This is a genomic window from Baekduia sp. (genome assembly GCF_035996765.1).
Taxonomy (GTDB): domain Bacteria; phylum Actinomycetota; class Thermoleophilia; order Solirubrobacterales; family Solirubrobacteraceae; genus Baekduia.
On the sequence record NZ_DASYJG010000034.1, the window covers coordinates 1 to 47,710 of the forward strand.

General features: G+C 71.0%; 45 protein-coding genes. 20 read left to right on the top strand and 25 right to left on the bottom strand.

Translation table 11 applies throughout. The features are described 5' to 3' along the window. Positions 1-262 (bottom strand): MBL fold metallo-hydrolase (locus VGO10_RS07275; protein WP_327466700.1); only part of this gene is annotated, 262 nt, incomplete at its 3' end. A gap of 26 nt (positions 263-288) precedes the next feature. Between VGO10_RS07275 and VGO10_RS07280 the strand changes: the two genes are divergently transcribed. Continuing rightward, the gene (locus tag VGO10_RS07280) at positions 289-666 is read left to right on the top strand and encodes a VOC family protein (protein ID WP_327466702.1); all 378 of its coding nucleotides are present in this window, start codon (positions 289-291) and stop codon (positions 664-666) included. A 189-nt stretch (positions 667-855) separates the two neighbouring features. Here the strand turns inward: VGO10_RS07280 and VGO10_RS07285 are convergent, their stop codons facing one another. Further along, positions 856-1,662 (bottom strand): DUF5343 domain-containing protein, encoded by an 807-nt coding sequence (locus tag VGO10_RS07285; RefSeq protein WP_327466704.1) that lies wholly within the window; start codon positions 1,660-1,662, stop codon positions 856-858. Between the two features lie 331 nt (positions 1,663-1,993). Between VGO10_RS07285 and VGO10_RS07290 the strand changes: the two genes are divergently transcribed. Further along, positions 1,994-2,257 carry a hypothetical protein gene (locus VGO10_RS07290; protein WP_327466706.1) on the top strand — a complete coding sequence of 88 codons (264 nt, stop codon included), beginning with the start codon at positions 1,994-1,996 and terminating at the stop codon, positions 2,255-2,257. Positions 2,258-2,268: 11 nt separating this feature from the next. Next, positions 2,269-2,502: a hypothetical protein gene (locus tag VGO10_RS07295; RefSeq protein ID WP_327466709.1), complete on the top strand. Its 234-nt coding sequence runs from the start codon at positions 2,269-2,271 to the stop codon at positions 2,500-2,502. Positions 2,503-2,517: 15 nt separating this feature from the next. Here VGO10_RS07295 and VGO10_RS07300 read toward each other — a convergent pair whose 3' ends face one another. Beyond that, on the bottom strand, positions 2,518-2,937 hold the full coding sequence (locus tag VGO10_RS07300) for an HAD-IA family hydrolase (protein ID WP_327466711.1): 420 nt from the start codon (positions 2,935-2,937) through the stop codon (positions 2,518-2,520). Between the two features lie 372 nt (positions 2,938-3,309). Here VGO10_RS07300 and VGO10_RS21795 point away from each other — a divergent pair, with 372 nt between their 5' ends. After that, positions 3,310-4,305 (top strand): carboxylate-amine ligase, encoded by a 996-nt coding sequence (locus VGO10_RS21795; RefSeq protein ID WP_327466713.1) that lies wholly within the window; start codon positions 3,310-3,312, stop codon positions 4,303-4,305. 79 nt (positions 4,306-4,384) lie between these two features. Here VGO10_RS21795 and VGO10_RS07310 read toward each other — a convergent pair whose 3' ends face one another. Next, the gene (locus tag VGO10_RS07310) at positions 4,385-4,795 is read right to left on the bottom strand and encodes a MarR family winged helix-turn-helix transcriptional regulator (RefSeq protein ID WP_327466715.1); all 411 of its coding nucleotides are present in this window, start codon (positions 4,793-4,795) and stop codon (positions 4,385-4,387) included. A gap of 86 nt (positions 4,796-4,881) precedes the next feature. On the opposite strand from VGO10_RS07310, the gene VGO10_RS07315 reads away from it, so the two are divergent. Both VGO10_RS07315 and VGO10_RS07320 read left to right on the top strand, forming a co-directional pair. Beyond that, positions 4,882-6,345: an MFS transporter gene (locus VGO10_RS07315; protein WP_327466717.1), complete on the top strand. Its 1,464-nt coding sequence runs from the start codon at positions 4,882-4,884 to the stop codon at positions 6,343-6,345. A 122-nt stretch (positions 6,346-6,467) separates the two neighbouring features. Then, entirely contained in the window at positions 6,468-7,973 is a 1,506-nt protein-coding gene (locus tag VGO10_RS07320; RefSeq protein WP_327466719.1) for a Ppx/GppA phosphatase family protein, read from the top strand. Between the two features lie 7 nt (positions 7,974-7,980). Here VGO10_RS07320 and VGO10_RS07325 read toward each other — a convergent pair whose 3' ends face one another. The 7 genes from VGO10_RS07325 to VGO10_RS07355 form a co-directional block, all read right to left on the bottom strand. Beyond that, positions 7,981-9,684, bottom strand: coding sequence for a putative bifunctional diguanylate cyclase/phosphodiesterase (locus VGO10_RS07325; protein WP_327466721.1), 1,704 nt, complete (start codon positions 9,682-9,684; stop codon positions 7,981-7,983). A 76-nt stretch (positions 9,685-9,760) separates the two neighbouring features. Further along, positions 9,761-10,096, bottom strand: a complete 336-nt coding sequence (locus VGO10_RS07330) for a hypothetical protein (protein WP_327466723.1) — start codon at positions 10,094-10,096, stop codon at positions 9,761-9,763. Positions 10,097-10,110: 14 nt separating this feature from the next. Further along, complete coding sequence (locus VGO10_RS07335; RefSeq protein ID WP_327466725.1) at positions 10,111-10,980, bottom strand: 2-dehydropantoate 2-reductase; 870 nt, start codon at positions 10,978-10,980, stop codon at positions 10,111-10,113. 721 nt (positions 10,981-11,701) lie between these two features. After that, positions 11,702-12,298 carry a TIGR00730 family Rossman fold protein gene (locus tag VGO10_RS07340; protein WP_327466727.1) on the bottom strand — a complete coding sequence of 199 codons (597 nt, stop codon included), beginning with the start codon at positions 12,296-12,298 and terminating at the stop codon, positions 11,702-11,704. Then, positions 12,295-13,860, bottom strand: a complete 1,566-nt coding sequence (locus tag VGO10_RS07345) for an FAD-binding oxidoreductase (RefSeq protein ID WP_327466729.1) — start codon at positions 13,858-13,860, stop codon at positions 12,295-12,297. Before VGO10_RS07345 ends, VGO10_RS07340 begins: the two co-directional genes overlap by 4 nt. Before the next feature lie 43 nt (positions 13,861-13,903). Beyond that, entirely contained in the window at positions 13,904-15,118 is a 1,215-nt protein-coding gene (locus tag VGO10_RS07350; protein WP_327466731.1) for an acetyl-CoA acetyltransferase, read from the bottom strand. Continuing rightward, positions 15,115-15,465 (bottom strand): OB-fold domain-containing protein, encoded by a 351-nt coding sequence (locus tag VGO10_RS07355; RefSeq protein WP_327466733.1) that lies wholly within the window; start codon positions 15,463-15,465, stop codon positions 15,115-15,117. The genes VGO10_RS07350 and VGO10_RS07355 overlap by 4 nt, the downstream gene beginning before the upstream one ends. Positions 15,466-15,493: 28 nt before the next feature. On the opposite strand from VGO10_RS07355, the gene VGO10_RS07360 reads away from it, so the two are divergent. From VGO10_RS07360 to VGO10_RS07380, 5 genes are read left to right on the top strand one after another with little or no spacing between them, the layout of a single operon-like run. After that, the gene (locus VGO10_RS07360) at positions 15,494-16,147 is read left to right on the top strand and encodes an NUDIX hydrolase (protein ID WP_327466735.1); all 654 of its coding nucleotides are present in this window, start codon (positions 15,494-15,496) and stop codon (positions 16,145-16,147) included. After that, on the top strand, positions 16,144-16,470 hold the full coding sequence (locus VGO10_RS07365; protein ID WP_327466737.1) for a hypothetical protein: 327 nt from the start codon (positions 16,144-16,146) through the stop codon (positions 16,468-16,470). The genes VGO10_RS07360 and VGO10_RS07365 overlap by 4 nt, the downstream gene beginning before the upstream one ends. A gap of 16 nt (positions 16,471-16,486) precedes the next feature. Continuing rightward, on the top strand, positions 16,487-20,788 hold the full coding sequence (locus VGO10_RS07370) for a multifunctional oxoglutarate decarboxylase/oxoglutarate dehydrogenase thiamine pyrophosphate-binding subunit/dihydrolipoyllysine-residue succinyltransferase subunit (protein WP_327466739.1): 4,302 nt from the start codon (positions 16,487-16,489) through the stop codon (positions 20,786-20,788). Between the two features lie 50 nt (positions 20,789-20,838). Continuing rightward, the gene (locus VGO10_RS07375; protein ID WP_327466741.1) at positions 20,839-21,990 is read left to right on the top strand and encodes a winged helix DNA-binding domain-containing protein; all 1,152 of its coding nucleotides are present in this window, start codon (positions 20,839-20,841) and stop codon (positions 21,988-21,990) included. Positions 21,991-22,002: 12 nt separating this feature from the next. Further along, positions 22,003-22,341, top strand: coding sequence for a DUF952 domain-containing protein (locus VGO10_RS07380; protein ID WP_327466743.1), 339 nt, complete (start codon positions 22,003-22,005; stop codon positions 22,339-22,341). Positions 22,342-22,616: 275 nt separating this feature from the next. Here VGO10_RS07380 and VGO10_RS07385 read toward each other — a convergent pair whose 3' ends face one another. Continuing rightward, entirely contained in the window at positions 22,617-23,570 is a 954-nt protein-coding gene (locus VGO10_RS07385; RefSeq protein WP_327466744.1) for a DUF1028 domain-containing protein, read from the bottom strand. Between VGO10_RS07385 and VGO10_RS07390 the strand changes: the two genes are divergently transcribed. From VGO10_RS07390 to VGO10_RS07405, 4 genes are read left to right on the top strand one after another with little or no spacing between them, the layout of a single operon-like run. Next, complete coding sequence (locus tag VGO10_RS07390; protein WP_327466745.1) at positions 23,569-23,850, top strand: MGMT family protein; 282 nt, start codon at positions 23,569-23,571, stop codon at positions 23,848-23,850. The two genes, VGO10_RS07385 and VGO10_RS07390, sit on opposite strands and share 2 nt — an antisense overlap. A 14-nt stretch (positions 23,851-23,864) precedes the next feature. Further along, positions 23,865-24,365, top strand: a complete 501-nt coding sequence (locus VGO10_RS07395) for a cupin domain-containing protein (protein ID WP_327466747.1) — start codon at positions 23,865-23,867, stop codon at positions 24,363-24,365. Next, positions 24,349-24,765, top strand: coding sequence for a secondary thiamine-phosphate synthase enzyme YjbQ (locus VGO10_RS07400; protein WP_327466748.1), 417 nt, complete (start codon positions 24,349-24,351; stop codon positions 24,763-24,765). Before VGO10_RS07395 ends, VGO10_RS07400 begins: the two co-directional genes overlap by 17 nt. Further along, complete coding sequence (locus VGO10_RS07405) at positions 24,762-25,463, top strand: class I SAM-dependent methyltransferase (protein ID WP_327466749.1); 702 nt, start codon at positions 24,762-24,764, stop codon at positions 25,461-25,463. The genes VGO10_RS07400 and VGO10_RS07405 overlap by 4 nt, the downstream gene beginning before the upstream one ends. Here VGO10_RS07405 and VGO10_RS07410 read toward each other — a convergent pair. The 9 genes from VGO10_RS07410 to VGO10_RS07450 form a co-directional block, all read right to left on the bottom strand. Further along, positions 25,448-26,248: a peptidase E gene (locus tag VGO10_RS07410; protein ID WP_327466750.1), complete on the bottom strand. Its 801-nt coding sequence runs from the start codon at positions 26,246-26,248 to the stop codon at positions 25,448-25,450. The genes VGO10_RS07405 and VGO10_RS07410 overlap by 16 nt on opposite strands. Next, entirely contained in the window at positions 26,245-26,976 is a 732-nt protein-coding gene (locus VGO10_RS07415; protein ID WP_327466752.1) for a peptidase E, read from the bottom strand. The genes VGO10_RS07410 and VGO10_RS07415 overlap by 4 nt, the downstream gene beginning before the upstream one ends. An 85-nt stretch (positions 26,977-27,061) precedes the next feature. Continuing rightward, positions 27,062-27,835, bottom strand: a complete 774-nt coding sequence (locus tag VGO10_RS07420; RefSeq protein ID WP_327466754.1) for a crotonase/enoyl-CoA hydratase family protein — start codon at positions 27,833-27,835, stop codon at positions 27,062-27,064. A 153-nt stretch (positions 27,836-27,988) separates the two neighbouring features. Then, on the bottom strand, positions 27,989-30,208 hold the full coding sequence (locus VGO10_RS07425) for a CocE/NonD family hydrolase (RefSeq protein ID WP_327466756.1): 2,220 nt from the start codon (positions 30,206-30,208) through the stop codon (positions 27,989-27,991). 34 nt (positions 30,209-30,242) lie between these two features. After that, the gene (locus VGO10_RS07430) at positions 30,243-31,736 is read right to left on the bottom strand and encodes an NAD(P)/FAD-dependent oxidoreductase (protein WP_327466758.1); all 1,494 of its coding nucleotides are present in this window, start codon (positions 31,734-31,736) and stop codon (positions 30,243-30,245) included. Positions 31,737-31,765: 29 nt separating this feature from the next. Beyond that, positions 31,766-32,461 carry an endonuclease NucS gene (gene nucS, locus VGO10_RS07435; protein ID WP_327466760.1) on the bottom strand — a complete coding sequence of 232 codons (696 nt, stop codon included), beginning with the start codon at positions 32,459-32,461 and terminating at the stop codon, positions 31,766-31,768. Between the two features lie 137 nt (positions 32,462-32,598). Then, on the bottom strand, positions 32,599-34,152 hold the full coding sequence (locus VGO10_RS07440) for a hypothetical protein (RefSeq protein WP_327466762.1): 1,554 nt from the start codon (positions 34,150-34,152) through the stop codon (positions 32,599-32,601). 40 nt (positions 34,153-34,192) lie between these two features. Beyond that, positions 34,193-34,636 (bottom strand): PIN domain-containing protein, encoded by a 444-nt coding sequence (locus VGO10_RS07445; RefSeq protein WP_327466783.1) that lies wholly within the window; start codon positions 34,634-34,636, stop codon positions 34,193-34,195. Continuing rightward, on the bottom strand, positions 34,582-34,830 hold the full coding sequence (locus tag VGO10_RS07450; RefSeq protein ID WP_327466763.1) for an AbrB/MazE/SpoVT family DNA-binding domain-containing protein: 249 nt from the start codon (positions 34,828-34,830) through the stop codon (positions 34,582-34,584). The genes VGO10_RS07445 and VGO10_RS07450 overlap by 55 nt, the downstream gene beginning before the upstream one ends. Before the next feature lie 75 nt (positions 34,831-34,905). Between VGO10_RS07450 and VGO10_RS07455 the strand changes: the two genes are divergently transcribed. After that, positions 34,906-35,436, top strand: coding sequence for a class I SAM-dependent methyltransferase (locus tag VGO10_RS07455; protein WP_327466765.1), 531 nt, complete (start codon positions 34,906-34,908; stop codon positions 35,434-35,436). Positions 35,437-35,759: 323 nt separating this feature from the next. Here the strand turns inward: VGO10_RS07455 and VGO10_RS07460 are convergent, their stop codons facing one another. Continuing rightward, positions 35,760-36,869 (bottom strand): FAD-dependent oxidoreductase, encoded by a 1,110-nt coding sequence (locus VGO10_RS07460; RefSeq protein WP_327466767.1) that lies wholly within the window; start codon positions 36,867-36,869, stop codon positions 35,760-35,762. A 37-nt stretch (positions 36,870-36,906) separates the two neighbouring features. Next, complete coding sequence (locus tag VGO10_RS07465) at positions 36,907-38,655, bottom strand: cellulase family glycosylhydrolase (RefSeq protein WP_327466769.1); 1,749 nt, start codon at positions 38,653-38,655, stop codon at positions 36,907-36,909. Positions 38,656-38,787: 132 nt separating this feature from the next. Here VGO10_RS07465 and VGO10_RS07470 point away from each other — a divergent pair, with 132 nt between their 5' ends. Both VGO10_RS07470 and VGO10_RS07475 read left to right on the top strand, forming a co-directional pair. Beyond that, on the top strand, positions 38,788-40,302 hold the full coding sequence (locus VGO10_RS07470; RefSeq protein ID WP_327466771.1) for an aldehyde dehydrogenase family protein: 1,515 nt from the start codon (positions 38,788-38,790) through the stop codon (positions 40,300-40,302). A 6-nt stretch (positions 40,303-40,308) separates the two neighbouring features. After that, positions 40,309-42,498, top strand: coding sequence for a diguanylate cyclase domain-containing protein (locus VGO10_RS07475; protein WP_327466773.1), 2,190 nt, complete (start codon positions 40,309-40,311; stop codon positions 42,496-42,498). Positions 42,499-42,969: 471 nt separating this feature from the next. Here the strand turns inward: VGO10_RS07475 and VGO10_RS07480 are convergent, their stop codons facing one another. Together VGO10_RS07480 and VGO10_RS07485 are read right to left on the bottom strand one after the other, a co-directional pair. Then, positions 42,970-44,601 carry a thiamine pyrophosphate-binding protein gene (locus tag VGO10_RS07480; RefSeq protein ID WP_327466775.1) on the bottom strand — a complete coding sequence of 544 codons (1,632 nt, stop codon included), beginning with the start codon at positions 44,599-44,601 and terminating at the stop codon, positions 42,970-42,972. Between the two features lie 76 nt (positions 44,602-44,677). Further along, positions 44,678-45,925, bottom strand: coding sequence for a hypothetical protein (locus VGO10_RS07485; protein WP_327466777.1), 1,248 nt, complete (start codon positions 45,923-45,925; stop codon positions 44,678-44,680). Positions 45,926-45,965: 40 nt separating this feature from the next. Here VGO10_RS07485 and VGO10_RS07490 point away from each other — a divergent pair, with 40 nt between their 5' ends. Both VGO10_RS07490 and VGO10_RS07495 read left to right on the top strand, forming a co-directional pair. Continuing rightward, positions 45,966-46,991 (top strand): UDP-N-acetylmuramate dehydrogenase, encoded by a 1,026-nt coding sequence (locus tag VGO10_RS07490; RefSeq protein ID WP_327466779.1) that lies wholly within the window; start codon positions 45,966-45,968, stop codon positions 46,989-46,991. Positions 46,992-47,012: 21 nt separating this feature from the next. Further along, positions 47,013-47,710, top strand: a 698-nt coding sequence (locus VGO10_RS07495; protein ID WP_327466781.1) for an ATP-binding cassette domain-containing protein, incomplete at its 3' end; no start/stop codon positions are given.

The window sequence follows — 47,710 nt, forward strand, 5'->3', positions numbered from 1 at the left end:
TGCCGGGCACGCGCTCGTCGGGGTGTGCGAGCACCTGCGCGTCCGGCCAGCGCTCGAGCACGTCGCCCAGCTCGGCCACGTGGTCGTGGTGGTGATGGGTGAGCAGGACGTGGGTCAGCGTGAGCCCGTCGGCGTCGATGCGCTCCAGCAGCGGCGCCACCGGACCACCGGCGTCGACGAGAAACGCGTCACCGCCGGGCGCGGCGGCGACGAGGTAGGTGTTGGAGAGCCAGGGGTCCGACATCGAGCGCTCGAGGATCATGCGCCGGAGGGTACGCTCCAGGACCCATGGAGCTCATCCATACCTGTTACCGGATCGGCGACATCGACCGGTCCGTCGCGTTCTACGAGGCGCTCGGCTTCGAGGAGCGCCGCCGCATGGACCTGCCCGACGGGGCCATCAACGTCTTCATGGGAATCCCCGGCGACGGCGATCGGCTGGAGCTGACCTGGAACCCCGGCGTCGAGTCCTACGACCTCGGCACCGGCTACAACCACATCGCGCTGACGGTGCCGTCGCTCTCGGACACGCTTGCCGAGCTGTCGAAGTCCGACATCGGCCCGGAGAAGCCGCCGTACCACGTGGGCGAGCACGGCCCGCTGATCTGCTTCGTGCGCGACCCGGATGGCTATCGCGTCGAGATAATTGAGCAAAAGACGCTCTAACGGTCCGTCGACGCCGGGCGAGAAGAGGTGGAGACGCACGGGCGCCGAAGCTACGATGGAGATTCCGGCGGTTGCCGGAAGCGAGTGGCCCGGCCGCGAGCCTCTTCACGACCGGGACCACGTTGGAGACGTCTACTGCGGGCGGCGGGCCAAGGCTTCAGTCACGGACCCGCCGCCGGTGGTACCTCCTCACGTCGCGCTCACCTCCTCGTGCGTCTCCGAGGGAAGCTCGTAGAGGACGCCAAACACGGCCGCGGCAGCTCCAACCCACGCGTCACGCTTCGCCTGAGGCCAGACGCTCCCCGTGGGCGGTAGCGTCTGAAACAGGCCCGCGATCATCGGATGTGGAGCCTCTCCGGTTTCGTGCTTGAGCTGCGCAATGAACGCGTTCTTGTCGGGTGCGGTAGCCGGGTCCCGGATCGGCACTTGCTCGGTGCTGCCGCCTCCTTCTCCGCCCTCGCTCGCCTTCACAACAGCCGGGTTTGGCTTTGGCTTCGCCATGCGTGGCTGACGCTTTCGCGGCGCGCCGGCGATTCGCGTGGCGTTTAGCAGGGCGCTGCCCTCGGGCAGGAGCCCGGCGTACTCGCTCAGCCCGATGAACAGCGTGACCATACGCTTGCGCTGCCCAGCGGGGTTGAAGCGCCGGAACGCGTCCTCAACCTGCTTGTACTCCGCCGTGGCCGGGTCGCCGATGACCTGAAAGACCTCGGCATAGAGAGTCCGGAGCCACGTCTCGATGAGCTTCGGATACTCGTCGGAGGTCGCGTGCCCCACGTCGGTCAGCGTCTTGGTCGGGTTCCCTGCCTCGTCGATGAGGTCGAGCAGCTTCAAGCTCGCGATCGTCCGCAGCGCGAGGCTTTCCTGCACGCCCATCATCGTTAGCGTCGCGGTGTCGATTGGCGGCTTCGGGAGCGTCCCCTTCCGCATGCGATCGAGCACGCCGACGACAGCCGAAGGCGTGGTGTAAGGGGCGGGTCCATCGCGGTGAAGGGTCATCAACGGTCCTGAACGTGAGCGAGTAGCAGAACGAACGATTCTAGCGTAGCAGTAACCGACGATAGACTCTTGTCGTTCCGGTTACGTCCGGACTCCACGTGTGCTCCTGCGCCGCGGAAGGCGGGAACCGTTGGCTGCCTGGGAAGCGGAGTCCGACAAAGCGCTCGAAGCGCGGTGGGCCGGCGAAGCGCGATAGCCGGTGTGGGCAGTAAGACGGGTTTTGTCTGCGTCGGTCGAGCTCATTGAGAGCAAGACGCTCTAGTAATCAACCGGCCACGCTTGGCGTCGGCGATCAGTGGGCACGGCACAGGCCGTGTGGCTCTTTCCGCGCGTGTTATGGGCCGTCCTGGCGGTCGGTGAGGTGCTAGTCAACGTATGGCTGGCGCTGCTGTTCCCCGGCTTCGCCTACCAGGGCATGCATGGGCTGGGCGTGCACGGACGGGGCCTGGACTGGGCGGTTCGGGCCGTGGTCCTCGTCGTGGCCCTCGTGACAGCAGTGCACATGGTGCGGCTCGTGCTCGACCGCGACGAGCGAAGCTGGGCGTGGCGGCAGGCACCATGGCCACATCCCGGCCGCCGTCCGGACGCCATCTAGGCTTTGAGTCCGTGTTGACCTCGTCTCATGCCCTAGCCCTGCGCACCGTCGCCCTCGGGAAGGTGCCGGAGGATGCGCAGGCGCTGCGCAACCTCGCGATCGCCGGACTGATCGCACCCGTCGATGGAGTGTGGGCGCTGACCCAGACCGGGCATGCGGTGCTGGAGATCGAGGGTGGTGCGCAGACGGCAGCTGGCGAGGCGAGTGATCTCAAGGCCAAGGTCCGCGACTGGTTCATGAGCTAGGGGTCGGTCGTGCTCTCACGTCAGCGCGAGCACGGCGGCGAGACCATGGTCTTCTCCTGCCGGTGACATCGGGAGCAGCAGGGTGCGGATCCCGGCATCGGCAGCGCCGCCGTCGGCCGCGGCATGGTCGCCGATCATCAGCGCGTCGGCAGGCGCAACGTCGACCGCTTCGCAAGCCGCCGTGAAGATCGCCGGCTCGGGCTTGACGGCGCCGACCTCGTAGGAGAGCACGACGACGTCGAGGTGCTCGAGCAGGCCGAGCCCGTCGAGCACCGGCCGCAGGTCGAAGCCGACGTTGCTGACCGCGGCGGTCGCGACGCCACGGGCGCGCAGCGCGGCCAGGGTCGAGATGGCGTCCGGGTAGACGGTCCAGCCCGTCGGGGACGAGGATGCGTTCGTAGAGCGCGGTCGCCAACCGTGGGTCCGGCAGCGCAACGGTCGACAGCAGGCCGACGTAGCAGGCGCGATGGGCGTCCGGGTCGCGGTCGCGCGCGGCATAGGCCGCGGTGACGTCCTCCGGAACATGCGTCGGATACGGCCCACCCGGACGACCCGCGACCTCCAACTCCTCAGCAAGCGCCCGCGCGGCGCCGTCGCCACCGAGGTCTACGCCGACACTCGCCGCCGCGCCGCCCAGCCACGCATCGCGCGCCTTTGGCATCGCCAGCGTTCCCGCCACGTCGAACAACACCGCCTTCACCATCGGTGTCACAGCCTGGCGCATCTGGCCCATCGGGCGAGCTGCGCGCTCGGAGATTCGGACCAACGGCCGAGGTCGTGGGGCGCGCTCCGCGGCACCATCGGACGATGCTGGCCTTCCGCCCCCGAACGCGTATCCCGCCCGCGTTGGTCGAGCATGGCTGGGCCACGCCGAAGCATGCGTGGGCGGTCTCGCTCACCGAGCAGGTGATGGTGCTTGATCCGCTGCGGTGGGGCCTGGTTGACGACGTCACGTCGCTCGCCCAGGAGTTGCCGCCGAGCCTGCGGTGTGCCGTGGGCGCGTCCGCAGATGGCGCCGCCTTGGAGGTCCGCACCGGCGGGCATACGACCGTGTCGGGCGCCGTCGGTGAGCTGCGCTCGCTGCGCGGCCGCCTCACTGCGGCGGTCGGTCGCGCGGGGCTGCGACTCGCCGTCGCCGGCTCGCATCCAGGCCACGCGCCGACCTTCGCGCTGCACGTTGGCGTGACGATCCCGAGCGCCGGTCAGGCCGCGCTCGCCCACGACCGTGTGCGCGGCCACCTGCCGCTGCTGCTTGCGCTATCGGCCAACTCGCCGTTCCTTGAGGGTCGTGAGACCGGGCTCGCGTCGGCCCGCGGCGGTGCGCTCGAAGACCCGACGGCCGACATCGCTCTCCGCGCCGGCCAGGGCCTCCTCGAGCTCCATGTCATGGATGCGCAAACGCGACTGTGCGACGCCGCCGCGCTCGCCGCGCTGGTCCAGAGCCTCGTCCGCCTGGAGGCAACACGGCCGATCCGCCGCACCGACCGCCGCGCCCGGCTGGAGGCCGTCGTCAGCGGCCGGTCACGCGCCGCAACCCAGGGCATGCGCGCGCAGTTGCACGATCCACAGCACGCCACCGACCGGCCCGCACGCGAGCTGGCGACCGAGCTCGTCGACGCCTGCATCGAACACGCCGCCGCGCTCGGCTGCCTGCCGGAGCTGGAGCGCGTCCGACTTCTGGCCGCCCGCCCCGGCGACGTCCAACAGCGTGCCCGCGCTCGTCTGCGCCCCGGCGAGCCGGCCGGCGGCCGCCGACTCCGCGCCCTGACCGGCGAGCTGAGCGCGGCCTACATGGACGTCTAATAGCCCGGCGGATGAACGCTCGTCGTTTTGTAACGCCCTGTACCGCACAAGACGTCGAGCGTTGACGAGGAGCCGTCGACTAAATCGCAGGCGGCGCAGGCGCCGCCGCCGGCAGCTCCGCGGCCAGCACCGCCCGGTGCGTCGGCTGCGCCGCTTCCCAGCGGGCGCGGCCTTCGTCGGTGATGTGCGCGTAGATGCCGCGGCGATCGATCGAGCACATGGCGCGACAGACGAAGCCTTCGGTCTCCAGCCGGCCGATGAGGCGCGAGAGCGCGCTCTGGCTCAGGCAGACCGCGTCGGCGAGGTCCTGCATGCGCCGGCCTTCGGCGTCCTCGGTCGTCGCCAACCGCTCGAGCACCTCGAACTCGCTGAGGCCGATGCCGTGCTCGCGCTCCAGCGCCTTGTCCAGCGCACCCGAGACCTTGGCGTGGCATTGGGCGACCCCGCGCCATGTCTCGACGAGACCAGCGGGATCAGGGACAGCAGACACGGCGAGCATTATACCTGACCCGAACAATATTTGCGTTCACATCTCATGCACACACATTCGTTGCACATGCATGTATTGTATCTCGCATGGCACGACCCCTCTCCCCCTCCGCTTCCCCACAACATCACGTCACCGGCGAGCAATGGAGCCGGCGCACCTGGGCCGCACTCTTCCTGCTGTGCGGCGTCCTCTTCCTCGACGGGCTCGACGTCTCGATGGTCGGCGTGGCGCTGCCGTCCATCCGCGAGGACCTCGGCCTCACCACCGCGCAGCTGCAGTGGATCGTCAGCGGCTACGTCCTCGGCTACGGCGGCCTGCTGCTGCTCGGCGGCCGTGCCGCCGACCTCGTCGGCCGGCGCAAGATCCTGCTGATCGGGCTTTCGGTCTTCACCGTCGCGTCGTTGCTCGGCGGCCTCGTCTCTGACCCCAACCTCCTCATCGCCACGCGCTTCCTCAAGGGCGCCAGCGCCGCGTTCACCGCGCCCGCCGGGTTGTCCTACATCACGACCACGTTCGCTGAGGGCCCGGTCCGCAACCGCGCGCTCAGCGTCTACACCGCGTTCGGGGCCAGCGGCTTCTCCTCCGGGTTGATCCTCGGCGGCCTGCTGACCGAGGCCGGCTGGCGCTTCACGTTCCTGCTGCCGGTCCCGTTCGCCCTGCTGATCCTGGCCCTGGCGCCGCGGCTGCTGGCCAAGGACGCACCGTCAGAGCGTCAGCGCGGCGCCTTCGACCTCCCCGGCGCGGTGACGATCACCGCGGGCATGCTGCTGTTCGTCCGCACGATCGTCCGGGCTCCGGAGGTCGGCTGGGCCTCGGCCACGACCATCGTGTCCTTCAGCCTCACCGCGATCCTGCTCGCCTCGTTCGTGACGATCGAGCAACGCACGCGCCAGCCACTGGTCCGGCTGGGCATCCTCAAGGCAGGTCACATCAAGCGCGCGAACCTCGGCGCGGTGGCGATCGCCGGCAGCTACTTCGGCTTCCAGTTCATCGCCACGCTGTACCTCCAGTCGGTCCTCGGCTGGTCGGCGCTGGAGACCGCGCTGGCGTTCCTGCCGGCCGGCCTGCTCGTCGCGTTCGGCTCGACCCGCGTGGGTCCGCTGGTCAACCGCGTCGGGACGGGCCCGCTGCTGATCGCGTCGTTCACGGCCTTCGCCAGCGGCTACGCGCTCTTCCTGCGAGCCGGCGAGAACCCGACCTACATCACGATGATCCTCCCGACGATGCTGCTCATCGGCGTCGGCTTCGCGCTCGGCTTCCCCTCGGTGAACATGCAGGGGACGACGGGCGTGGAAGACCACGAGCAGGGTCTGGCGTCGGGGCTGATCAACACCTCGTTCCAGGTCGGCGGCGCGACCGCGCTGGCAATCGTGAGCGCGGTGATCGGCAACACCACCGCCAGTGCCGGCGACGCCCAGGCGTTCCTGCACGACGCACACACGGCAGTGGGAGTGGTGACCGGCATCGCAGCCCTCGGACTGGTCAGCGCCCTGAGCGGCCTGACCCTGCGCCGGCGCCCCGCGCTGGCGGCCGAGACGCTCGGCGCCTGATGTCCCTCTGACCCCTCCCTCCCCCACCGAACAACGGCCCGGTCGCGCTTTCTCCTCCTGTGCGCGGCCGGGGTGGGCGGGGACGGTCTCTCCCCCGGACCGGTCTCTAGTCTCCGAGACGCATGGCCACCGAACGCCGCATCGCCGTCTGCGACCTCGGGTCCAACTCGTTTCGCCTCGTCGTCTTCACCGCAACCAAGGACTGGTGGCGACGCACCGATGAGATCCACGAGCCCGTGCGCATCGGCGCCGGGCTGGCCGAGACGGGGCGCCTGAGCGGGCAGGGCATCGCGCGCGCCCTAGCGACCACCGAGGTCTTCGCCCACTTCTGCGCGGCGACCGGCATCACCGAGATCGATGCCGTCGCGACCTCCGCGATCCGCGACGCGACCAACGCGGAGGACTTCCTCGACTGCGCCGCGCTGCCGGTGCGGGTGCTGAGCAAGGAGGAGGAGGCCCGCATGGGCTACCTCGCCGCGGTCAACTCCACCACCTTGGCCGACGGCGCCGTGCTCGACCTCGGCGGCGGCTCGATGCAACTTGTCCGTGTTGCCTCCCGCCACGCCGCCGAGCTGGAGTCCTGGCCGCTCGGTGCGGTGCGGATGACCGAGCGCTTCGGCCTCGGCGAGGGCGAGGCGGGCAAGAAGCAGCTCAAGGCGCTGCGCGAGCACGTCGCCGCCGAGCTCGAGAGCGCGCCGTGGCTGCCGCGCTGCGGCGAGCGGATCGTCGGCATCGGCGGCACGGTCCGCAACCTCGCCACCGCGGTCCAGCGGGCAGCGGGCGTGCCGGAGCTCGGCGTGCAGGGCTTCGTCGTCGAGCGCGAGGCGCTCAGCGAACTGGTCGCACGTTTGGCCGCGCTGACGCCCGCCGACCGCGCCAAGGTCCCGGGGATCAAGTACGCGCGCGCCGACCTGATCCTGGCCGGCGCGGTGGTCGTCGAGTCGGTGCTGGAGCTCGGCGGCTTCCCCGCGCTGGAGGTCACCGAGGCCGGCCTGCGCGAGGGCGTCTTCTTCGCGCGCCACCTCAACGGCGACCCGCCGCTCTTCGACGACGTCCGGCGCAGCTCGGTGGTCAACCTCGCCGGCCAGTACCACGTCGACCACGCCCACACCGAGCACGTCTCCAAGCTCGCGCTCGGGCTCTTCGACGACCTCGCGGCCGCGGGACTCCATCCCGGCGACGCGCGCGAGCGCGAGCTGCTGTGGGCGGCGTGCGTCCTGCACGACATCGGGATGAGCGTCGACTACGACGACCATCACAAGCACTCGCGCTACTTGGTGTTGAACTCCGGGCTGCCCGGCTTTGACCAGCGCGAGGTCGCGATCATCGCCCAGGCCGTGCGCTTCCACCGCAAGGGGATGCCAACCAGCGGCGGCTTCGAGGGGCTGCTGCACGACGGAGATGTTGAGGTCCTTGATCGCTGCGCGTTGTTATTGCGGTTGGCCGAGGACCTCGAACGCAGCCGCGACCAGCTCGTGCACGCGGTCAAGGTCCGCTGTGAGAACGGCGACGTGCGGCTCAAGCTGCAGGCCGACGGCGACGTGCGCGTGGCGCGGTGGGCGGCGAGCCGCGAGACCGAGCTCTTCCGGCGAGCGTTTGCGCGCGAGCTGACGGTCGTCGCGGCGTAGCGTCGCGCTATGCGGCCGAGGAGGCCGGCTGCGCGTCGCGCTCGTCGGTCGCTGCCGCCGCCGGCAGGACCGCGGCAGGCAGCAGCACGTCGACCGGCGGCACCGGCCGGCCGTAGAGGTAGCCCTGCACGACGGGGCAGCCCATCTCGCGCAGGAGCTCGTCCTGATCGGTGGTCTCGACACCCTCGGCGATGACCGTCAGGCCCATCCGGCGCGCGAGCGTCAGCACGGCCTCGACCACGGCACGATCCTCGGTGCTGGCCACGAGGTCGGCGACGAACGAGCGGTCGATCTTGACGACGTCGACCGGCAGCGCCTTGAGGTGCGTGAGCGATGAGTAGCCGAGGCCGAAGTCGTCGAGCGCGACGCGCACGCCGAGGGTGCGCAGCGCGTCGAGCGCCTGGCGCGCGACGTCGGGGCGGCGCAGCACGGCGGTCTCGGTGACCTCCAGGCAGATCGCGCTGGCGGGGACGCCGCTCTCGCGCAGCGCGCGCTCCACGACGGCGACGAAGTCGATCTGCGCGAGCTGGCGCGCGGAGACGTTGACCGAGACCCAGAGGTCGCGGCCCTGCGCGCGCCAGGCGGCGAGCTGGCGGCAGGACTCCTCGAGAACCCAAGCGCCGATCGGCACGATCAGCCCGTCGTCTTCGGCGATGCGCAAGAACGCTCCGGGGAGCAGCTCGCCGCGGTCGGGGTGGTCCCAGCGCAGCAGCGCCTCGCAGGCGATCGGCATGCCGTCGACCATCGCGACCAGCGGCTGGAAGACGACACGCAGCTCACGGCGCTGCAGCGCGCCGCGCAGTTGGGCGGCGAGCTCGAGCCGGCGGCGGACCTCCTCGGCCAGCGCGGCGTCGAAGACCTCGGCATGGCCGCGGCGGCCCTGGCCCTTGGCGCGGCGCAGCGCGACATCGGCGTCGCGGATCAGGTCCTCGGCGTCGACTCCCGGCGCGCGGGCGACGGCAACGCCGACGCTGCCGGTCACCGTGACCAGGCCGTTGCGGGTCGGGATCGGCCGGGAGAACGCGCCGTGGACGCGCTCGATCACGGCCTCGATGCCGTGGGCGCCACCGTCGGCCAGGCCCTCGGCCACGACCAGGAAGCGGTCGCCGCCGAAGCGCCCGACGGTGTCGGCCGCCCGCAGCCGCTCGGTCAGGCGGTCGGCGATCGCGCGCAGGACGAGGTCGCCGCCGACGTGGCCGTGGGTGTCGTTGATGGTGGTGAGGTCGTCGATGTCGACCAGCAGCGCCACGGCGGCACCGGCGCTGCGGCCCAGGCGGGCGATCGCGGCGCTGAGGCGGTCGGTGGCCAGCGCGCGGTTGGCGACGCCGGTCAGCGCGTCGTGCAGGCTGTGGCGCTCGAGCTCCTTGCGCGTGGTGATGTCCTTGGCGACCGTGCTCCACTCGCTGCCGTCCCAGCGGGCGCTCCACAGCAGCCAGCGCCAAACGCCGTCGCGGGTGCGCAGCCGGTTCTCATAGTGCGTGGTGCAGGGCGTGGCGTCCGTGGCGCGCGCGATCTCCTGGCAGGTGCGCTCCAGATCCTCCGGGTGCACGAAGTTCAGGTACGGCTCGGCCATCAGCTCGTCGCGCGACCAGCCGAGGACGGCCTCCCATTCTGGGTTCAGGCAGGTGAAGTAGCCGCGGCGATCGGCGATGGCGAGCAGGTCGGGAGAGCGGTCGAAGAACCGCTCCACGTCCCCCTTGGACGAACCCATGGGCCAAATGGTCGGCCCGAAACACAGAGAACTTGAGCGTTCATACGTCGTTTCAGCGCATGAACGCGCGCTCACCTCAGGAGGTGAAGCGCTCGTCCCCGCCGCCGGGCGAGATCGTGATCTGCCGCTCGGCGGCGACCGCCTCGACCATGTCGGCCTCCTCGGCTTCGCGCTCGAGGTTCTCCTCGTGATCGCCGTCGCAGAGCACGCGGAAGTTGCCGGTCACGCCGCTGTCGGCGTGGATCGTGATGCCCGGCAGGATCTCTTCGCCCTCGTCGAAGCCGAGGCGATCGAGGTCGAAGTGCGCCAGCCCGATGCCGTACGCGTTGTGCGTGGGGTTCTCGCGATCGTGGGCGTTGATCGCGATTTGGAAGGCCTGGAGGTTCTTGGCGATCTTCGACGTGTCGGACATGCGGTGGTCAGAGGCTACCCGGCGGCCGCGCGCCGCTGCACGCGAGCGACGAGCTCGGCGGTGTGCGGGGCCAGCAGGTCGTGGCAGCGCGCAGCGCGCAGGACGGCGCCGCCGACGGCGTCGAGCTCGTGGTCGGGGGCGCCTTGCGTGATGTCGGCCCTTAGCGAGGACGAGGCGGCGTCGGGGAGGCCGCGCAGCTCGGCGACAACGATGTCGGCGTCGATCGTCGCGCCTTCCGCGTTGGCCACAGCCACGACCTCGCGGGCGACGGCTTCAGCGGTGTCGCGGACGTCGCCCAGCGGCGCGTCGGCGGCGGTCGTCGACAGGGCGAGCGCCGCGAGGCGGGAGAGCTTGGCCCAGAGGACGTCGACCTCGGATGCGCCGGTGGTGATGTCGACGTCGGCTTGTGTCAGTGCCTGTTCGAGCGCGGGCGCGCCGGGCTGAGCAAGGGTGATGGTGAGAAACGGAGCGCGGTGTACCACTTGGGTTCGGCCGTCTCGGTGAGCCTGGACTCGGACCGTGCCGGCGACGACGTTGTCAAAGCGCGTGCGGAGGGCCGCGAGGTGGTCGACGCCGTTGAGCAGCGGGACGACGGTGGCGGGTTCTGCAGTGACGCGCTTGAGCGCGTCGGCGAGCTGGGGCGCCTTGACCGCGACGAGGAGGATGTCGACGGGCTCGTCGAGCGTCGTGCGGGCGTCGACCTTTGTGGCGTGGTCGCCGAACCGCGGGCTGGTGACGGTGATGCCGCTTGCGTTGATGGCCTCCGCGCTCGCGTCGCGGGTGACGAGCGTCGTCGCGACGCCGGCGCGCGTCAGCTCGGCGCCGAGCAACGCTCCGACGGCGCCGGAGCCGAGGATCGCGATGGTGGGCTGGGGGCCGGGCATGCGGGGCGGGATAGTGGCAGGCGGTTGGTTTGTGGGGTGCGCGGGGACTGGCTGGCGCTCAGCGCGAGCGCTCGTCCTGCCGTGGTGCGGGCGCGGGTTGGCGCTCAGCGCGGACGCCGGCGATGGCGCGCAACGTGGTCTGTCGTCACCGAGGGAGAGCGAGCGGGATCGGCACCTCGCCGCGTAGCCGGTCGTCCGCTGACGCCCGGGAGAGGGTGGGCCCGTTGACGCGACGCGTTCGCGCTCGACAGTCGCTCCCGGGCGCGGGGCCATCGGGCCTGCGTGGGCCTGTTTGGCGCGAGGCGCTCGCGCCAAACAGGCCCACCCCTCGCGCTAGGGCCTCCCAGCGAACGGTGAGCAACGTGGAGCGCACGTTACCCGCGATATGCGCGGGCAATGTGCGATCGAGTGATGCGCGGCACGCGGATGGCGTCTAGCCCGCGTATATCGCGGGTTCGACGCCATCGAAGGTCGTGCAAGCCACATCGCGACCCGAAGGCAGGCGCTCACAGGTCGTTCGTATGCAAATGCTCTCTGCGAGCACCTTCATACGAACGACATCCAGTTCGGCCTCGAATCGCCCACCCAAGCGCCGGCGGACGACCGCTGGCACGTCGACGCACCGACCCGCTCGCTCTCCTCGGTGCCGACAGACCACCTCGCGCACCGCCAGCCCACGCCCGCGCTGAGCGCCAGCCGCGGCCGGGCGTCCCCAAAACCCCTACGTCTGCTCCTCGTCCGTCAACCAGCGCCGCGCCAGCTTCGGCGCTTCCCACGCCTCCATCGCATCCAGCAACCCGACCGGATCCGAGGACGACAACAACAGCCGGCGGTGGTCCGAGCCCACGAACTGCTCGGTCGTCATGTGATCGAGCAGCGACACCAAAGGCGCCCAAAAGCCGTCGACATCAAACAGCCCGATCGGCTTGCGGTGCAGCCCGAGCTGCGACCACGACAACATCTCGATGACTTCCTCAAGCGTCCCGATGCCGCCGGGCAGCACGAGGAACGCGTCGGCCAGTTCGGCCATCAGCATCTTGCGCTCGTGCATCGTCTCGACGACGCGGAGATCGGTGACGCCGTTGTGGCCGATCTCACGATCGTCGAGGAAGCGTGGGATCACGCCGGTGACCTCGCCGCCGCCCTCCAGCGCCGCATCGGCCAGCACGCCCATGAGCCCGAGCGAGCCGCCGCCGTAGACGACGTTGGAGCCGCGGCGCGCGAGCTCGGTGACGATCGTGCGCGACGCCTCGGCGTACTCCGCGTTGGCCCCCGGCGCCGAACCGGCGTAGACGCAGACGCGCCCGAACCGCGTCACGCGTCGACCAGCACGCCGGGGTTCAACACGCCTGCGGGGTCGACGGCGGCCTTGGCCGCGCGTAGGGCGGCGGCGAAGAGATCGGGGCGCTGGGCGTCGTACCACTCGCGGTGGTCGCGGCCGACCGCGTGGTGGTGGGTGATCGTCCCGCCCGCGGCGAGGATGGCGTCGGAGGCTGCGCGCTTCATCTCCTCCCACTGTGCCAGTTCGTCGCCGCGGCGTGCCGGCGCGAGCACGGTGAAGTAGGGCGCAGGTCCGTCGGGATAGACGTGTGTGAGTCGGCAGGTCACGCGGCACGGCTCGCCGAGCGCTTCGCGCACCGCACCGGTCACCGCTGCGTGGAAGGCCGGCCAGCGCTCCCAGGTGATCGCGGTCTCGAAGGTGTCGCTGAGGACGCCGAGCTGCAGCAGCGCGTCGCGGAGGTAGGGCATGGCGATGAAGGCCTCGCGCCAGGCGCCGACGGCGCCGGGGCCATCGCCGCTCGGCTCGTCCCACTCGCCGCCGTGTGCCTTGGCGATCTGCAGCCCGCGCGCGAGAAGACCATCAACATCGCTGTCGGTCGACTCGAAGCCGAGCACGAGCAGCGCAAACGATCCATCGCCCGCGCCGGTCTGCTGCGCCTCGAGCACATCCACCAGCCGGCAGTTCGCCGGGTTCAGCCCCGACTGTGCCAGCTCCCGCACCGCCTCGCCGGCGATCATGAAGTCCTTGAACCGCACCGCGCGCGAGGCGCGGAACGTCGGCTTCGGCTGCACCCGCACCCGCACCCACGCCTCGGTGATCACACCGAGGATGCCCTCGGAGCCCAGCAGCATCCGGTCGGGCGACGGCCCGGCGCCGGAGCCCGGCAGCCGCCGCGACTCCCACGCGCCCGACGGCGTGATCGCGCGGACTGACTCCACCAGGTCGTCGATGTGCGTCCAGACCGTCGCGAAGTGGCCGCCGGCGCGCGTCGCGATCCAGCCGCCGACGGTCGAGAGCTCGAACGACTGCGGGAAGAAGCGCATCGTCAGCCCGTGCTGCGCCAACTGGGCCTCCAGCGCCGGCCCGGCAACGCCGCCCTGCACGCGCGCCGCGCGCGAGACCGCATCGACTTCTACAACTTGGTCCAAGTGCGACAGGTCGAGCGAGACGACGCCGAGCCGGTCGCTCGGCACGCGCGGCTCGACGCCGCCGACCACGCTCGTCCCGCCGCCGAACGGAATGACCGCGACGTCCTCGCCGGCCGCCCACTCCAGTACCGCCTCGATGTCATCCTCACTGCGCGCGAAGGCGACCGCGTCCGGCGGATGGTCGATCCGCCCGCGGAACGCCCGCACGGTGTCGGGGAACGAGCGCCCGTAGGCGTGCTCGATGCGATCGCGCGGATCGACCGACCACGGCGCGCCAGGAGGCGCCGCGATGCGCGGCGCGGGCAGCACGATCGACCCCAACTCGACCGGCTCCTCGATCGTCTCCGGCAGCGGGAAGCCGAGCACGTCGCGTACCAGCGGCGCGAGCGCGGCCGCATCGAGCTTGCGGTCCTCGAAGCCCCAGCCCCACCACGAGCGACGCGAACTCATCGAACCCCCGCCTGAACCAGCGAACGTCGAGCTCTCTGCCGACTCATCGCGCACCCGCCTTCTTGGTCGCTCTCCGCCGTCGCCCCATCGTCGCCCCCGCCGGCTCGCGCAGCCGCACGGCCTTGCTCCTCGGGCGCCAACCCGCCGCCGCCTCGCTCCCGAGCAGGACCGTCGCCTGCGCGCTCAGCACACCTCCGTTGCCATGTGCCATCACAACATCCTTGCCTTCCTCGCGCACCTCGCGCACCGCTTCGACCAGGAGCGGCAGCCCGTTCATGCCGGGATGCCCGTAGCTGAGCCCGCCACCGCTGGTGTTGACCCGCAGCTTCCCGCCGGGCGCGATCGCGCCGTCGGCGACGAACGCCCCGCCCTCGCCCTTCGCGCAGAATCCCAAGTCCTCCAAGAACAGGATTGGCGTGATCGTGAACGCGTCATAGAGCTGCGCGGACTCGACGTCGGCCGGCCGCAGCCCGGCCTCCGCGAAGGCCCGCGCGCCGGAGTCGACCGCGGCGGTCACCGTGAGATCGGGCATCGACGAGATGTGGCCATGGCTCATCGCCTCAGCCGCGCCGAGCACGAAGACGAGCGGCCGACGCAGCGTGCGCGCCCGGGCGACCGACGTCACGACGATCGCCGCGCCGCCATCGGTGACCAGGCAGCAGTCGCGCACGCCGAACGGATCGCAGACGCGCGGCGCGGCCGCAACGTCCTCCAGCGTCAGCTCATCGCGCGACCACGCGCCGTCGCGCTGCTGCGCCCACCGCCGCGCGCTCACCGCGACCCACGCCAGCTGCTCGGCCGTCGTGCCGAACTCGTGCATGTGCCGCGAGGCCGCCAGCGCGTAGGCGGCGACCGGCAGCGGCGGCCGGTACGGCGCCTCCCACGGATCGACCTCCTGGACCGAGGCGCTTCCCCGCCCGACCGACCGCTGCGTCGACCCGTAGGCGATCAGCGCCACCTCGCAGAGCCCGGCGGCGATCGCGGCGCGCGCGTGGTTGACGTGGGCCATCGGCGACGCGCCGCCGATCATGGTGGAGTCGGTGTAGCGCGGCTGGATGCCGAGAGCCTCGGCCAGCGTCACGCTCGCCCACGGCAGCTGCGTCGCCGCCGCGAAGACGCCATCGACGTCCTCGACCGTCAGCCCCGCGTCGGCCAGCGCGGAGCGCGCCGCCTCGGCCATCACGTCGGCCGCCGACAAGCCGGGCAGCGCCTTGCCCATCTGCGCCTCGGCGGCGCCGGCGATCGCCACGCCGGTCACGCGGGATCCACTTCGAAGACCGGGACGGGCGCGTCGCCGTCTTCCTCGCCATCACGCCACGCCAGCCGCACGCGCGCACCGACGACCACGTCCTCCGGCGCGACGCCCACGACCGTGCTCATCATCCGAAACCCCTCATCCAGATCGACCAGCGCGATGTTGTAGGCCTCGGCATCGCGCAACCGCGCCACCGTCGTCGCGTAGACCGTTCCGACCCCCGCGCTGACCCGCCACACGCTCGGCCCCACACGCGGCCGGAAGACCGGCAGGCCGTCCTCACCGACCTGATAGGCGAGCTCCCGCCGGTGGCAGTGCTCCATATACACGTCCGCGGGCGAGCGCTCCAAGACGCCGCCAGCGTACCCTCCAACGTCGATGACGCAAGCGCACGCACCCGCGCTCCTGGCCCGCGGCCCCTGGGACGCCGACCAGGTGCACGCGGTCTGGCGAGACGAGGCCTTCGTCGCCGACGAGGCGAAGGTCGGCGCCGCCGACGCCGCGATCGTCGCCCTGCGCGACCGTGGCTCGCCCAGCCACGACGGCACCGGCGCACGGCTCGTCGGGTTCGAGACCGAGGGCGACACCCTGCACGTCGAGTTGCAGCCGCTGCGTTGGGCGCTGCGCCTGGTCGACGGCGACGCGTCGGCGACGATCTCCGCGCTCTGCGTCGTCCGCGACAGCGAGGGGCGCTGGCTCGCCGGCCGCCGCGCCGAGTGGCTCGCCTCCTGGGCCGGCCGCTGGGCGCTCGGCGCCGGCGGCGCCGTCGACGAGGGCGAGAGCCCCTTCACCACGCTCACGCGCGAGCTCGACGAGGAGTGGTCGGTCACCGCGCAGCGCGTCCGTGGCGAGGCGCTGGTCCGGCTCCCGCACAACCTCATCATGTTCATCGGCCAGGCCTGGCTTGCCGCCGGCGCCACCGTCACGCCCGACCACGAGCACGACGCGCACGCGTGGTGGCCGGCGGAGATCGACGACTGGCCAAAAGAGGCCGATGAGCCGCTGCGTCGAATGGCGCGGCTGTTGCAGTGACCACCGCCACGCGCCTTACCCCGTCGTTCACGACGCTCAAGCACCTGTCGTTCGCCCACTCGACCGTCTACGCGATCCTGCTCGCGGTCTGGCTGATCCCTGGCCTGCACACGCTCGAGTTCGTCTTCGGGCTGGCGCACGGCCTGGGCTGGATTGCGATGTGTCTGTTATCGATCGAGGCGCTCCGGGCACGCGTGATCTCACTGCAACTTGCGGTCGCCGTGGCCGTAATAGGTGCTGTAGGTCCCTTCGTGGGCTCCTACGAGTTCATCCGCGAGACGCGCCGACGCAACCTAACGGGCGCTAACACGCAACAGCGCTAGAGTCAAGAAAAGAGACATGGCCGTCGAAGCCGCAGCGATTCAGGTCACCTTGCCCGCCATGGGCGAATCGGTGACGGAAGGCACCATCCTGGAGTGGCACAAGCAGGTTGGTGACACCATCGAGGCCGACGAGATCATCGTCGAGGTCTCGACCGACAAGGTGGACGCGGAGGTGCCCGCTCCCGCGAGCGGAACCATCGTGGCGATCCACTTCGCCGAGGGCGACACGGTGCAGGTGGGCTCTGTGCTCGCCGAGATCGCGGCTGGCGCAGGAATCGGACCCGCCCACCCCGGATCAGCTAGCGGGGACAGTCTCAACGACGGCAACGGGAGTGGTCCCACGGCCGCGGTGGTCGACGCGCCCGGCGAGATCGTCGACATCACGACGCCCGCCGGCGGCGAGTCGGTCACCGAGGGCACCATCTTGGAGTGGGCGGTCAAGGTCGGCGACCACGTCGACGACGGCGACACGGTCGTCGAGATCTCCACCGACAAGGTCGACATGGAGCTGCCGGCCCCCGCGGCCGGCACCATCACCGAGCTGCTCGCCGAGGAGGGCGCGACGGTTGTCGTCGGGCAGGTCATCGCGCGGATGCAGCTCGGCGCCGGCGCCCCCGCCGGCGCCTCGGCGAAGTCGACCCCGAGTGACGGCCAGGTCGCTGCCTCTCCCAACGGCGCGGCCGCCGCGCCGGCCGTGGACACCGACGCCAAGGCCACCCCCGTCGCCGCCCGCGTCGCCGCCGCCGAAGGCGTCGACCTCGGCGCCGTCACCGGCACCGGCCCCAACGGCCGCATCACCAAGGACGACGTCCTCGGCTTCGACCCGTCAACGCAGACGGGCACGCGCACCGTCCTCAAGGGCGCCGCCGCGATGCTCGCGCGGTACATGGACGACTCGCGCGAGATCCCGACCGCGACCTCGTTCCGCACCATCACGGTCACGACGATGGACGCGCGGCGCAAGCAGCTCAAGGAGGCCGGCCAGAAGGTCTCCTTCACCCACTTGATCGCCTACGCGATCGCGCTCGGCGCCCAGCAGGACATGCCGGTCATGTCCCATCACTTCGACACGATCGACGGCAAGCCGACGCGCATCGACGACGGCGCCGTGAACCTCGGCATCGCGGTCGACGTCGAGAAGAAGGACGGCTCGCGCACCCTGATGGTGCCGGTCATCCGCGACGCCGGCCGCCTCAGCTTCGCCGACTTCAAGGGCGCGTTCGACGCGCTGATCGCCAAGGCCCGGGAGAACAAGCTCGGCGCCGACGACCTCGTCGGCGCCAACGTGCAGCTCACGAACCCCGGCGGCATCGGGACGATCGCCAGCGTCCCGCGCCTGATGAAGGGCAACGGCACGATCGTCGCGACCGGCTCGATCGCCTACCCCGTCGGCCTGGGCAATATCGGCGACATGATCGGCGCCGAGAAGGTCATGACCATGACCTCGACCTACGACCACCGCGTCATCCAGGGCGCGGAGTCCGGCCGCTTCCTCCAGGTCGTCGAGTCCTACCTCCAGGGCGAGCACAGCTTCTACGACGGCGTCTTCGCCTCGCTGGGCGCAACGCTCGGCCCTGCGCCCACGCCGCCCGCACCTGCCGCCGCGGCCGCCGCCGCCCGCGCCGGTGCCGAGAGCGCCGCACGCTCCGGCGACCGCCGCGCGAACGTCATCGACGAAGAGCTGCTGCAGGCCGTGCAGGCGGCGACGTCAGTCCTCAAGGCCCACCGCACCCACGGCCACCTCGCCGCTCGCCTTGACCCGCTCGGCACCGAGCCCGAGGGCGATCCCGCGCTCGACCCCGACACCGTCGGCCTCACGCCCGAGTTGATGGCCAAGATCCCGGCCAAGATCCTGCGGATGCACGTCCCGGGCGCGACGCTGGCCGACGCGCTCCCGCATCTGCGCGAGACCTACTGCGGCACGATCGCCTACGAGATCGAGCACATCGCCTCGCACCGCCAGCGCACCTGGCTGCGCCAGAAGATCGAGGGCGGCGAGTTCCGCAAGCCGCTGACGACCGAGGAGCAGAAGGCGCTGCTGACGCGCCTGATCGAGGTCGACGCGTTCGAGCGCTTCATGCACAAGGCCTACCTCGGCCAGAAGCAGTTCTCGATCGAGGGCCTCGACATGACGGTCCCGATGATCGACGAGATGATCCAGCTCGCCGCCGCCCACGGCGCGCGCGAGGTGGTCGTCGGCATGGCCCACCGCGGCCGGCTCAACGTGCTCGCCCACAACCTGGGCCGCCCGTACGAGACGATCTTCGCCGAGTTCGAGGGCGCCTCCACGCTGGAGGCGGTCACGACGATTCCCCAAGGCGGCACCGGCGACGTCAAGTACCACCACGGCGCGCAGGGCTCCTACCAGCTGCCCAACGGCGAGTCGATCCTTGTCAACCTCGAGAGCAACCCCTCGCACTTGGAGTTCGTCCACCCGGTCGTCGTCGGCGCCGCGCGCGCCGCGCAGACCACGCGCCAGGGTCCGCACGCCCATCGCGACACCGACGCGGCGATGCCGATCGTCCTCCACGGCGACGCGGCCTTCCCGGGCCAGGGCGTCGTCGCCGAGTCGCTGAACCTCCAAGCACTCGACGGCTACAAGGTCGGCGGCACGCTCCACCTGGTGACCAACAACCAGGTCGGCTTCACCACCGACCCGGAAGATGCCCGCTCGACGCGCTGGGCGTCGGACATCGCCAAGGGCTACGACGTCCCGATCATCCACGTCAACGCCGACGACGTGCAGGCCTGCATCCACGCCGTGCGCCTCGCCTTCGCCTACCGCGAGGAGTTCGGCCACGACGTCGTCATCGACCTGATCGGCTACCGCCGCTTCGGCCACAACGAGGCCGACGAGCCCGCCTACACGCAGCCCGAGATGTACGTGAAAATCAAGGGCCACAAGCGCGCCGCCGAGATCTGGGCCGACCGCCTGGTCGCCGAGAGCACGACCTCCAAGGACGAGGTCGAGGCCCAGCGCCAGGCGATCTGGGATCGCTTGAGCGCGCTGCACGCCGACCTCAAGGCCAAGATCAAGGCCGCTGAAGCCGCAGGCGGCGTGACGCAGCAGACGGGCGAGTACCAGCTCGACCGCTCGCCGTCGCCCGACGTGCCGACGGCGGTGTCGCACGAGCGCCTGCAGACGCTCAACGACGAGCTGCTGACCACGCCCGAGGGCTTCACCGTCCACCCCAAGCTCGTCAAGCAGCTGGAGCGTCGCCGCGCCGCGCTGGGCGCCGACGGCGGCATCGACTGGGCCCATGCCGAGCAGTTGGCCTATGCCTCGCTGCTGACCGAGGGCACGCCGATCCGCCTGACCGGCCAGGACGTCGAGCGCGGCACGTTCTCCCAGCGCCACCTGGTGCTGCACGACGCCAAGACCGGGCAGACCGTCTGCCCGATCCAGTCGCTGCCGGGCGCGCTGGCGCCGTTCGAGCTGCACAACTCGCCGCTGAGCGAGATCGCCTGCCTGGGCTTCGAGTACGGCTACTCGGCCGAGGCGCCCGAGACGCTGGTGCTGTGGGAAGCACAGTTCGGCGACTTCGCCAACGGCGCGCAGGTCATCATCGACCAGTTCATCACCAGCGGCCTGGCCAAGTGGGGCCAGACCTCGCGGCTGACGCTGCTGCTCCCGCACGGCTACGAGGGCTCCGGTCCGGAACACTCCTCCGCCCGCATCGAGCGCTTCCTGCAGAGCGCCGCCGAGGGCAACGTCCGCGTCGCGAACCTCACGACGCCGGCGCAGTACTTCCACCTGCTGCGGCGCCAGGCGCGGATCACCAAGCAGCGTCCGCTGGTGATCTTCACGCCGAAGTCGCTGCTGCGCCTGCCGCAGGCGACCAACCGCATCGAGCACCTGGCGGAGTCGAAGTTCTTCCCCGTGTTGGGCGAGCCGCGCGTGCCGATCGAGAAGGTCACGCGGTTGGTGCTGTGCACCGGCAAGATCTACTACGACTTGGTGTCGCACCCCAACCGCGCCGGCAACGAGGGCGTGGCTGTCGGCCGCATCGAGTTGTTGTATCCCTTCCCGGAGGCGCAGGTCCTGGAGCTCATCAACACCTACCCGAACCTCAAGGAGGTCGTGTGGGCCCAGGAGGAGCCGCGCAACATGGGCGCGCGTGCGCATATGTCGCCGCGGTTGTTGCAGGTGCTGCCCAAGCACCTGGCCTTCGGCTACGTCGGCCGCCCCGAGCGCGCCGTGACGGCCGAGGGCTACCCGGCCGCGCATACGGCCGAGCAGAACCGCATCCTGCGGACGGCGTTGGACCTGTCGGTGCCGGCGTCGATGTATCCCATTAAGACGCCCGGCGAGCGCTGAGCATCTCTCTTCCGAGCTTCGACCTCGCCGAGCGGCGCGCCCGGATCGGGGTGCGCCATCGGTTGACAGCGGAGGCGCACGCGGCGTGTGCTGAGGAGGTCGCCGCGAGCTTGGTCGCCGTGCACAGCACCGACGCGGCGTCGGTGATCGTCGCGATGTGGGCGCGGTTGCGCGACCGCTCCGCGACGGCGGCCGAGGTTGAGCGCGCGATGTACGACGAGCGCACCTTGCTGCGGTTGATGGCGATGCGACGGACGATGTTCGTCGTCGATCGTGAGATCGCGCCGGTCGTCCACGCCGCATGCTCGCTCACGGTCGCGGCACGCGAGCGGGCCAAGTTGTTGAAGTTCATGGAAGAGAACGGCGTCGGCGGGGTTCGGCGCGAGGCGTGGCTGGCCAAGGCCGAGGCATCTGCGCTGGAGGCGTTGGGGTCGCGCGGCGAGCTGACCGCGACCGAGCTAGCGGAGAGCGACGCCCGGCTCGGCGCCGAGCTGGTGCTCAGCCGCGGCGCCAAGTACGAGGCGCGCGTGAAGATGGCCAGCCGCGTGTTGATCGTGCTCGCCGCCGAGGGCCGCGTCGTGCGGGCGCGGCCGCGAGGCGGCTGGACCTCCACGCAATTTCGCTGGGCGGCGATGGAGGACTGGGCGGGCGCGCCGCTGGCCGAGCTGCCGGCGGCCGAGGCGGAAGCGGCGCTGGCGGTGCGCTGGCTGCAGGCCTACGGGCCCGCGAGCGCCGACGACCTGCGCTGGTGGACGGGCTGGACGGCGACGCAAACCAAGCGCGCGCTGGCCCAAGATGGTGTTGTCGCCTGCGTCCTGGACGACGGCGAGCCCGGCGTGGTGCTGGCCGACGACGTCGAGCCGGTCGGCCCGGTGGCGCCCTGGGTCGCGCTGCTGCCGGCGCTGGACGCCACGCCGATGGGCTGGAAGCGCCGCGACTTCTACCTCGGCGAGCACGCCGAGCGGCTCTTCGACGTCAACGGCAACGTGGCGCCGACCGTCTGGACCGACGGCCGGATCGTCGGCGGCTGGGCGCGCCGGAAGGATGGCGAGATCGCGTTTGGGTTGTTGGAGGACATCGGCGCCGAGGCTTCCGCTGCTGTGGCCGCGGAGGCCGCCGCGCTCGCGCCCCGGCTCGGCGACGCCACCCTCGCGCCCCGCGCCCGCGGCTACGCGCCGCTGGAGCGCGAGCTGCTGCGTTAACTTGCTCGGTCGATGGCCGACGAGACGATCCTGCACATCACGACCGACGCCGGCTGGGCGACGGCCCAGGCCGACGGCGAGCTGGTGACGCCCTCGCTGGACGAGGAGGGCTTCATCCACTGCTCGACCTTCGCGCAGCTGGAGGCGACGGCCAACCGGATCTTCAAGGGCAGCGGCGACCTGTTGCTGTTGGAGGTCGACGTCGAGCAGCTGACCGCGCCGCTGAAGTGGGAGCGCGCCATCGACGTCGGCGACGAGTTCCCGCATATCTACGGGCCGCTGAATCTCGATGCGGTTGTCGGGACGCAGGCGCTCCCCGAGGGTCCGGACGGCTACGCGTTCTCGGGCTGAGCTTCGTTTGCCTCATGGCGCTCAGCTCGCACGTTGGTCGTCGTGCGCAACGGGGTCTGTTGGCACCGAGGGCGAGCAGCGCTGAGGCCGCGCCATCGTGATTGGTGTGGCTAAGCCCACCTGGCAGCGCCCGGGGGCGATTCGCTGCCGGATCGTGGCTCACCGGGGTTCGGGGCGTCTCATGGTGAATAGTTCACCATGAGACGCCCCGGATCTCCCAGCGCACCCGATGGCTTCAACTCAAGGACGACTGCACCTCCCGCCAACGCGCCCGCCTACTCGTCCAGCGCCGCAAGCACGCGCGCCGCGGCCGGCGCGACCTCGGGCTCGAGGCGCCCCAGCAGCTCCCGCCAGCCCGGCTGCAGCGCGATCGTGCGCCGGACCTGCGCCAAACCCACCGCGCGGTCGCCGTGGTCGAACTCCGCCAGCCCCGCCCAGAAGAGCAGCTCGTGGTTGTCGGGCGCTAGCGCCGCGGCCGCACGATAAGCCTCGCCGGCCTCGGTGTGTCGGCCCTCTCCCGTCAGGTCGTCGCCCGCGGTCGCCAAGGTGTAGGCGTCGTGCAGGAGCAGCAGACGCTCGAGCTCGTCCAACGGCTCAGGATGGTCCTCGACGCGCAACTCGACAACGCGCTCCCACGGTTCCCCCACCGCCGGCACGACTACCAGCGCAGATGACTGCCGACCCCGCACGTCGCCGCCGGCGCTCTCGGCAGCACGCAGCGCCGCGAGCATCCGCCGGGCCAGCGGCCCGGTCGCGTGCGTGAACGCCTCGGCCATCGCCGGCCACACGGCCTCCGAGGCCATCATGTTGGCCTGGACGCTGAAGTCGTCGCCGACCGCATGCCCGGCGTATGCGATGCAACCCGACCCCGTATGGGTCGCCGGCGGACCATCCACACCAAGAACCGCAACCTGCCGGAACACCGCTGCCTCATCGCCGGCCAACAGGGCGCGCAGCGCCTCCTCAGGAGCCACGCCACCGCGCAGCGCGCCCGGCGGCGCAACGCCACCGCCCACGCCGTCACCCGGCGCCGACCCACCGGCCAGCGCGTCCAGCAGCCGCGGGCCATACGCCGGCTCCACGATCGACTGCGTCGCCACCGCCCCCACCCCCGGCCGCGCCCACGTCACCAGCGACCCGACCGAGAACCAATGCGACTGCACCGCCGCCCCTAGCTCGCCGCTGTCGGGGTCGCGTGCGACGATCGAGTACGTGCCTCGGCGAACCATGGCCCAAGCATCCCATCAGGCGATCCTCGATCGCATCGCCGAGATCCCCGAGGGCTTCGTACGGACCTACGGTGACCTCTCCCCCGGCGCGCCACGGCTCACCGGCACGGTCCTGCGGCTCAACGACGACGCCGACGTGCCGTGGTGGCGCGTGGTCCGCGCCGACGGCTCGCTGGCCAAGGGCGAGCGTCAGCGCGCGCTGCTCTTCGACGAGGGCGTGCCGTTTCTGCGCAACGGGAAGATCGACCTCCGCGTCGCCCGCATCCCGCACGACGTGTGAACATGCCGCGCTCCATGCCCAACATCTACAACCCCGACTTCGACGAGCAGCGCGACACCGTCGACGGCTTCCACGCGCAGCGCGCACGCCTCGGCTACCAGCTCGGCACCGAGCGCCTCGGCCTCAGCCTGTGGTCGGTCCCGGCCGGCCAGGCCGCGTACCCCTATCACTTCCATCTCACCGAAGAGGAAGTGCTGGTCCTCCTCGAAGGCGACCTGGCGCTGCGCACGTCAACCGGCTGGGAGCGCGTCCGCCGCGGCGACGTCGTCCGCTTCCCGGTCGGGGAGGACGGCGCGCACCAGCTCGTCAACGACGGCGCCATCGACGCCCGCTTCCTGGCCATCAGCACCCACGGCCAGCCCGACGTCGTCCTCTATCCCGACGAGAGCAAGATCGGACCGGCCGAGCGCAACCCGGACGGCACGGGGCTCAAGTTGTACTTCAAGCTCGAGGACGCCGTGCCCTACGACGAGGGCATCGCGCGCCCGGAGGTCGGCGATGTGGATCCAGCGTGAGCTCACGCTCGATCCGCGGCCGCGCGGCTTCCATCTCGTCACACGTGAGGTGGAAGCGGCACTCCCCGAGTTGGACACCATCTCGGTCGGCCTCCTGCACCTGCACATCCTCCACACCAGCGCGTCGCTCACCCTCAACGAGAACGCCTCGCCCGACGTGCGCCGCGACTTCGAGACGTGGGCCAACGCGGCCGTGCCCGAGGACTTCGCCTGGACCCACACCGACGAGGGCGCCGACGACATGCCCGCCCACATCAAGGCCTCGTTGATGGGCCCGTCGCTCACGTTGCCGGTCGGCGGCGGCCGGCTCGCGCTCGGCACCTGGCAGGGCATCTACCTCTGCGAGCACCGCGACCGCGGCGGCGCCCGCCGGCTCGTCGCGACGCTCAACGGCGAATGACCTCTGGCCCGTACGCCGGCCTCGTCGCCGCGCACGGCCTCAGCGCCGCGCACCGGATCGTCCTGGACCACATCCCCGACGGCGCGCGCGTGCTCGACGTCGGCTGCGCCACCGGCTACCTCGCGGCCGAGCTCTCACGCCGCGGCTGCACGGTCGACGGGATCGAGCTCGACGCCGTTGCCGCCGAGCAGGCCCGCGCCCACTGCCGCGCGGTCACCGTCGGCGACCTCGAAGCGCCCGAGACCCGCGCCGAGGTGCAGCGGATGCTCGCCGGCGCGGGGGTGGGTGGGCCCGATTTCATCATCTGCGCCGATGTGCTGGAACATCTGCGCGACCCGTCGACCGCCCTGGCCTGGCTGCGCACGTTGCTGGCGCCCGGCGGCCGCGCGGTGATCTCCGTCCCGAACATCGCGCACTGGACCGGCCGCCGGGCGCTGCTACGCGGTCGGTTCGACTACACCGACTTCGGTCTCTTCGACCGCACGCACCTGCGCTTCTTCACGCGCGCGAGCGCAGCGGAGCTGGCGCGCCGTGCAGGCTTCGCCGTCCGGGCGGAACGTCTGGCAGGCGCCCCGTTGCCGCTGGAATCACGGGTCCCAGCGCTGGCACGGGTGCGCGACCGGTGCGTACGCCGGTATCCCGAGCTCCTCGCGTTGCAGTTCGTGTTGGTGCTGGCTGTGGATCAACCAGGGCCATAGCGCGTTCTTCTCCACTCCTTGATGTCGTCGGGCAGCGGCCGCGTGTTCATCGGCCCCGCCCCCAGCAGCTCCGGCTCCAGCCGTGTCCGGACCAGCTCGCCGCCAACGGCGTCGACGCGCAGCGCCGAGGTTCCCGGGCGCGCGCTGACGACACGCACCAGCTCGGTGTCTTCGAAGACCAGGCCAACGCCGTCGTCGGCGGCCCAGCCGCCGGGCAGCTCGCCGGTGCGCACGGCCTCCAGCCAGACCGGCAGGCGCTCGGGCTCACCGTCAGCGTGGACGGTCAGCGAGCCGGGCAGGAAGCCCAGGCCCGGATTGGCCTCGGGCGGGCCGAACGACTTGGTGCAGCCACCCTGAAACCAGCACATCGCGCCGGCGCTCAGGCCCGCGAGGACGATCCCGCGCTGCCACGCCTCACGCAGGACCTCGTCGAGGCCGTGCGCGGCCCAGATCGCCAGCAGATTGCGCAGCGAGCCGCCGCCGACGTAGACGACGTCGTGGACCAGGACGATCTCGCGCAGCGAGCGCGGGTCGCCGTGGCGGCGAAAGAGCGAGAGGACCGTGGCGAGCGCGGCGCGGCTGCCGTAGGTCGCGTGAAACGACGCGATCTGCTCGTTGGGATCGCCGGAAGCCGTCGGCAGGAAGAGGATCCGCGGCTCACGCCGGCCGCAGAGCTCCAGGACCAACTCGTCGAGCGCGGGATCGCCGGCCGGCGACGTGAAGCCGCCACCGCCCATCGCGAGGATCGTCGGCGTGCGGTCGGGCTTGCGCCCCGCGTCTGTCACGCGACCGCCAGAGCAGCGCGCTCGCCCAGGTAGCTCACCGCGAGCGGATGCTCACCGTCGGTGGAGACGCGGAAGGCACGGGCGTTGGGCCGCGAGGACACGGCGCGCAGCAGCTCGCGCCCCTCGAAGTGCAGGGCGGCGCCGTCCTCAGCGGCGTAGCCCTCGCGCAACTGGCCCGACGCGATCATGTCGCGGAAGGCCTCGCCGCGCTCGGCTTCGCCGTCGTAGTGCACGCAGTTGGAGTGTGGCAGCAGGCCCAAGCCGCGCACGGGCTCCGGCGGTCCGTGGAAGGCCGTGATCGCCTCGCTGAACCAGCACAGCGACCCCGCAGAAAGACCGCACAGCATCACCCCGCGCCGCCACGCGCGCTTGAGGATCGTGTCCATCCCGTGCGCGCGCCAGGTGCCGAGCAGGCTCAGCACGCTGCCGCCGCCGACGTAGATCAGATCCTGGCTGAGCAGGTGGGACTCGAGGTCGCCCTCGACCGCGCCGGCGCCCTTGTCGCGGCGAAAGAGCGACACGTGGCTGGTGTCGGCCACGGCCGAGAAGCGCCGGTAGAAGCGCACGACGTAGTGGTCGGCGTCGCCCGAGGCGGTGGGGATGAAGCAGACCTTGGGCCGCTGGACCCCGGTCGCCTCCAGCACGTAGTCGTCGAGCAGCGGGTTCCCCGACTCCATCGAGAACCCGCCGCCGCCGAACGCGACGATCTGCGGTGGCCGCATGGACATGGAACGAGGATGCCCACCGTGCGGCCCCCGCGGCTCGTACGGACGGTCGAAAGCCCGCTCGACCGGTGGTCCTGTCGGACCGGCCCTACTTTCCCTGCCACACGGGGTCGCGCTTCTCCTTGAAGGCCGAGGCGCCCTCCTTCGCATCCTCTGACGCGAAGACCGGGCCGCTGATCGCACCCTGCTTCTCCCACATCTCTTCGCTGCTCCAATCGAACTGGCGCTGGACGATCTCCTTGGAGGCCGCGAGCGCCAGCGGACCGTTCTTGACGATCGTCGCGGCCAGCTCCAGCGCCGCGTTGAGGACCTCGCCCTTGGGCGCGATCCGGTTGACGACGCCGAACTCGTGGAAGCGCTCGGCCGGCATCGGGTCGCCGGTCAGGGCCAGCTCCATGACCACGTGGTAGGGCATCCGCTTGGGCAACTGCAGCAGCGCGCCGCCCGCGGCGACCAGCGACCGCTTGGCCTCCGGGATGCCGAGCTTGGCACCCTCGGCGGCGACGACGAGGTCGCAGGCCAGCGCAATCTCGAAGCCGCCGGCGACCGCGAAGCCCTCAATGGCGGCGATCAGCGGCTTGCGCGCGCCGCGCTGGGCGATGCCGGCAAAGCCGCGGTCGCCAAACCACGGCGACTCGCCCTTGACGAACGCGCCGAGGTCCATCCCCGCGCAGAAGAAGCCGCCCGCCCCGGTCAGGACGCCGAGGGCGAGGCCGTCGTCGGCGTCGAGCTCGTCGAGCGCGGCGGCGATGCCGGAGGCGACCGCGGCGTTGACCGCATTGCGCACCTCGGGCCGGTTGATGGTGATGACGAGGACGCCGTCGCGGCGCTCGGTCAGGACAGCGGGCTGTTCATCGGACATGGCGCGGGAATCTACCCACCCACCCGGAGTCAGACCCCTTCATCTGCGGTCAACAATTGGTCGCGCCGGCAAAGCACGGCGCATGCAGGCACTTCAGCCCTCCTCCCCACATGAGGGGTCAGACCCCCTCATGTGGGCTCAATATTGGCGTGGTCAGCCGGCCGCTGCCGTGCGGCATGGCTCGCCGCGCAGCGTCGGGCAGGCCGGCAGCGGCGTCGGGACCGCGATCCCGTCGACGACGGGCAGCACCAGACGCGACGTGTGCGACGGGCCGGCCGACACGGTGACGGCCGAGGTGCCGGTCTTCGGCACCGCGTTGGCAAACGCCCAGACCGGCTGGTCGCCGCGCGGCGGGCCGAGCGTCACGCGGATCCGCGAGCCGGCGCGGTAGGCGTGCCCTTGGTAGTAGAGCGGGATCGTCAGCTTGGCCCCCGTGCCCGCCGGCAGCGGCGACTGGTCGGCGGCGCGCAGGCTCAGGACCGGCGCGAGCTCGGTGCTCTTGCGTGCGTCGAGCTTGCGCATGCTGGCCCGCAGCCAGCCGCTCTGCACGAACGTCTCGCTGCCATCGGGGCGGACCTCGGAGATCGTGGCCTGCAGGTCGACGTCGGACGTCGAGGCCTTCACGAACGCCTCCAGCGCGCCGGCGCCGACGACGGTCGTGTCCGCCGCCAACGGCGCCGTCGTCCAGGTGGCGACCGAGCCGGGCGCCGGCGTGGTCCAGGTGTAGGACGGCGTCGTGGTCCACAGCCCGTTGGCGCCCCCGGCGGTGTCGCCGGTGAAGCTGGTCGCCGGCCGGGAGGTGTGAGACCACGTGAACGTCGTGGTGCTCTCCTGCGCCGGCGGCGCGTCGGTGAGCGCGCCGTCGGCGCCGAGGTAGAACGGCTGCGCGCGCGTGCCCGGCAGCGGGAAGCGCGCGAAGGACTGCTCGAAGCCCGGCCCGGGCGCTAAGGCGGCGGGCCCGCCGGCGCCGTTGTCGAACAGGATCCGGACCTGCGGCAGCGCCTCGAAGGCCGCCAGCGCGGCGGCCAGCGTCGGCTGACCCTGGATCGGGTCGTCGGGCAGCGTCAGCCCCTGCACGCCCATCGCGGTGGAGAAGACCACCGGCGCCAGGCCCTTAATCGCCGCGGGCAGTGCCGGCGCGCGCCGCGCGACGTAGAGCTCGAGGAAGTCGTACCAGCGGTTGAACGTCGCCGGGTCCAGCGAGTCGATGTGCGTGCCGTTGGTGAACGTGAACCACTTCTGCGCCGTGCCGGTGAAGTGGTCGGCCAGCGCCGGGCAGTGGCCGCCGGTCTGCTCGTCGGTGAACTGGCAGGCGAGGAAGACAGGGGTGTTGATCTTCTTGACGAACGTGATCGGCGCCAGCGGGTCGGCGACCTTCGGGACGTAGTGGTCGTTGGCCGCGGTCTTGGCCAGCAGGTCGACCGCCTCGGGATGCAGCGCCTGGTTGGCCTTGCAGGTCGCGTCGCCACCCTGGATGCGCTTCAGCGCCCACGCCTGGCCGCCGGTCTTCGACGCCGCCTTGGCGTCGTGCACGCGGTCCTTGGCCCAGGTGAGCGCGAAGCCCGTGTTGAGGATGCCGCCGGGGTAGAGCGTCGTCTGGGTGTTGTCGATGACGCTGAGCGGCGCGATCGCCGAGAGGCTCGGCGGCCGCGTCTTGGCGACGAAGAGCTGGCTGATGCCGCCGTAGGAGATGCCCATCATCCCGACGCGATGGTGCAAGACCCACGGCTGGCGCGCGACCGTCTCGATGACGTCGTAGCCGTCGAGGCCCTGCAGCGGCTCGAAGTAGTCGAAGGCGCCGCCGGAACAGCCGGTGCCGCGCATGTTGACGTCGACGACCGCGAAGCCGAGCAGTTGGGCGACCTGGGCGATCGAGCTCTCGCCGCCGGCGGGGTTGGCGTAGCCGTAGCCGGAGTATTCGACCAGCGTCGGGAACGGGCCCTTGCCCTGGGGAAGGCGCACCGCGATCGCCAGCTGGGTGCCGTCGCGCGTGGTCAGGTAGCCGTAGCCCGAGGCCGGGATCTTCTGGTTATAGGTCTTGGTCGACGGCGGGGCCGAGCGCTGCGAGAAGACGATGACGGCATGGGACTTCTTGGTGGCCGTCCGCACGACGTAGCCCTTGCCCGGCGTGACGTCACGGAAGACCACACCGCCGAGGACGCCCGCGCGCTGCGCCTCGACCTTCTTGCCGCGGCGGCTGACCAGCGTCAGCTTCGCGCCCTTGGCCGCGCCGGTGACCTGCACCTGCTCGACCGAGCCGCGCACGGTCAGGGTGGCTGCAGCGGCGGTGCCGGCGACGACGAGCGCCAGCACGAGGATGGCAGCCGACAGGACGGCGATCGACCCGGCGTGACGACGCAGCAAGAGACCCATCCGCTGAGCCTCTCACGTTTCCCCGGCGGGGACGCTAGGCCGCGACCGGCTCCTGTTCGGAGACCGACGGCGCGGCCCGGGTGAACTCGATCGCGCCGTCTTCCAGCGCACCGCGCTTCAACATCATGATGTCGCGCGCGTAGTTCTGGTACAAGCGCCACGGCGCCCGGACACCTTGACGCGGGAACTGGTCAATGGCGCGCGCAACGTAGCCGGACTTCAGGTCGATGAAGGGCAGCGTCTGCAGGTTCGCGTCGTGGTTGCGGGGCGTGACCTGGGTGAAGCCGTTGGCGTCCATGTGGTTGAGCAGACGGCAGACGTACTCGCACGTGAGGTCGCACTTCAGCGTCCACGAGGCGTTGGTGTAGCCCAGTGCGACCGCCAAGTTGGGGATGTCGCTGAACATCATGCCCTTGTAGCCGATGGTGTCGTTGAGCGCGATCTCACGGCCATCGACGGCGATCTCCATGCCACCGAGCGCGAGCAGGTTCAGGCCCGTCGCGGTGACGATGCAATCGGCCTCCAACTCGGCGCCGGAGGAGAGCTTGATGCCGTTCTCGGTGAAGGTCTCGATCGTGTCGGTCGCGACCGAGGCGTTGCCGCTGCGCAACGCCTTGAAGAGGTCGCCGTCGGGGACGAGGCAGACGCGCTGGTCCCACGGGTTGTAGGTCGGCGTGAAGTGCGGGTCCAACGGCACGTTGTCCGGAAGCTGGCGCTGCACCATCCGGGCGATGAGGCCCTTGATGAGCTTGGGCGCGCGACGGCTGAGGCCGTAGAAGACGCCCTGGGTCAGGACGTTCTTCCAACGGACCACGGCGTAGGCGGCCTTAGACGGCAGCACGCGCCGGATCGCGTTGGCGATCGGGTCCTCGCCGGGCAACGCCATGATGTAGCTGGGCGAGCGCTGGAGCATCGTCACGTGGCCCGCGGTCTCGGCCATCGCGGGGACGAGCGTCACAGCGGTCGCGCCGCTGCCGATGACGACGACGCGCTTGCCGGAGTAGTCATAGTCCTGCGGCCAGTGCTGCGGGTGGATGAGCTTGCCGCCGAAGCGATCGAGCCCTGGGAAGTCCGGCGTGAAGCCCTCGTCGTAGCGGTAGTAGCCCGTGCAGGAGAAGATGAAGGAGGCGGTCAACTCGACCGTCTCGCCGGTGTCGGTGCGCTCGGCGGTGATGGTCCAGCGGGACTCGGGCGAGGACCAGGCGACGCGCGTGACGCGGTGACCGAAGCGGATGTGGTGGTCGATGCCGCCCTCGCTGGCGGTGTCGCGCACGTAGTCGAGGATCGCCGGACCGTCGGCGATCGACTTCGCCGCAGTCCACGGGCGGAAGGAGTAGCCCAAGGTGAACATGTCGGAGTCCGAGCGGATCCCGGGATAGCGGAAGAGGTCCCACGTGCCGCCGATGGCGTCCCGCGACTCCAGGATGGCGTAGGACTTGCCCGGGCAGTTGGCCTTCAGGTGATGGGCTGCGCCGATCCCCGAGAGGCCCGCACCGACGATCAGGACGTCGACGTGTTCCGTGGTCATCCGCTGATGATACGGGCGAACGCCCGCGTTCAGACCAGAAAGAGCGTGAGATCGGGCTCACGCTCGCCGCGGAGCACGGCGAGATCGACCTCGACGCAGCGCATTCCGCGCGACTCCGCGAGTACTCGTGCCTGCGGCTTGATCTGCTGCGCGGCCAGAACGCCCTGACAATCGGCCATGGCCGGGTCTTCTCGGAGGCGCTCCAGATAGCGCGTCAGCTGCTCGACGGCGTCGATCGTCGCGACCCGCTTGATCTCCACCGCGACCCAGCCGTCGTGCTCGTCGCGGCACATGAGATCCACCGGGCCGATGTCGGTCGCCCACTCCCGCTTGACGAGCCGGAAGCCCTCACCACACCAGTGCGGCTGCTCGGCCAGCAGCTCCTGCAGATGGGCCTCGACGCCATCCTTCTCCAGCGCCGCGGCCTCCCCCATGTCGTGCGTGACATCCGAGACGACCTCGCTGATCGCGATGTCCAGCCGATCCTCCGTGGCCCCGGCGCGCTTGCGGACGACCATGTGGGTCAGGGTGTCGGCGTCGTCGGTTTTGAACTCGACGACCGTCGGCGGGGTCATCCAGTTCTGCGGCTTGACCGATGACCCCCCGTCGTGCCAGATCGAAACGCCGCCGTCGTTCTTGATCATGATCAACCGGACGGCCTCGGGCAGGTGGGTCGTCAGGCGGCCGGTGTAGTCGACGGAGCAGCGAGCAACGATGAGACGCATCGCCACCGAACGGTACGCATCCCGCCGGGCGGAAGCGATCACGTTCTCGGCATCTAGCGGGTCTCCCCGCGCCCCTCAGGCGGGTGAGGCCGGCGTCAGATCGGTCCCGGCGTTGCCTGCCAGCGCCGGGCTCGCCGTCAGCGCGTGAACGCTGCGACGAGATCGGTCGCCGCGGCCGTCGGCGGGCCGCCGGGGAGCGAGGACGCGGGCAGCTTGCGCTTCGCCAGCGCCGAGGTGACGTAGGCCGCGCCGCCGTGGGCCTGGTCGGCCGTGAGCGCTCCCGAGACGCTTTGTGCCTTGAGCAGCGTCGCGAGCTTCGCGCCGGCGGCGCGCTCGGCCTTCGCCGCCCCGCGCAACTGCGTCACGAGCGCGCTTGCGTGTCGCTCCTGTGCCTTCAGTGCCGACGTGCGCCGGGCCTTCGCCGCGCCGCTCTCGCGGAAGACGGTGACCTGCAGCGCCTCGGCGCACGCCGTCGCCGCGCGGCTCGCCGCGATGTAGCGGAGCTCCGCGGCGCGTAGCGCGGCGCAGAACCCCGGCGGTCCCGCGGGCTCGCGCGCGCAGTCCGGGAGCGTGACCTTCGCGCGCACCGGCCGCGGCCGCGCGAGCGTGCCGAAGTCCTTCCGCGGCGGATCGTTGACGATCCGCGCGTCGGCCTCGAGCCGGCTGAGCAGCGTCGCGCACTCGAAGCCCGACCCGGCGAGGATCACGTCGCCCGCGACCGCCGCCGCGGCCGCCGACTCCGCCGGGACGGCGACGCCCCACACGATCGCCGTCGTGCCGAGCACGACCTGCCCGCAGGCCGCCTCCGCCCGGAACAGCGTGGTCAGGAAGTCGCTCTTCGCGAACACCTTCTGGCGCTCGATCGCCGGGATGTGCTTCCCGGGCGGCGTCGTATGCGTCGGCTTGCCGCCTGCGTTCACACGCACCTCGGAGGTGATCGCGATCTGCGTTGCGCGCGTGCCGCCGCCGGTCTCGCACGCGACGGTCTCCTTCGCCCGCGGCCCGCCGACGTCGAACGCCTTGCTCGCGTCCGCCTCGCCGCTGAGCGACGGCGAGAAGGCGTCGCCGAACGACCGGTCCTGGACGACGGGCGGCACGGCCGGGCACACGCTCGAGGACCCACAGTGCTCCGTGTTGCAGAACAGCACCGAGCCGAAGTACTGGCAGCTCGGGCCGCCGGTGACGGTCACGTCGCTGCCCGACATCTGCGGCAGGTTCAGGTTGACGCCAAGCGTCCCGTCGCCCTGGCGCGTCACCGCGACGTTATGCGTCTCGGTCCCGGGCGCCTGCGTGATCGTGCAGTGCGCCGGGGGATAGCCGCCGCCCTCGTCGTCGTCGATCGTCCCCTGCGCGGCGAGCTTCACGTGCAGGTCGCTCGCCTCGCCGGGGCCGACGGTCGAACCGGAGACGTCCTCCACCCAGGACAGTGTCTCGTTACGTCGCGCCGAGGTCCCGGCGGTCGGCCCGGAGCCGTCGAACGTGTCGTGCCACGCGTAGCTGCCGGTGTAGTGGATCTGGAACGCGCTGGTCGCGGCGGAGGCCTGCGCGACCGCCGCCAGCGAGAGCAGCACGCTGAGCACGAACGCGCGGCGCATCGTGCCGCGGACGATCAACAAGCGCAAGGCCTCGGGCAGGAGCGCGTCGAGGCGCTCGGAGTACCAGACCTCGCAGCGGGCAACGATCAAACGCATCGGGGTGAACGGTACGCGGCGTGCCGGGCAGAAGCGGTGCTCACGGCTCCCACCACGCGATCGATGTCGCGCGTTTCAGCGCCTTGTCGAACGAGAGCACGCGACCGACTCCGCTGGCCTCCGCCGCAGCGACGAGCTGCGCCTCGGCGAAATGCAGTCGATCCTGCTCGTAGATCTCCAGAGCCCGCAGCAGCACCGGACGGTCGGCAACCGCCACCGTCGCCATCGCGAGCAGCGCCCGCATCGTCATCGCCACCTGCGCAGGTGGCGTCTCGTAGAACGACTCGAGGACGAAGACGCACTCGGCGAAGACCACGTCGGTCACCAGAAGCTGCTCGGCTTCTGGCAATGCGGCCGTCGCCCTGCCGGCCTGTCCCGGAGGGTCTCCGGTCAGGTGCCGGATCAGGACATTGGTGTCGACGAACGCGATCAGCGACGCGACTCCGCGTGCACGCGATGCGTCTCGCGCAGCACCCGGTCCCAGGACGTCCCCTGACGCCCGGCCGGCACCGCGATCGACCCGGCCAGCTCAAGGAAGTCCGGCGTCTTGGCGACGACCGCGCGATCGCCGTGCACCCGGAAGACCACCTCGTCTCCGGGATGCAACGCCAACGCATCGCGAACCGACTTGGGAACCGTGATCTGACCCTTGCTCGTCAACTTCGCAGCGACGTCCATATCCTTACCTTAGCATCGGAGTAAGGCAGTTAACGACGGGTTGGCGATACATACCTCAGCGGCTACGTTCCTCTCGTGAGCCTCTGGGGCCGAATATTCGCCGCCGGTTACGACAAGTTCATGGCGGAGACCGAGGAGGCCGGTCTCGCTCGCCACCGCGAGCAACTCCTTGCTGATGTCCGCGGCCGCGTGCTGGAGATCGGTGGCGGCACCGGCGCGAACCTGCCGCACTACCCCAGAGGCATCGCAGAGATCGTCATCACCGAACCGGAGGCGCCGATGGCGCGCAGGCTCCCTGCTCACGCGCTGCCGGCGCGCGTGGTGAGCGCTCCCGCCGAGAAGCTTCCGTTCGAGGACGCGAGCTTCGATGTCGCCGTCTCGACCCTGGTGCTGTGCACGGTCGGCGTTCCCGCGCTTGCCCTCGCCGAGATCCACCGCGTGCTCAAGCCTGACGGACAGCTGCTGTTCATCGAGCACTCCGGTCAGACGACCGCAGAGTCGCTCGCTGGCAAGACCGGCTCAACGGCCTGCAGCGTCGCGTCGGCCACGGCTGCAACTGCAACCGCCGCACGCTGGCCAGCATCGAGGGCGCGGGGTTCTCGGTGACGAGAATTGAACACACCCGCCTTCCCAAGGCGCCTCCCCATGTGCGTCCGCTCATCCTCGGTTCCGCGCAACGCGGGCTGCGCTGACCTCGACCCGCGCTCTGAGTCGCGATTCACCAATCTCTTAGTGAATGTTCCGGCCATGCAACAACGTGGCCTGCGGCCCCTGCGCCCGGGAGGGGGCGCAGAGACCGGCAAGCACATGGCGTTCTTGCCCGGAAGGCGGCGGCATCCGTTCCGGGGCGTCCGTGCCCTTGCCTCAAGACCCCCATCGGCCGGCGAAAGCAGAACCTGAAGGGCGTGTCTGCGAGCGGACTTCAGACCTCACAGCTTCGTGCCGGCCGTCCGCAGTTGGACGTCGTGACGGCGGTGATCGCCGAGCGTGAAGCAGGCCTCGGGCGCCTCGCTGCCGGCGATCCAGGACTCCATCCGCTCGGCGAGCGCCGGACCGTGCTTGAACGCGTGCCCCGAGCCGCCGCCGAGCAGCCAGACGCGCCCGCCGTACGCCGGATGTGGCGAGACGACGAAGCGCTCGTCGGGCGTCAGCTCGTACTGGCAGACGCGCGAGCCCACCAGCGGCGCGCCGGCCAGCGCGGGGAAGCGATGCGCCAGGTACGCGCGCGCGACGCGCTCGAGCTCCGGGCTGTTGCGCCGCTCGGCAGACATCGACGCCACGCCCGGACCCTCGACGTCGGGACCGACCTTCACGCCGCGACCGTCGAGGTCGCCCATGCCGTAGGCGGCGCCGTCGAAGTCGACCCAGCCGGGAACATCGGGCGCCGCCCAACGTCCGTCGGCGCCGAAGTAGAAGACGTCCTGATGGGTGATGCGCAGCTCGAGCACGTCGGCGAAGAGCGCTGCCATCCACGCCCCACACGCCCAGACGACGTGATCGGCCTCCAGAACACGACCGTCGTCGAGCACGACGCGCTCGCCGTCGGGTCGCGCGACCGCGGTCACGCGCTGTGCCCCCGCCGCGACCGCGCGGTCGGCCAGCGCCCGCACGCCCTCGCGCGCCCGCAGCAGCCCGGCCTCGGGCTCCAGCAGCGTGAACGCGAGGTCGTCGGCGTTGACCGACGGAAACAGCGCGGCAGGATCGACGCGCTCGTTCGGGATCCCCAGCCGCGTGAGCACGCGCTCGCTCGCCGCCTCCCAGCCGTCGGCCCGGCGCGCGAACCACGCCACGCCGGCCGGCGAGACGAGCCGCGGGTCGAGCTCGCGCCACAGCTCCAGCGCCCGACGCGACATCCGCGCGTGCAGCTCATCGTCGCCGTGGCTGGAGCGGATCAGCCGCGACTCGTCGCCACTGCCCGACCGCACGTGACCCGGCGAGAACTGCTCCACGTGCGTCACGCCCCACCCCGAGCGGGCGAGGCGGTCGGCGAGCGACGAACCCAACACGCCGGCGCCCACGACCACGACGGATGACGTCATGGCCGGGACGCTATCGCGCGGGTGGGCGGGGCCGGCTCTACTTCACCTTGAAGGTGAGGTACTTCGACGTCGTCTTCTTCCACGGTGCCTGACCCTGGTAGACGACGCGCACGCGCCACTTGCCCTTGAGCTTCAACTTGGCCTTGAAGGTGAAGGGCTTGTTGGCCGGCTTGAGGCCGCCGACCAGCTTGCGCCACTTGCCCTTCTTGTTGCGGTACTGCCACTCGACGGCGACCTTGCCGCCCAGCGACGGGACCGAGCCGGAGGCCTTCGCGGCCGCGGCGCCCGAGATCGAGCCGGCGATCTTGCACACGCGCTTCTTGCAGACGACCTTCTTGGACTTCAACTTGACCTTCGGCGTCAGCGTCGACTTCAGCGACCCGGCCTTGACCTTGACGACCGCGACCTTCTGCACCGACGTGTTGCCGTTCTTGTCCAGCGCGGTGACCTCGATGGTGTGCGGGCCGAGCGCGAGCTTGCCGGAGCCTTGCCACGGCGCCAGGCCGACCGGCGCGTTGTCGGTCAGGCCGTCGGTGAAGTTGCGGATGGCCTGGCCGCCGTCGAAGCTGAAGGTGATGCGCGCGATGCCGACGCCACCGTCGCTGGCGGCGGCCGACAGGTCGAGCTTGTCGACGAACTGCTGGCCGGGGATCGGCTTGACCACGCGGATCGCCGGAGCGTCGAAGTCGCCGCACGGGCCGGGACTGCCGCCGCCGGCCGCCGCAACGGCACGGAAGGCGCTCAACGCGGGCTTCGGCGAGCCGTCGGTGCGCAGCAAGCCATAGTGGTTGAGCTCGTCCACCGGCTCGCTGGTCGTGTCACGCATGGTGAACCAGTCGGCCTCCGTGACATACGGATCGTTGGCCAGACACGAGTAAGCCTTGCTCAGGAACGCAGACTGATTGGCCTCGGAGACGCCTGACGGCTTCTGCCCGGCCCACATGCCGCGCGTGCAGGAGGTCGGGCTGCCGTTGGTCGAGGACCAGCCCAGCTCGCTCATCAGGATCGGCTTGCCACCGTCGCCGTGGGCGACCATCGTGTCGCGCACCGAGCGGTAGCCGAGGAACGTGAAGCGCGCCAGCACGCCGTTCTCACGGTAGAACTCGTCCGGCGCGCGGTCCAGGCAGGCCGTGTCGGTGTGGACCGCGACCGCATCGAAGGAACCGCCCGCGCCGGCGGTGTAGAGGTTGTCCAGCCAGCCGTAGTTGTTGCCCGTCGTCGGGCCGGCCACGACCGTCGCGGCCGGGTCGCCGGCCTTGATGCCCGTGTAGGCGGCCTTGAGCATGGCGGTGTACTTGACCGGGTCGGGGCCCGGGTGCCAGAAGTCGTTCTCGTCGGGCTCGTTCCAGACCTCGTAGCCCGCGACCGTGCCCACGCCCTTGTTGTGGGCGGCGAAGCGCCGGAGGAAGTCGCCGAAGTCCGCCGGGTCGGTCGGTGGAACCGCGACGTCCGGGGAGCCGCCGTTGGACCACGCGGGCGCCTCGGTCACCACGAAGAGCGGCTTGACGCCCGCGGCGTTGAGCTGCTTGATCGCGTTGTCGAACGTCGTCGAGATGTTGAGCAGGTTGACGTCGTTGGACGGGTACTCGTTGCGGTGGTCGGGCTCAAACGCGTTCCACAGCGCGAAGATGCGCACCGTCTTGGCGCCGGCCTGGATCGCCTCGGTGATGCGATCGGGCGTCGGGGCGCCGGCGATGTTGACGCCAGGCGTGGCGGCCTGCGCGGCTGACGGGATGGCCAGCGCCGCGAGGGCGACCAGCGGGAGAAGGATCTTGGGGAGGCTCATGAGGAAATGGGGGCGCGCGGCGCGGCGCGAGGGGTCGCGGTCCTTTGGTCTCACAGATCGGAGGTCGACGAACCCGCTTGAACGGATTCCGTTCCATCCCGGACACCTTTGGACGCGCTAGCGTCACGTTTCATGAGCGTTGTCGACCATCTGTCCACCAACCCGGCCGACGTCTCGGACGTCGTCTGGTGCGGTCCGATGGCCGACGCCGACGCGTTCGTGGCCGCCGCGCGCGCCGCGCGCGCGGCCCAGCCGGGGTGGGCCGCGACGCCCGCCCCCCGACGCGGCCGCGCGATCCAGCAGATCGGCCGGATCGTGGAGGCCAACAAGGAGTCGCTCGCCCGGCTTGTCACGCGCGAGATCGGCAAGCCGTACCCCGAGGCGCTCGGCGAGGTCCAGGAGATCGTCGACACCTGCGACTTCTTCCTCGGCGAGGGCCGGCGGCTCTACGGCCAGACCGTGCCGAGCGAGATGCCCGACAAGCAGCTGTTCACCTTCCGTGTGCCGGTCGGCGTCGCGGCGATCATCACGGCCGGCAACTTCCCGGTCGCGGTGCCGTCCTGGTACCTCGTGCCGGCGCTGCTCTGCGGCAACGCCGTCGTCTGGAAGCCAGCGGATTACACGCCCGCGCTGGGCCAGGCGCTTGGCGCGCTCTTCCAGGCGGGAGGGCTGCCGGACGGCGTGCTGAGCGTCGTGCAGGCCGACGGGCCGACGACCTTCGCCGGGCTGGAGCGCGCGCTGGACGAGGGCCTGGTCGACAAGGTCGGCTTCACGGGATCCTCGGCCGTGGGGCGCGAGATCGGCGCACTCTGCGGCCGCCACCTGCAGTCGCCGTGCCTGGAGCTCGGCGGCAAGAACCCGATGGTCGTCACCGCCGACGCCGACCTCGACCTGGCTGTGGAGGGCGCGCTCTTCGGCGGCTTCGGGACGGCGGGCCAGCGCTGCACGTCGTTGGGCACGGCGATCGTCCATGAGGACGTTTACGACGACTTCCTGGCGCGCCTGACGCGCGCGGTCGAGACAGCGCCGATCGGCGACCCGATGGCCAAGGACGTGCTCTACGGCCCGATGATCGACGAGAAGTTCTTGCAGCACTTCGTCGACAACCACCTCAAGTTGATCGCCGACCACCACGCGGTCAGCGGCTCGACCGGCGTCGGGCGGGTCACCGCCGACAACCCGCGCGCCGGCTTCGTCGGGGACTTCGAGCGCGGGCTCTACGTCCACCCCACGATCGTCGCCGGCGTCGGCATCGACGACGAGCTCGCCAACACCGAGACCTTCGGCCCACTGGTCGGCGTCGCGCGGTACGGCTCCTTCGACGAGGCCATCGCTTTCGCCAACGGCCACGGCTACGGACTCTCGTCGGCCATCTACACCAACAACCCGACCAGCGCGCTGCGCTTCCGCGAGCGGGTGAGCGCGGGGATGGTGTCGGTCAACAACTCGACCTCGGGTGCCGAGGCGCACCTGCCCTTCGGCGGCAACGGGAAGTCGGGCAACGGCTCGCGCCAGTCCGGCGTCTGGGTGCTGGACCAGTTCACGCGCTGGCAGTCGATGAACTGGGACTACGCGGGCAAGCTGCAGAAGGCCCAGATGGACGTCGACGACGTCGACGCCGACCTCGATTTCCGCCTGGAAGACTGAGCGACCATGGAGCGTCCCGCCTCCGATCTGGACGGCCTCGCCGCCATCATCGCCGTCGACGCGCGCGCCGACGGCCTGCCGATCAGCTGGGTCAGCCCCGGCTTCGAGCTGCTGACCGGCTACGGCGCCTCCGAGGTGCTCGGCCGCAACGCCAAGCTGCTGCAGGGGCCCGACACCGACCCGCGCTCGATCTCGCTGCTCACCGAGGCGATCACCGCCGGCCGCGACGCCTACGTGACGCTGCTGAACTACCGCGCCGACGGCACGCCGTTCTGGAACGAGCTCGCGATCGCGCCCGAGCGCGACGCGGACGGCAAGATCGTCCGCTGGCTCGGCACGCAGCGCGACGTCACCGACCGCATGCGCCAGAACGCGCGGCTGCACGAGCTCGCCTACTACGACGCGCTCACCGGCCTGCCGAACCGCTCGGCGCTGCACGACGAGCTGCGCTCCGCGATGCACCGCGCGCGCGTGCACGAGACCGAGCTGGCGCTGCTGCAGGTCGACGTCGACGACTTCCGCCGCGTCAACGAGAAGTGGGGCCACCAGGCCGGCGACGCGCTGCTGCGCGTCGTGGCCGACCGCCTGCGCTCGGTCGTCCGGCCCCAGGACCTGCTGGCCCGCCAAGGCGGCGACGAGTTCGCGCTGCTGCTCAAGGACCTGCCGAGCGGCGAGGGCGAGCGCGTCGCCAAGGAGCTGGCCGCACGCCTGCTGGACGCGGTACGCGATGAGCCGCATGTCGTCGGCGACCTGCGCCTGGAGATCCGCGTCAGCCTCGGCATCGGCCTCTACCGCCAGGGGACTACGACGACCTCGGCCGATCTGCTGCAGGACGCTGATGTGGCCGTCGAGTCGGCCAAGGCCGCGGGCAAGGACACCGTCCGCGTCCATCGCGCGGTCTCGGGTGATGCGGTGCTGGTTCCCGACGATGCGTTTGATCCCGCCGCGGCCGGCGGGGCGCTGCAGCAGGTGCTCGCCGAGGGCACCATCACGGCGCTCTACCAGCCGATCGTCGACTTGGTGTCCGGTGAGATGCTCGGCTACGAGGCGCTCGCGCGTGGGCCGGAGGGCTCACCGCTGCACCGGCCTGATCGGCTGTTCGCGGCGGCGGAAGCTGCGGGGCGTGTGGTCGAGCTGGACTGGGCCTGCCGGGTCGTCGCCGTGCGCGGCGCGTTGGAGGCGGGTCTCAGCCGCTCGTCGTCGTTGTTCATCAACTGCGAGCCGGCCGCGCTCGGTGCTGTTTGTCCACCGGAGCACGCCGCGCTGTGGGAGCGCGCCCAGCGCGAGCTCGATCTCGTGCTGGAGATCACCGAGCGCGCCGTGACGGCCCGCCCCGCCGAGCTGGTGCGGGCACTGAGCGACGCGCGCGCCGCCGGCCGCGGGATCGCGCTGGACGACGTCGGCGCCGACGTCCGCTCGCTGGCACTGCTGCCGTTGGTAGAGCCCGACATCATCAAGCTCGATCTGCGGTTGGTGCAAGACCGGCCGTCGACCGACCAGGCGGCCATCGTCAGCGCGGTGGCCGCTGAGCACGAGCGCACGGGCGCGCAGATCCTTGCCGAGGGCATCGAGAACGGGGAGCACGTCGCGATCGCCCGCTCGCTCGGCGCGACGCTCGGCCAGGGCTGGCACTTCGGGCGGCCGGCGCCGCTCGTGGCGCCACTGCCGGTTGGGCGCGTGCGCCGCCACACGGCGACGGCGCCGGAACTGCCGGGGTCGACGCCGTTCGAGGTCGTCGCGGCGGTCCGGGAGACCGGTGAGGCGACCAAGCGCTTGTTGTTGCCGATGAGCCACCACCTCGAGGCGCGTGCGCTGCGGATCGGCGAGGGCGCGGTCATCTTGTCGGCCTTCCAGGACGCGCGCCACTTCACCAAGGCGACGGTGCGCCGCTACGAGGCGCTGGCGCGGCGGTCGTCGCTGGTGGCGGCCTTCGGCGTGGGGCTGGCGGAGGAGCCAGTCCACGGGGTGCGCGGTGCGCAGCTCGATCCTGATGATGCGCTGGCGGGAGAGTGGTCGGTGATCGTGCTCGGCCCGCACTTCGCCGGCGCGTTGGTCGGGCGGGATCTTGGGGATGTCGATCGCGCGGATGGCGAGCGGCGGTTCGCGTTCGCGACGGTCTATGACCGGGGGCTGGTGATTGCGGCGGCGCGGACGTTGTTGTCGCGGATCGCGCCGCGGGAGCGGGCGTCGCTGTAGGACATTGGGGGCGCGCTGCGTTGGTGGCGCTCAGTACGCGGCGTGGTCGTGCGTTGTGGCCTGGTCTGTCGGCACCGAGGGAGTGAGAGCGGGAGGACCCCGCGAGGCGCCACGGGTCGTCCGCTGGTGCCCGGGCGCGGGCGCGGGGAACCTTGCGGCGTCTCGCGACGCGTGAAGACTGGTGAGCATCATGGAGCACACGTTAACCGCGATATACGCGGGTTATGCGCGATCGAGTGTGCTTCGGTGCCGAATCGTAGGTCCCGCCCCGGTCGCTGGGGTCATTCGTATGTAAGTGCTCTCCACAAGCACCTCCATACGAATGACTCGCATTCGGCCCCCGAACCGCCTGCCCCCGGCGCCGGCGGACGACCCCTGGCGCCTCGATGCGCCAGACGCGTTCACTCCTCGCCGCCAACGGACCCCGCCCCGCGGCACCAGCCAGCGCCGCGAGCTGAACGCCAACCAACCTCATCCCAACCCACCAAGAGGATCCGCCCACGCCGGCGGGCCATTGCGGTACCAAAGCGGCGACGTGGTCGGCGGCGGCGTGAGGGCGGCCTTGGCCACCAACAACGATGGCTGGGGATCGGCGAGGTGCGAAGCGAGCGCCGCGGCGAAGTCGTCACCAAGTCCCTCGACGGCGCTAGCCCGCACCCCAAAGGCGCCCGCCAGCGCCACGAAGTCCGGCGTCTCCAGATCCACGCCAAACCGCTCCGCCCCACTCCGGTCCTGGTCAAACCGCAGCATCCCGTAGCCCCCGTCATCAACGACGACCACGGTCAACGGCAACTGCTCCTGCTTCGCCGTCGCCAGCTCACCGCAGGCAAACAGGAAGCCGCCGTCCCCGCAGACCGCGAGCGTCGGACCGGCCGCGGCCGCGCCGAGCGCCGCCGGGAAGGCGTAGCCGAGCGTCCCCCAACCCATCGGGTACTGAAAGCGGCGCGGGCCGGCGGGCGCATACATACCGGCCAGCCAATAGCCGGGAATGCACATGTCGGCGACGACCGTCACGTCCTCGGGCACAGCCCGCGCAAACAGCTCAAGGAACGCGATCTCCAACGGGTGGTCACCGCGCAGCGACCCGCGCGCACGGCGGCGGACCGTGACGAGATCAGCCCAGACGTCAACGCCCGCCGGCGGCAGCCCGGCGGCCAGGGCGCGCAGCGCGACCGCCGCATCAGCCTCGACCAGCACATCCGGCACGTAGTTCTTCACGGCGTCGCGCGCATCCACGTTCACCGACAACAACTTCGGCCGCGGCAACCGCCAGTTCATGGTGTTCATGCCGTCGAAGTCGGTACCAACGGCAATCACAACATCAGCCTCGTCCCACAGCTCCCCCACCGCCGGCAGATGGGGCGGTAGACCCACCGCGCACGGGTCCTCAGCACCGACCAGCCCGCGCGAGCTGAAGGTCGTCAGGATCGGTGCGCCCAAACGCCGCGCCAACTCGGCCACCTCCGGCCCGGCATCGGTCGCGCCACCGCCCGCCCAGACCAGCGGCTTCCACGCGCCGGCCAGCAGCTCCAGGGCCTCGCCGACGTCGGGCTCATCGGGCACAACCTCCGGCGCGAACTCGCCGACATCCCAGCGCGGTCCGCGTGCCGACAGCTTGTCTGTCGGGATCTCCACGAAGACCGGCCGTCGCGGCGCCTCGAACGCCACGGCGATCGCGCTCTCGATGTCGGCTGGATCCTCGAGCCGGAACGTCTTCTTGGTGACCGGCGCGAACATCGCGCGCTGATCGGACGCCTCGTGCAGTGCCCCGCCGACGACCCCGCGACGCTTGAGCGTCGTCGGGATGTCGGTCGCGATGACCGCGACCGGCGACCGCGACGCCCATGCCTCACCGGTCGCCCCAAGCGTGTTCGCCGCTCCCGGACCCGTCGTCACCAGCGCCACGCCGACCTCGCCGGTGGCGCGCGCGTAGCCGTCGGCCGCGTAGGCGGCAGCCTGCTCGTGGCGCACGCCGATCAGCCGGATCGACGATCGGCGCAGTGCCTCCCAGGCGGCGAGGTTGTGCACGCCGGGCAGGCCGAAGACGACCTTGACACCGGCGCGCTCCAGGCCGGCGACCATCTGGTCGGCGCCGGTGGCCATCAGGCGGCCACTCGACGACACCAAACCCGCGTATATCGCGGGTTTCGTGTCGCTCGCTCGCTGGCCCCCGTGCTCCTCATGCGGCCGGCAGCACCCGTGGCTGCGCCGCATGCAACCGCTCCAACAACACGGCCACCTCTTCATCCTCCGGCGCCAGGCGCAGCGCGCGCTCGGCCGCGGCGATCGCGTCGCTCACGCGGTCGGTCCGCGCCAGCGCATGCGCATAGCGCGACCACGCGTCCGGCCGATCGCCGTCCAGCAGCGTCGCCTGCTCGGTTGCCGTGACCTCGCCACCGAGATCACCACCAAGATGGTGGGCCAGCGCGAGATCGAGCAGCCCCTCGACGGTCGGCCCGAGCCGGCGCGCGGTCTCCAACGCGTCCAGCGCGCCCTCACGGTCCATCAGCGCAAGGCGCAGCCGACCGACGCGCTCCCAGGCGCCCGCATCGCTCGGGCCCAGCTGGGCGGAGCGCAGCGCCGCCTCGGCCGCCAGGTCGATCGCCCGCATGTCCTCGTAGATGCGCGCGGCGTAGCGCTGCGCGGCCGGGCGCGTCGGGTCGTGACGGATCCAGTCGCGCACGGCACGCCCTGCCGCTAGCAGATCGCCCGCCTGCCAGAAGGCGAGCGTCAGCAGCCGCAGGACCGAGATGTTGGTGGGCTCGGCGTCGCGCGCGTAGATCAGGCGGCGGGCGGCCAACTTGTAATCCCCCTCGACCATCGCGTGCTGTGCGGCGGTCATGAAGCGCTGCACGCGCTCGTGGCCGGGGTCGGGCTTGGAGAAGTCGACGAACTGCAGCGAGCCGGCCGGGACCGTGCGCACGCCGGGCTGGAAGCGCACGCGCGCCCACTGCTGGATGTCGTCGCCACCGCCGGTGAAGTAGATGCCCGCGACCTCGCCGACGCCCCATTCCGGATAGGAGAGGCAGCGCGCGTAGCGGTGCACGACCGAGTGGTCGGGAACGCGCGAGCCGAACGGGTCGTTCTTGGCGCGATCGGCGTCATGGGCGCGCCGGGCCTGGTCCTCCTCGTAGGCGCGGCGGCCGGCCTCGGCGCGATAGGCGCGGGTGGCCGCAACGCTGACCTTGACCGCGTTGCGCGACACCCGCCCGCCGCGCGAGCCCTCCGCGAGGTTCTCGAGCTGGTCGGCCGCCTCGTTGATGGCCTTGAGATGGCGCTCGTGCTCGATCTGCTTGCCGGGCGGCGCAAGATCGGGGTGCCAGACCTTGGCCTGCTTGCGCCGCGCGAGCTGGACATCGCGCTTCTCGAACGGGGGCTCGAGCTCCAGCAGGAGGAGCGCCTGTTCGATGTCGAGGACCTGCGGCACGACCTTCGAGGGTATCGGCCCAACCCATAGGCTCCTAGGCGTGTTGCTGTCCGACTCCACGACGCTCCGGCTCGGCGGGCCCGCCGCCGCCTTCGTCGCAGCGACGACCGACACGCAGTTGCTCGAGGCCCTGACCGCCGCCGAGCGCCCGATCCTGCTCCTGGCCGGCGGGTCGAACCTCGTCGTCGCCGACGAGGGCTTCCCCGGCACGGTCGTGCAGGTCGCCACGCGCGGCATCGAGCGCGACGGCGACGCCCTGCACGTCGCGGCGGGTGAGCCGTGGGACGCGCTCGTCGCCCACACGGTCGGCGAGGGCCTCGCCGGGATCGAGGCGCTCTCCGGGATCCCGGGCTCGGTCGGCGCCACGCCGATCCAAAACGTCGGCGCCTACGGCCAAGAGGTAAGCGACACCATCATGTCGGTCCGGGCGTTTGACCGGACGACCGCGGAGACGGTCGACCTCGCGCCCGAGGACTGCGGCTTCACGTACCGCTCCAGCGCCTTCAAGCGCGACCCGGAGCGCTACGCGGTCCTGCGCGTCTCGTTCGCACTGCACGCCTCCCGCAGCTCCCGCCCCATCCGCTACGCCGAGCTGGCGCGCGCGCTCGGCGTCGAGGTCGGCGAGACCGCGCCGCTGCTCGCCGTGCGCGAGGCGGTGCTCCAGCTTCGCCGCTCCAAGGGCATGGTCCTCGACGCCAACGACCCCGACACCACCTCCGCCGGCTCGTTCTTCACCAACCCGATCCTCGACGCCACGGCGTTCGCCGCGCTCCGTGAGCGCGCCGGCGAGAACGTCCCCGGCTTCCCCGAGCCCGACGGCCGCGTCAAGACCTCCGCCGCCTGGCTCATCGACCACGCCGGCTTCACCAAGGGCTACGGCAACCCCGCCGGCATCGCGATCTCGACCAAGCACGTGCTCGCGCTGACCAACCGCGGAGCAGGCACGACGGCCGAGCTCGTGGCGCTCGCCCAAGAGATCGCGCGCGGCGTCGAGGCGACCTTCGGCGTCGCCCTGCACCCCGAGCCCGTCTTCGTCGGGCACGCCTGGGATCCCATCGCGGCCTGAGCCTCCTATCCTGGAGGCTTCATGGCTCCTCAGTACATCTTTCAGATGCAGCGGCTCACGAAGGCCTACGGGCCCGAGAAGCCGATCCTCAACGACGTCACGCTCGCGTTCTACTCCGGCGCCAAGATCGGCGTGCTGGGCTACAACGGCGCGGGTAAGTCGACGCTGCTGAACGTCATGGCCGGGATCGACACCGAGTTCAACGGCGACGCCCAGCTCGCCCCGGGCGCCACCGTGGGCATGTTGGAGCAGGAGCCTACCCTGGACCCGGCCAAGGACGTCAAGGGCAACGTCGAGGACGGCGTCGCCGAGACGAAGGCGCTGCTGGAGCGCTTCAACGAGCTGGCCGCCAACTACTCCGACGAGACCGCCGACGAGTTCGGCCGCCTGCAGGAGCAGATCGACGCCGCCGACGCCTGGAACCTCGACACGAACATCGAGTACGCGATGGACGCGCTGCGCCTGCCGCCCGCCGACGCCGACGTCACGAAGCTCTCCGGCGGCGAGCGCCGCCGCGTCGCGCTCTGCCGGTTGCTGCTCTCCCAGCCCGACCTCCTCCTGCTCGACGAGCCGACGAACCACCTCGACGCCGAGTCCGTCGACTGGCTCGAGCGCCACCTCGCCGAGTACCGCGGCACGATCGTCGCCGTCACGCACGATCGCTACTTCCTCGACAACGTGGCCGGCTGGATCCTCGAACTCGATCGCGCGCGCGGCCT

Coding starts and splice junctions, on each gene's coding strand:
- VGO10_RS07405 (WP_327466749.1), top strand. CDS start 24,762: ATGACCTCTGGCCCGTACGCCGGCCTCGTCGCCGCGCACGGCCTCAGC.
- VGO10_RS07330 (WP_327466723.1), bottom strand. CDS start 10,096: ATGTCCGACACGTCGAAGATCGCCAAGAACCTCCAGGCCTTCCAAATC.
- VGO10_RS07390 (WP_327466745.1), top strand. CDS start 23,569: ATGGCCCAAGCATCCCATCAGGCGATCCTCGATCGCATCGCCGAGATC.
- VGO10_RS07280 (WP_327466702.1), top strand. CDS start 289: ATGGAGCTCATCCATACCTGTTACCGGATCGGCGACATCGACCGGTCC.
- VGO10_RS07420 (WP_327466754.1), bottom strand. CDS start 27,835: ATGTCCGATGAACAGCCCGCTGTCCTGACCGAGCGCCGCGACGGCGTC.
- nucS (WP_327466760.1), bottom strand. CDS start 32,461: ATGCGTCTCATCGTTGCTCGCTGCTCCGTCGACTACACCGGCCGCCTG.
- VGO10_RS07465 (WP_327466769.1), bottom strand. CDS start 38,655: ATGAGCCTCCCCAAGATCCTTCTCCCGCTGGTCGCCCTCGCGGCGCTG.
- VGO10_RS07385 (WP_327466744.1), bottom strand. CDS start 23,570: ATGGTTCGCCGAGGCACGTACTCGATCGTCGCACGCGACCCCGACAGC.
- VGO10_RS21795 (WP_327466713.1), top strand. CDS start 3,310: ATGCTGGCCTTCCGCCCCCGAACGCGTATCCCGCCCGCGTTGGTCGAG.
- VGO10_RS07430 (WP_327466758.1), bottom strand. CDS start 31,736: ATGACCACGGAACACGTCGACGTCCTGATCGTCGGTGCGGGCCTCTCG.
- VGO10_RS07380 (WP_327466743.1), top strand. CDS start 22,003: ATGGCCGACGAGACGATCCTGCACATCACGACCGACGCCGGCTGGGCG.
- VGO10_RS07360 (WP_327466735.1), top strand. CDS start 15,494: ATGACGCAAGCGCACGCACCCGCGCTCCTGGCCCGCGGCCCCTGGGAC.
- VGO10_RS07440 (WP_327466762.1), bottom strand. CDS start 34,152: ATGCGTTTGATCGTTGCCCGCTGCGAGGTCTGGTACTCCGAGCGCCTC.
- VGO10_RS07315 (WP_327466717.1), top strand. CDS start 4,882: ATGGCACGACCCCTCTCCCCCTCCGCTTCCCCACAACATCACGTCACC.
- VGO10_RS07345 (WP_327466729.1), bottom strand. CDS start 13,860: ATGAGTTCGCGTCGCTCGTGGTGGGGCTGGGGCTTCGAGGACCGCAAG.
- VGO10_RS07335 (WP_327466725.1), bottom strand. CDS start 10,980: ATGCCCGGCCCCCAGCCCACCATCGCGATCCTCGGCTCCGGCGCCGTC.
- VGO10_RS07400 (WP_327466748.1), top strand. CDS start 24,349: ATGTGGATCCAGCGTGAGCTCACGCTCGATCCGCGGCCGCGCGGCTTC.
- VGO10_RS07285 (WP_327466704.1), bottom strand. CDS start 1,662: ATGACCCTTCACCGCGATGGACCCGCCCCTTACACCACGCCTTCGGCT.
- VGO10_RS07325 (WP_327466721.1), bottom strand. CDS start 9,684: ATGGGTTCGTCCAAGGGGGACGTGGAGCGGTTCTTCGACCGCTCTCCC.
- VGO10_RS07470 (WP_327466771.1), top strand. CDS start 38,788: ATGAGCGTTGTCGACCATCTGTCCACCAACCCGGCCGACGTCTCGGAC.
- VGO10_RS07320 (WP_327466719.1), top strand. CDS start 6,468: ATGGCCACCGAACGCCGCATCGCCGTCTGCGACCTCGGGTCCAACTCG.
- VGO10_RS07370 (WP_327466739.1), top strand. CDS start 16,487: ATGGCCGTCGAAGCCGCAGCGATTCAGGTCACCTTGCCCGCCATGGGC.
- VGO10_RS07480 (WP_327466775.1), bottom strand. CDS start 44,601: ATGGCCACCGGCGCCGACCAGATGGTCGCCGGCCTGGAGCGCGCCGGT.
- VGO10_RS07450 (WP_327466763.1), bottom strand. CDS start 34,830: ATGGACGTCGCTGCGAAGTTGACGAGCAAGGGTCAGATCACGGTTCCC.
- VGO10_RS07475 (WP_327466773.1), top strand. CDS start 40,309: ATGGAGCGTCCCGCCTCCGATCTGGACGGCCTCGCCGCCATCATCGCC.
- VGO10_RS07460 (WP_327466767.1), bottom strand. CDS start 36,869: ATGACGTCATCCGTCGTGGTCGTGGGCGCCGGCGTGTTGGGTTCGTCG.
- VGO10_RS07395 (WP_327466747.1), top strand. CDS start 23,865: ATGCCCAACATCTACAACCCCGACTTCGACGAGCAGCGCGACACCGTC.
- VGO10_RS07415 (WP_327466752.1), bottom strand. CDS start 26,976: ATGTCCATGCGGCCACCGCAGATCGTCGCGTTCGGCGGCGGCGGGTTC.
- VGO10_RS07425 (WP_327466756.1), bottom strand. CDS start 30,208: ATGGGTCTCTTGCTGCGTCGTCACGCCGGGTCGATCGCCGTCCTGTCG.